General features: G+C 38.6%; 56 protein-coding genes and 2 riboswitches (1 of these 58 running past the window's edge). Of the genes, 45 read left to right on the plus strand and 11 right to left on the minus strand.

Annotated elements, in window-relative coordinates; genetic code table 11:
• Window positions 1-319 (plus strand): dihydrodipicolinate synthase family protein (locus tag ACZSMY_RS12715; protein WP_465147847.1); only part of this gene is annotated, 319 nt, incomplete at its 5' end.
• A 24-nt stretch (window positions 320-343) separates the two neighbouring features.
• On the opposite strand, the gene ACZSMY_RS12720 is transcribed toward ACZSMY_RS12715, so the two are convergent.
• Complete coding sequence (locus ACZSMY_RS12720; RefSeq protein ID WP_289584664.1) at window positions 344-1,564, minus strand: RNA polymerase factor sigma-54; 1,221 nt, start codon at window positions 1,562-1,564, stop codon at window positions 344-346.
• Between the two features lie 646 nt (window positions 1,565-2,210).
• Between ACZSMY_RS12720 and ACZSMY_RS12725 the strand changes: the two genes are divergently transcribed.
• Window positions 2,211-3,692, plus strand: a complete 1,482-nt coding sequence (locus ACZSMY_RS12725; RefSeq protein WP_193062501.1) for a peptide MFS transporter — start codon at window positions 2,211-2,213, stop codon at window positions 3,690-3,692.
• A gap of 426 nt (window positions 3,693-4,118) precedes the next feature.
• Here ACZSMY_RS12725 and ACZSMY_RS12730 read toward each other — a convergent pair whose 3' ends face one another.
• Entirely contained in the window at window positions 4,119-5,207 is a 1,089-nt protein-coding gene (locus ACZSMY_RS12730) for a GntR family transcriptional regulator (protein WP_193062503.1), read from the minus strand.
• A 361-nt stretch (window positions 5,208-5,568) separates the two neighbouring features.
• Here ACZSMY_RS12730 and ACZSMY_RS12735 point away from each other — a divergent pair, with 361 nt between their 5' ends.
• The 12 genes from ACZSMY_RS12735 to ACZSMY_RS12790 all read left to right on the plus strand — a co-directional run bounded on the left by ACZSMY_RS12735 (window position 5,569) and on the right by ACZSMY_RS12790 (window position 21,887).
• Window positions 5,569-7,179, plus strand: coding sequence for a xylulokinase (locus tag ACZSMY_RS12735; RefSeq protein ID WP_289584665.1), 1,611 nt, complete (start codon window positions 5,569-5,571; stop codon window positions 7,177-7,179).
• Between the two features lie 22 nt (window positions 7,180-7,201).
• A complete protein-coding gene (locus tag ACZSMY_RS12740; RefSeq protein WP_193062507.1) occupies window positions 7,202-7,897 on the plus strand; it encodes an L-ribulose-5-phosphate 4-epimerase in 696 nt (231 codons plus the stop codon).
• Between the two features lie 40 nt (window positions 7,898-7,937).
• Entirely contained in the window at window positions 7,938-9,362 is a 1,425-nt protein-coding gene (gene araA / locus ACZSMY_RS12745) for an L-arabinose isomerase (RefSeq protein WP_193062509.1), read from the plus strand.
• A 233-nt stretch (window positions 9,363-9,595) separates the two neighbouring features.
• On the plus strand, window positions 9,596-10,978 hold the full coding sequence (locus ACZSMY_RS12750) for an MFS transporter (RefSeq protein WP_256705551.1): 1,383 nt from the start codon (window positions 9,596-9,598) through the stop codon (window positions 10,976-10,978).
• Window positions 10,979-11,168: 190 nt separating this feature from the next.
• On the plus strand, window positions 11,169-13,154 hold the full coding sequence (locus tag ACZSMY_RS12755) for a glycoside hydrolase family 127 protein (RefSeq protein WP_465147848.1): 1,986 nt from the start codon (window positions 11,169-11,171) through the stop codon (window positions 13,152-13,154).
• 220 nt (window positions 13,155-13,374) lie between these two features.
• Window positions 13,375-14,244 (plus strand): AraC family transcriptional regulator, encoded by an 870-nt coding sequence (locus ACZSMY_RS12760; protein ID WP_256705553.1) that lies wholly within the window; start codon window positions 13,375-13,377, stop codon window positions 14,242-14,244.
• 237 nt (window positions 14,245-14,481) lie between these two features.
• Window positions 14,482-15,969, plus strand: a complete 1,488-nt coding sequence (locus ACZSMY_RS12765) for an alpha-glucosidase/alpha-galactosidase (protein WP_368901291.1) — start codon at window positions 14,482-14,484, stop codon at window positions 15,967-15,969.
• A 16-nt stretch (window positions 15,970-15,985) separates the two neighbouring features.
• On the plus strand, window positions 15,986-17,257 hold the full coding sequence (locus tag ACZSMY_RS12770; protein ID WP_465147849.1) for an ABC transporter substrate-binding protein: 1,272 nt from the start codon (window positions 15,986-15,988) through the stop codon (window positions 17,255-17,257).
• A gap of 112 nt (window positions 17,258-17,369) precedes the next feature.
• Window positions 17,370-18,260, plus strand: coding sequence for a carbohydrate ABC transporter permease (locus ACZSMY_RS12775; protein ID WP_193062519.1), 891 nt, complete (start codon window positions 17,370-17,372; stop codon window positions 18,258-18,260).
• 2 nt (window positions 18,261-18,262) lie between these two features.
• Entirely contained in the window at window positions 18,263-19,111 is an 849-nt protein-coding gene (locus ACZSMY_RS12780) for a carbohydrate ABC transporter permease (RefSeq protein ID WP_193062521.1), read from the plus strand.
• A 338-nt stretch (window positions 19,112-19,449) separates the two neighbouring features.
• Window positions 19,450-20,316 carry a DMT family transporter gene (locus ACZSMY_RS12785; protein ID WP_042531196.1) on the plus strand — a complete coding sequence of 289 codons (867 nt, stop codon included), beginning with the start codon at window positions 19,450-19,452 and terminating at the stop codon, window positions 20,314-20,316.
• A gap of 287 nt (window positions 20,317-20,603) precedes the next feature.
• A complete protein-coding gene (locus tag ACZSMY_RS12790) occupies window positions 20,604-21,887 on the plus strand; it encodes a histidine--tRNA ligase (protein ID WP_289584668.1) in 1,284 nt (427 codons plus the stop codon).
• An 88-nt stretch (window positions 21,888-21,975) separates the two neighbouring features.
• Here the strand turns inward: ACZSMY_RS12790 and ACZSMY_RS12795 are convergent, their stop codons facing one another.
• On the minus strand, window positions 21,976-22,764 hold the full coding sequence (locus tag ACZSMY_RS12795; protein WP_193062525.1) for a class I SAM-dependent methyltransferase: 789 nt from the start codon (window positions 22,762-22,764) through the stop codon (window positions 21,976-21,978).
• Window positions 22,765-22,994: 230 nt separating this feature from the next.
• Between ACZSMY_RS12795 and ACZSMY_RS12800 the strand changes: the two genes are divergently transcribed.
• The 3 genes from ACZSMY_RS12800 to ACZSMY_RS12810 all read left to right on the plus strand — a co-directional run bounded on the left by ACZSMY_RS12800 (window position 22,995) and on the right by ACZSMY_RS12810 (window position 24,392).
• Window positions 22,995-23,414: a nucleoside 2-deoxyribosyltransferase gene (locus ACZSMY_RS12800; protein ID WP_042531201.1), complete on the plus strand. Its 420-nt coding sequence runs from the start codon at window positions 22,995-22,997 to the stop codon at window positions 23,412-23,414.
• Window positions 23,415-23,639: 225 nt separating this feature from the next.
• On the plus strand, window positions 23,640-24,059 hold the full coding sequence (locus ACZSMY_RS12805) for an SRPBCC family protein (protein WP_042531203.1): 420 nt from the start codon (window positions 23,640-23,642) through the stop codon (window positions 24,057-24,059).
• Window positions 24,060-24,392 (plus strand): ArsR/SmtB family transcription factor, encoded by a 333-nt coding sequence (locus ACZSMY_RS12810; RefSeq protein ID WP_042531205.1) that lies wholly within the window; start codon window positions 24,060-24,062, stop codon window positions 24,390-24,392. It begins immediately after the preceding gene.
• A gap of 93 nt (window positions 24,393-24,485) precedes the next feature.
• Here the strand turns inward: ACZSMY_RS12810 and ACZSMY_RS12815 are convergent, their stop codons facing one another.
• Window positions 24,486-24,932 (minus strand): SRPBCC family protein, encoded by a 447-nt coding sequence (locus ACZSMY_RS12815; RefSeq protein ID WP_465147850.1) that lies wholly within the window; start codon window positions 24,930-24,932, stop codon window positions 24,486-24,488.
• A 255-nt stretch (window positions 24,933-25,187) separates the two neighbouring features.
• Here ACZSMY_RS12815 and ACZSMY_RS12820 point away from each other — a divergent pair, with 255 nt between their 5' ends.
• The 5 genes from ACZSMY_RS12820 (at window position 25,188) to ACZSMY_RS12840 (ending at window position 29,349) form a co-directional block, all read left to right on the plus strand.
• Entirely contained in the window at window positions 25,188-25,700 is a 513-nt protein-coding gene (locus ACZSMY_RS12820; protein ID WP_193062531.1) for a GNAT family N-acetyltransferase, read from the plus strand.
• A gap of 28 nt (window positions 25,701-25,728) precedes the next feature.
• Window positions 25,729-26,274, plus strand: a complete 546-nt coding sequence (locus tag ACZSMY_RS12825; RefSeq protein ID WP_193062533.1) for a GNAT family N-acetyltransferase — start codon at window positions 25,729-25,731, stop codon at window positions 26,272-26,274.
• Between the two features lie 172 nt (window positions 26,275-26,446).
• Window positions 26,447-27,166, plus strand: a complete 720-nt coding sequence (locus tag ACZSMY_RS12830; RefSeq protein ID WP_465147851.1) for an EcsC family protein — start codon at window positions 26,447-26,449, stop codon at window positions 27,164-27,166.
• Window positions 27,167-27,470: 304 nt separating this feature from the next.
• Entirely contained in the window at window positions 27,471-27,989 is a 519-nt protein-coding gene (locus ACZSMY_RS12835; RefSeq protein WP_193062895.1) for a TetR/AcrR family transcriptional regulator, read from the plus strand.
• Window positions 27,990-28,395: 406 nt separating this feature from the next.
• Entirely contained in the window at window positions 28,396-29,349 is a 954-nt protein-coding gene (locus ACZSMY_RS12840; protein ID WP_042531218.1) for an SDR family oxidoreductase, read from the plus strand.
• 182 nt (window positions 29,350-29,531) lie between these two features.
• On the opposite strand, the gene ACZSMY_RS12845 is transcribed toward ACZSMY_RS12840, so the two are convergent.
• Window positions 29,532-29,684: a small acid-soluble spore protein P gene (locus tag ACZSMY_RS12845; RefSeq protein WP_040979436.1), complete on the minus strand. Its 153-nt coding sequence runs from the start codon at window positions 29,682-29,684 to the stop codon at window positions 29,532-29,534.
• Between the two features lie 24 nt (window positions 29,685-29,708).
• Window positions 29,709-29,948 (minus strand): DNA alkylation repair protein, encoded by a 240-nt coding sequence (locus ACZSMY_RS12850; protein WP_465147852.1) that lies wholly within the window; start codon window positions 29,946-29,948, stop codon window positions 29,709-29,711.
• 481 nt (window positions 29,949-30,429) lie between these two features.
• On the opposite strand from ACZSMY_RS12850, the gene wrbA reads away from it, so the two are divergent.
• The 12 genes from wrbA to ACZSMY_RS12910 all read left to right on the plus strand — a co-directional run bounded on the left by wrbA (window position 30,430) and on the right by ACZSMY_RS12910 (window position 39,626).
• Window positions 30,430-31,041 (plus strand): NAD(P)H:quinone oxidoreductase type IV, encoded by a 612-nt coding sequence (wrbA, locus tag ACZSMY_RS12855; protein ID WP_042535902.1) that lies wholly within the window; start codon window positions 30,430-30,432, stop codon window positions 31,039-31,041.
• 388 nt (window positions 31,042-31,429) lie between these two features.
• Window positions 31,430-31,996: a class I SAM-dependent methyltransferase gene (locus tag ACZSMY_RS12860; protein WP_465147853.1), complete on the plus strand. Its 567-nt coding sequence runs from the start codon at window positions 31,430-31,432 to the stop codon at window positions 31,994-31,996.
• A 54-nt stretch (window positions 31,997-32,050) separates the two neighbouring features.
• The gene (locus ACZSMY_RS12865) at window positions 32,051-33,112 is read left to right on the plus strand and encodes a suppressor of fused domain protein (RefSeq protein WP_465147854.1); all 1,062 of its coding nucleotides are present in this window, start codon (window positions 32,051-32,053) and stop codon (window positions 33,110-33,112) included.
• Between the two features lie 119 nt (window positions 33,113-33,231).
• Window positions 33,232-33,327: riboswitch (TPP riboswitch) on the plus strand.
• Entirely contained in the window at window positions 33,323-34,051 is a 729-nt protein-coding gene (locus tag ACZSMY_RS12870; protein ID WP_465147855.1) for a thiamine phosphate synthase, read from the plus strand. It overlaps the preceding riboswitch by 5 nt.
• 14 nt (window positions 34,052-34,065) lie before the next feature.
• Complete coding sequence (thiO, locus tag ACZSMY_RS12875; protein WP_465147856.1) at window positions 34,066-35,202, plus strand: glycine oxidase ThiO; 1,137 nt, start codon at window positions 34,066-34,068, stop codon at window positions 35,200-35,202.
• The gene (thiS, locus tag ACZSMY_RS12880) at window positions 35,199-35,402 is read left to right on the plus strand and encodes a sulfur carrier protein ThiS (RefSeq protein ID WP_042531226.1); all 204 of its coding nucleotides are present in this window, start codon (window positions 35,199-35,201) and stop codon (window positions 35,400-35,402) included. Before thiO ends, thiS begins: the two co-directional genes overlap by 4 nt.
• Before the next feature lie 4 nt (window positions 35,403-35,406).
• Entirely contained in the window at window positions 35,407-36,177 is a 771-nt protein-coding gene (locus ACZSMY_RS12885; protein ID WP_042531229.1) for a thiazole synthase, read from the plus strand.
• Window positions 36,167-37,189 (plus strand): ThiF family adenylyltransferase, encoded by a 1,023-nt coding sequence (locus ACZSMY_RS12890; protein ID WP_193062537.1) that lies wholly within the window; start codon window positions 36,167-36,169, stop codon window positions 37,187-37,189. The genes ACZSMY_RS12885 and ACZSMY_RS12890 overlap by 11 nt, the downstream gene beginning before the upstream one ends.
• Before the next feature lie 219 nt (window positions 37,190-37,408).
• Window positions 37,409-37,939 carry a hypothetical protein gene (locus tag ACZSMY_RS12895; RefSeq protein ID WP_042531233.1) on the plus strand — a complete coding sequence of 177 codons (531 nt, stop codon included), beginning with the start codon at window positions 37,409-37,411 and terminating at the stop codon, window positions 37,937-37,939.
• Between the two features lie 126 nt (window positions 37,940-38,065).
• A complete protein-coding gene (locus ACZSMY_RS12900) occupies window positions 38,066-38,635 on the plus strand; it encodes a DUF4256 domain-containing protein (RefSeq protein WP_042531235.1) in 570 nt (189 codons plus the stop codon).
• Window positions 38,636-38,741: 106 nt separating this feature from the next.
• The gene (locus ACZSMY_RS12905; protein ID WP_226894734.1) at window positions 38,742-39,200 is read left to right on the plus strand and encodes a DUF3995 domain-containing protein; all 459 of its coding nucleotides are present in this window, start codon (window positions 38,742-38,744) and stop codon (window positions 39,198-39,200) included.
• Window positions 39,201-39,284: 84 nt separating this feature from the next.
• Entirely contained in the window at window positions 39,285-39,626 is a 342-nt protein-coding gene (locus ACZSMY_RS12910; protein WP_193062539.1) for a VOC family protein, read from the plus strand.
• 125 nt (window positions 39,627-39,751) lie between these two features.
• Here ACZSMY_RS12910 and ACZSMY_RS12915 read toward each other — a convergent pair whose 3' ends face one another.
• Window positions 39,752-41,260, minus strand: a complete 1,509-nt coding sequence (locus tag ACZSMY_RS12915) for an alkaline phosphatase (RefSeq protein WP_256705558.1) — start codon at window positions 41,258-41,260, stop codon at window positions 39,752-39,754.
• Window positions 41,261-41,395: 135 nt separating this feature from the next.
• Complete coding sequence (locus tag ACZSMY_RS12920; RefSeq protein WP_341172414.1) at window positions 41,396-41,950, minus strand: nucleotidyltransferase family protein; 555 nt, start codon at window positions 41,948-41,950, stop codon at window positions 41,396-41,398.
• A gap of 256 nt (window positions 41,951-42,206) precedes the next feature.
• Here ACZSMY_RS12920 and ACZSMY_RS12925 point away from each other — a divergent pair, with 256 nt between their 5' ends.
• The 4 genes from ACZSMY_RS12925 to ACZSMY_RS12940 all read left to right on the plus strand — a co-directional run bounded on the left by ACZSMY_RS12925 (window position 42,207) and on the right by ACZSMY_RS12940 (window position 45,968).
• A complete protein-coding gene (locus tag ACZSMY_RS12925; RefSeq protein ID WP_193062544.1) occupies window positions 42,207-43,151 on the plus strand; it encodes a helix-turn-helix transcriptional regulator in 945 nt (314 codons plus the stop codon).
• A gap of 83 nt (window positions 43,152-43,234) precedes the next feature.
• Window positions 43,235-43,723 carry a DinB family protein gene (locus ACZSMY_RS12930; RefSeq protein ID WP_256705560.1) on the plus strand — a complete coding sequence of 163 codons (489 nt, stop codon included), beginning with the start codon at window positions 43,235-43,237 and terminating at the stop codon, window positions 43,721-43,723.
• A 31-nt stretch (window positions 43,724-43,754) separates the two neighbouring features.
• Complete coding sequence (locus ACZSMY_RS12935) at window positions 43,755-44,807, plus strand: hypothetical protein (protein WP_465147857.1); 1,053 nt, start codon at window positions 43,755-43,757, stop codon at window positions 44,805-44,807.
• A gap of 318 nt (window positions 44,808-45,125) precedes the next feature.
• Entirely contained in the window at window positions 45,126-45,968 is an 843-nt protein-coding gene (locus ACZSMY_RS12940) for a DUF4037 domain-containing protein (RefSeq protein ID WP_193062550.1), read from the plus strand.
• Window positions 45,969-46,030: 62 nt separating this feature from the next.
• Here the strand turns inward: ACZSMY_RS12940 and ACZSMY_RS12945 are convergent, their stop codons facing one another.
• Window positions 46,031-46,951, minus strand: coding sequence for a LysR family transcriptional regulator (locus tag ACZSMY_RS12945; protein ID WP_465147858.1), 921 nt, complete (start codon window positions 46,949-46,951; stop codon window positions 46,031-46,033).
• A 61-nt stretch (window positions 46,952-47,012) separates the two neighbouring features.
• Between ACZSMY_RS12945 and aroA the strand changes: the two genes are divergently transcribed.
• Window positions 47,013-48,365, plus strand: coding sequence for a 3-phosphoshikimate 1-carboxyvinyltransferase (gene aroA, locus ACZSMY_RS12950; protein WP_256705564.1), 1,353 nt, complete (start codon window positions 47,013-47,015; stop codon window positions 48,363-48,365).
• Window positions 48,366-48,770: 405 nt separating this feature from the next.
• Here the strand turns inward: aroA and ACZSMY_RS12955 are convergent, their stop codons facing one another.
• Both ACZSMY_RS12955 and ACZSMY_RS12960 read right to left on the minus strand, forming a co-directional pair.
• Window positions 48,771-50,309: a BCCT family transporter gene (locus ACZSMY_RS12955; protein WP_042531247.1), complete on the minus strand. Its 1,539-nt coding sequence runs from the start codon at window positions 50,307-50,309 to the stop codon at window positions 48,771-48,773.
• 561 nt (window positions 50,310-50,870) lie between these two features.
• On the minus strand, window positions 50,871-52,277 hold the full coding sequence (locus ACZSMY_RS12960; RefSeq protein WP_042531249.1) for a sodium/glutamate symporter: 1,407 nt from the start codon (window positions 52,275-52,277) through the stop codon (window positions 50,871-50,873).
• A gap of 581 nt (window positions 52,278-52,858) precedes the next feature.
• Window positions 52,859-52,996: riboswitch (FMN riboswitch) on the plus strand.
• Between the two features lie 138 nt (window positions 52,997-53,134).
• Between ACZSMY_RS12960 and ribD the strand changes: the two genes are divergently transcribed.
• From ribD to ACZSMY_RS12990, 6 genes are all read left to right on the plus strand, one after another.
• Entirely contained in the window at window positions 53,135-54,262 is a 1,128-nt protein-coding gene (gene ribD, locus ACZSMY_RS12965; RefSeq protein WP_256705565.1) for a bifunctional diaminohydroxyphosphoribosylaminopyrimidine deaminase/5-amino-6-(5-phosphoribosylamino)uracil reductase RibD, read from the plus strand.
• The gene (locus ACZSMY_RS12970) at window positions 54,195-54,821 is read left to right on the plus strand and encodes a riboflavin synthase (protein WP_212928578.1); all 627 of its coding nucleotides are present in this window, start codon (window positions 54,195-54,197) and stop codon (window positions 54,819-54,821) included. The genes ribD and ACZSMY_RS12970 overlap by 68 nt, the downstream gene beginning before the upstream one ends.
• A gap of 13 nt (window positions 54,822-54,834) precedes the next feature.
• A complete protein-coding gene (ribB, locus tag ACZSMY_RS12975) occupies window positions 54,835-56,031 on the plus strand; it encodes a 3,4-dihydroxy-2-butanone-4-phosphate synthase (RefSeq protein WP_465147859.1) in 1,197 nt (398 codons plus the stop codon).
• Between the two features lie 2 nt (window positions 56,032-56,033).
• A complete protein-coding gene (gene ribH / locus ACZSMY_RS12980; RefSeq protein ID WP_256705566.1) occupies window positions 56,034-56,501 on the plus strand; it encodes a 6,7-dimethyl-8-ribityllumazine synthase in 468 nt (155 codons plus the stop codon).
• Between the two features lie 136 nt (window positions 56,502-56,637).
• On the plus strand, window positions 56,638-57,075 hold the full coding sequence (locus ACZSMY_RS12985) for a MarR family winged helix-turn-helix transcriptional regulator (RefSeq protein ID WP_042531260.1): 438 nt from the start codon (window positions 56,638-56,640) through the stop codon (window positions 57,073-57,075).
• Window positions 57,076-57,134: 59 nt separating this feature from the next.
• Window positions 57,135-57,671 carry the 5' portion of a ring-cleaving dioxygenase gene (locus tag ACZSMY_RS12990; RefSeq protein WP_042531262.1) on the plus strand. The gene runs 402 nt beyond the window's last position, so 537 of the gene's 939 nt are visible here — the first part of the coding sequence; its start codon is at window positions 57,135-57,137; the stop codon falls past the right edge of the window.

Raw genomic sequence — 57,671 nt, forward strand, 5'->3', positions numbered from 1 at the left:
CGGTGCTGATGATCTTGCATTAGAATCATTTGTCCTTGGAGCGACTGGCTGGATTTCAGTGGCAGCTAATATCGTACCGAATAGTGCAGGAAGACTGTATGAGCTGGTGAAAGCGAAGAATTATGACGGGGCAAAGGAGCTTTATAAGGATTTATTGCCGCTATGTGAATTTCTGGAGGACTCCGGGAAGTATGTTCAAATAGTGAAGAAGGCGATGGAGTTGAAAGGGTTAAATGGCGGGCCATCAAGAAAGCCCAGATTAGGACTTACTGAGGAAGAGATCACAAAGCTGAAAGAGCTTATGGAGAAACTCGATTAAAATTATCCAACAAATTAAAAAGGATTAGTCCTTACGTTTTGGACTAGTCCTTTTAATATTTCCCAGTATTTGATTTTTATATTTGTTTACGGTTCTTCTGGAAATAAAGATCCCCATCTCAGCTAAACATCTCGAGATTTTATTATCTGAAAGTGTTTCAAAGCCATCTATATTTTGAATTACGTATTTTATATAACTAACAGATAGGTTCTTATAACTCTTTTTAGACAACAATGCTTTTACTGAAAAGATTCCTCTAGGTGTAGCAATATATTTATTACAGAGTAACCTGCTGATGGTAGCGGGGCTCAGTTTGGTCTGTTCAACTAAATCTGTTTGATCTAAAGCATTCAAAAAGTCACTTCTCCCAGTTAAATAATCGTATTGGACATTTGCAATGATAGAAATTACTTGAGTTAAGTATATTTTCCTTGCATTCAAAATAGAAATAAGTTCTTCGTATTCCGTTTTAAACTTTTCCAACTCAGCGTTGAATGGATGGTTATTACAGTCGATTAATATCGGTTCATAAGAAATGCCTCCAGTAAGATAATCATGAATGATAACCTGTAATCCATTCTTTCCATATACAATGGAAGCATCAGGAGAAATATTTAATGTTTCTTCAGCATCTAAAGGGGTTAAATTACAATGAGCAGTAATTAAATCTATGTATTTTTTGAATTCAGTTTCTTCCACATGCGAACCTTTTAGAAAACTAAATGAATTTTGATGGATTTCCTCCAGGTTAGTTGAGAATAGATCAAATAGCTTTTCGTTATAAAAATCCTTATTTTTTAACTGGAATTTTATAAAATCTATCATATTCCGCGTTCCGATGCCTTTATTTTCATAAGTTTGTAATTGGTTAATCAACTGTTTCACTCTATTTATTGGCGTTTTAGTATAAATAGAAATTTTATATGGGTCTTCTTCTAAGAAACCTTTGGTATTGAGAGAATGAAGAATGAACTCCATCGTTAACTGATCCTGTGCATAAAGAATACAGCGGAAATGGGTTAGAATGTCATCGATTATATGTTGAGAATCAGTCTGCTTTTTAGAGATATAGGACATTGGGATTTTGTCTTCATATATGCAAATCAACGGATTTTCATTGTATTTATTCTGTATATAATTGTAAAGATCAGATTGATTATATTTAAAGAGATGGATGGAGTTAATGATGTAATGGTTTAAAGAGATACTTATGTCAGCGTTTACATTGTTTTGTATGGAAATCATGTAAGCCCTCCCTTGTATATGATTAAAGAAAACAAAAATTAAGAACATTTGTTAATTAAGATAATTTTATCCTTTCTAAAAATACAAGTCAAACAGAGAAAAGTAGATGTAATTTGATACTTTTTATAGAAATTTTTTCGCGCTATATGCATGCTTGAAGAAAAATTGTAAAAATAACCATTTACCAGTTTATTTACATCGAACTTCCAGAGTGGTATGATATATAGTATTCAACTTTTATACACGGGAATAAACAAAAGAAGTAGTACCCTGACGAACCCAAAATAAGTATAAAAACGGCTTTATTTTCAAAACAGTGATTAGCGGTATATTTGAAAATAACAGCGAAGCAATGCAAGAAAGACATTGTCATACTTGCATGACATGAATGGTTTATCCGTTTATTTCTTTTAAAGTTGAGTTGATTTCATGCAGCATTTGCTTATAGGCTCATCAATTACAGGTACCTCTTCTGTTTGGCGGTTTTACGATTCCAGTAATCTAGAAACCAAACGGCGGGGTATTTTTTAATTGTTTGAATATTTACGTAAGAGCAGCAATTTAGCTGGAATGGATGCTCCGTAATATATGGAAGCCTATATATGGCAAAAACAAATTAATATAAATAGAAAGGGACAGAAAGCTTATGACATCGAAGAACCCACAAGAGATCCTTAAGAGTATTCCGCAAAAAGGTTTTTTCGGACATCCTAAAGGGTTGTTTACATTATTTTTCACAGAGTTTTGGGAGAGATTTTCATACTATGGTATGAGAGCAATCTTACTTTACTATATGTATTATGCGATTAAAGATGGCGGACTGAATCTGGATAAAGGAACCGCTGCTTCCATCATGGCTATTTATGGCTCGCTTGTTTATATGTCAGGGATTATCGGCGGCTGGATTGCTGACCGTTTGCTTGGTACGAAACGCACCGTCTTTTATGGCGGCATATTGATTATGGCAGGTCATATTGCCTTATCCTTTCCGGGAGGAGTTACAGCTCTATTCGTATCAATGGGCTTAATTGTTATTGGAACAGGGCTGTTAAAACCGAATGTATCTAATATCGTCGGGGATTTATATGATAAAGAAGATCCGCGTACTGATGCCGGATTTAGTATATTCTATATGGGGATTAACCTTGGTGGTTTAATTGCACCATTTATTGTCGGAACACTCGGGCAAAAATATAATTTCCATTTAGGATTTGGAGTAGCAGCTCTTGGTATGTTAGTCGGGCTGATTATTTTCTTGGCTACAAGAAAGAAATATTTAGGTCTTGCTGGCTCTTATGTACCAAATCCTCTATCACCGGAGGAAAAGAAATCTGTATTTTTAAAAATGGGAATCAGCGCGATTGTGGTTATCATCGCAGGCGCTATTCTGATTTCTAACGGTATTTTAACCATTGATGGATTTATCATGTTAGTTAGTATATTAGGGATAATTATTCCGATTATTTACTTTTTAGTCATGTATTTCAGTAAGAAAACAACCAGTCAGGAGCAAAAGAGTTTACTTGCTTATATTCCGCTGTTCCTTGCAGCAATGGTGTTCTGGGCGATCCAAGAACAAGGAGCGGTTATTTTGGCACAATATGCCGATGAGCGGACAAGATTATCATTTGCCGGTTTTTCCTTACAATCATCTTGGTTCCAATCATTCAATCCATTATTTATTGTTCTGTTAGCGCCGGTATTTGCAGCACTTTGGATGAAGCTTGGCAAAAGACAGCCATCTACGCATAAAAAATTCTCACTAGGTCTGGTTTTTGCTGGTCTATCTTTCTTGATCATGATCATTCCAGCAATTTACGCAGGTCCTGATACGCTGGTAAGTCCAATATGGCTTGTGCTCAGCTTTCTGATTGTAGTATTTGGTGAGCTATGTTTATCACCAGTCGGTTTAGCAGCTACAACAAGAATGGCTCCTGCTGCATTCTCTGCCCAAACAATGAGTCTTTGGTTCTTGTCTAATGCATCGGCACAGGCAATTAATGCGCAAATTGTTAAACTATACAGCCCGGAAACCGAGATTCTCTACTTTGGAATTATTGGCGGGATTGCTGTGTTGCTAGGTGTAGTATTGTTCTTTTTCTCTTCTTTTTATAAAAAGAGAGTGTAATTGGATGGAATAGAACTTTGCACGCATGTGATTAACCATACAAATTTTTTTATAGCCACCCAACTGCTTACCAGGGCAGAGGGGTGGTTATTTTAATGATTATGGATTAATACTTCCATGAAGGAAAGAACCAAATAAATTGATTATGTTTTTTCTGATATAATCCCTCACAGATTCTCAAAGGTTAACTTGGCTATTTTTATTTGTGAACAAAAATGGTGTACGTATATTGGCATATAATAACTGATTCAAGTAACAATCTACTTAAATGAGAGGGTATGTTTGAAAGGTTGTTCGCCCATTATATACTTCGGATATTATTTGCATTTTAAACGTGTTGATAATTATTGAATTGGATATGCATAGATTTTCTATACGAGCCCAGTCTTTTCTAGTATGAAAAGGTGGAACGGCATTGTCAGTTTTTTAGCTAAGTTTATCTTTTACAGTCTCCCCATCAACTAATACTGGTTGATAATATGTTTCCTCTGATAAATTTTTCCGTCCTTGTAATTTCTTAAGCACCCAGTCAGCTGCATCACGTCCCATTTTCTCTTGTGGGTGTGTCAACGTCGTCAGTTTGATATTTGCGTTTTGTGAGATATAAGAATTATCCTGCCCGATAATGGATAATTTGTCTGGAACAGAAATACCAATTTGCTTGCATACATTTGCAACTTCTAAACCTACCTCATCGTTGTAACAAACAATGGCGGTTAACATATCTTTATTTTCATTGAGAAAATGATGCAGGTTAATAGATAAATCCGACTTGGTTTCTGTGGTGAAAGAAAGGACTAAGTTGGGTTGGAAGCGTAATTTAGCTTCCTCGAGTGCCTTTATGTACCCCTTCATTCGATACTTCCCTTGCAAATCATCCATTTTTGCAATAATTCCAATTTGTGTGTGCCCTTTTGAAATCAATTCATTTGCAGCCAGATAGCTGGATTGTACGTCATCAAGACATAGAAAAGGAACGTCCAATTCCTCATAATAAGCATTAATCATAATAAATGGGATACCCTGCTCCTTGAACGACAGATAGTAAGCAATATTGGGATTGTACAGGTTACTTTTCGTAGGTTCAATAATCAAGCCATCTACACCATAGGACATCATCATTTCCAAAGCTTTTTTTTCTTGTTCAACATCATTATTTGTACTGGCAAGTAATAAAGAATAATCATCTTCGTTTAATCTGCTTTCAATGCCACGAATGATGGAAGGGAAAATATAGTCAGAGATGTAAGTTGTTATAACACCAATTATTTTATTATTTGATGCTCGATCAGATTTTGATTGATATTGGTTGCTGACATAAGTACCTGAACCTTTTTCACTTCTTAGGAAACCTTCATTTGATAATTCTAAAATAGCCTTGCGAACGGTATCACGGCTGACTTGATATTGATTTTGCATAGCCGCTTCGGTAGGAATTCTTTCCCCAACGCTAAATTCTCCTGAAAGAATTTTACTTTTAATTTCATCCGTGATGATCTGATATTTTGGTTTCATTTCATTCACTTCTTTCATATTTGTTGGTGTAATGATTTGGTTATATAGATATTTGTATGTACTTATTTTACCATGACTTTAAAAGAATTAAAATGAATGTTCTTAAATTAATAGATTTATTAAAGAAACTAATGCGAAATAGATTTATATAATTAAATTTAAAACATGAAACGAGCTATATAAGGGCATTATTTAAATTTATTCACATTATTATATATAATTCAATTTTATTTGTACGTATATTTATTTTTAATGTTGACATTTGTACGTACTGAAAATATAATATAATTAATAAATAGAAAGCGTTTTATATTACAAAGTGTGTTGAAAGCGCTCTCTGGGAGGAGGGGAGGAAAATAGTATGAAAATAGGTAGAGAATTTATTAAACAAATAATTGAGGGAGGTGATACTTCTCTCGGAATTGAATTCGGTTCAACACGTATTAAAGCAGTATTAATCGGTAAAAATTTTGAAACCATCGCAACTGGAAGTCATCAATGGGAAAATCGCTTAAAAAATGGATTTTGGACGTACAATTTGCCAGATATTATTACCGGGATGCAAACAGCTTATGAAAATATGAGAAAAAAAGTGGAGCAAGACTATGATATTACAATTGAAACTGTCGGTTCAATCGGTATTTCGGCAATGATGCATGGATATATGGCTTTTGATGCAGCTGGTGATTTACTTGTTCCATTTCGTACGTGGAGGAATGCAACAACAGGTACTTCAGCGAAAATATTAACGGATCAATTTCAATTTAATATCCCTGAAAGATGGAGTATTGCGCATCTTTATCAAGGAATATTAGACGAAGAGAAGCACCTTGCCCACATAGATTATATGACAACCTTATCGGGTTACATTCATTGGTTATTAACGGGGAGAAAAGCAATCGGAGTTGGAGATGCATCAGGTATGTTTCCAGTGAATGAATCAACGGGAGATTATAATGAAGCAATGCTTGCGAAATTTGATGAACTAATTTCGAAAAAAGCATACGTTTGGAAGTTAAAAGATATTCTTCCTGAAGTATATACAGCTGGTGACCAAGCTGGGGGATTAACGGAAGCCGGTGCAAAAATTCTCGATAAATCACAAAATCTGCAGTCTGGAATTCCTTTTTGTCCTCCGGAAGGTGATGCTGGAACTGGAATGGTCGCTACGAATAGTGTAAGAAAACGTACAGGGAATATCTCTGTGGGTACTTCCGTTTTTGCCATGATTGTATTAGAAAAGTCACTTTCAAAAGTGTATCCGGAAATTGATTTGGTAACTACACCAGCTGGTGCTCCTGTTGCAATGGTTCATACGAATAATGGCTCAAGTGATCTCGATGCATGGATTAGCTTATTTCAAGAATTTTATGAAGCGATGGGGCAAAAAGCTGAAACTCAAAAGATATTTGAAATCATGTTGAATAAAGCGCTAGCAGCAGACGCAGATGGCGGCGGGTTGCTCAGCTATGGATATTTATCGGGAGAGAACATTACAGGTCTTGAAAAAGGACGGCCACTGTTTATCCGATCATCAGAAAGCAATTTCAATTTAGCTAATTTTATGCGTACACATCTACTTACAGCATTTGGTGCTTTGAAAATAGGAATGGATACATTGACACAAAAAGAAAAAATAGAAATTGACAGCTTATTAGCTCATGGCGGTTTATTTAAGACTCCTGTTGTTGGACAGAAAATTATCGCTGGAGCAATGAATGTACCTGTTTCTGTTATGGAAACAGCTGGAGAAGGAGGAGCATGGGGAATGGCACTTCTTGCTGCTTATATGAAACATAAGACTTCAACAGAGAGCTTAGAAGATTTTCTAGATGAAAAAGTATTCACAGACGTGGAAGAACAGGAAATACATCCTGAAGAATCGGACGTTAAAGGATTTGAGATATTTATGGAACGATATAAGAAAGGGTTAGTTATTGAACAGGCAGCAGTTGACAATTTGACTTCATAAGTGAAGTACAGGAGGAGTTAATGTGTTAGAGCAATTAAAAGAAGAAGTGTTTCAAGCCAACCTGGAATTACCTAAACATGGACTCGTTAAATTCACATGGGGAAATGCCAGTGCAGTCGATAGAGAAAACGGTTTATTTGTTATCAAACCGAGTGGTCTTGATTATGAAGCGATGAAAGCCAGCGATATGATTGTTGTTGATTTAGACGGTAATGTTGTTGAAGGAGATTTAAATCCATCCTCAGATATGTTGACTCATGCAGTACTTTATAAGCATTTCCCACAAATCGGCGGTGTTGTACATACGCATTCAACTTGGGCAACCATCTGGGCGCAAGCAGGGCTGGATGTCCCTGCAATGGGGACAACGCATGCAGACACATTTTACGGTTCTGTACCCTGTGCTCGTACTTTGACACAAGAAGAGATTGATCGAGGTTATGAAGCAGAAACTGGTCATGTAATTGTCGAAACGTTTAAAGAACGCAAATTAGATGCTTTGGAAATTCCCGGTGTTTTACTTCATGGACATGGCCCGTTTACTTGGGGAGAAGATGTAAAAACTGCAGTAACAAACAGTGTCGTATTAGATGAAATTTCAAAACTAAATTTATTTACACGAGAGCTAAATCATTTTGCTCAAGAATTACCACAGCGCATTTTAGATAAGCACTATCTGCGAAAGCATGGAGAAAATGCGTATTATGGACAAAATTAATACTTGATATTATTTATTAAATAAGGAAAAGAGGATTTATATGTCAACAATTGAAAAAAAAGAGTTTTGGTTTGTTGTAGGTTCACAACAATTATATGGGGAAGAAGCATTAGCGGAAGTTAAGAAGCATGCGCAAAGGATGACTAATGAATTAAATGAAAGCGGCATCTTACCATGTCCCATCGTATTACAAGATTTAGCGGTCAGCGCAGATAAAATCACAGCAATGATGAAGGAAGCCAACTATCGTGATGAAGTTGCCGGGATCATCACATGGATGCATACATTTTCTCCTGCGAAAATGTGGATTCATGGTATGAAGTTATTACAAAAACCATTACTTCATTTAGCAACACAATTCAATGAAAGTATTCCTTGGGAAACGATTGATATGGACTTTATGGATTTAAATCAATCTGCTCATGGAGATCGCGAATACGGCTTTATCAATGCTCGTTTAAATAAGCAGAATAAAGTTATTGTAGGGCACTGGAAACGTTCAGAAACGCAAAAACAAATTGCCGATTGGATGAATGTAGCCGTTGCTTTTAATGAAAGCTTCAACATTAAAGTTGCCCGCTTTGGTGACAACATGCGTAATGTTGCAGTAACAGAAGGAGATAAGGTTGAAGCACAGATTCAATTTGGATGGACTGTTGATTATTTTGGGATTGGAGACCTTGTTCAATATGTGAACAAGGTGAAGGATGAAGAAATTGCCGCTTTAATAGCAGAGTATGCAGATCTTTATGAGTTTGAGTATGGCGCTTATAGTAAGGAAGATTGGGAAGCGAGTGTTAAGGTGCAAGCAAGCTATGAAATCGCGATTAAACGTTTTCTTGATGATGGCGGATATAATGCTTTCACTACGAATTTCGAAGATTTATATGGTATGAAACAGCTCCCTGGTCTTGCGGTTCAACGTTTGATGGCAAAAGGATATGGTTTTGCCGGTGAAGGAGATTGGAAAACAGCTGCTCTTGACCGTTTATTAAAGGTAATGAGTAATAACCAATCGACTGGATTTATGGAAGATTACACATATGAATTAGCTGCGGGTAAAGAATCTGTTCTGCAATCACATATGTTGGAAGTAGATCCTACGTTAGCTGGTAATAAGCCTAAAATCATTGTTTCTCCTTTAGGACCTGGCAATAAAGAAGATCCAGCCCGTTTAGTGTTTGATGGGAAAGCAGGGGATGGCGTAGTTGTTTCAATGGCGGATTTTGGTACGCATTACAAACTTTTAATTAATGAAGTTTCTATGTTTGAGCCTGAATTTCCAGCACCAAAACTTCCGGTAGCGCGTGTGCTTTGGAACATTAAGCCGAATTTCCATGATGGGGTAAAAGCTTGGATTGAGAATGGCGGCGGGCATCATACCGTTGTTTCATTAAATTTAACAACAGAACAAATTGTAAACTATGCGAAGCTTGTTGATTTAGAATATGTCATTATTAAATAATACTTTTATTCCCCGAGGAAGCTTAGCTTCTTTGGGGAGTACAAAAAAAGCATCGTCAGTAAACTTCTAAAAACATTAACCAGTAGTGAGCATAATAAAAAATACTAATAATATCTAGAAGGAAAAGCTTATGACAATATCAACATACATAACACTGGTTAAATAATAGTTTCTATGTTAATTCAAGAATTCAAACTAGAGAGAGAAAATTATTTAAGAAAAGGAGAATAAGTATGGAAGCGGAAAAAAGTATAGAGACTACACAAGCAGAAGAAAACCGAACTACAGATAAGTTACCATTATCTGAGAAGATAAGTTATTCATTTACTGATTTAGCTGGTAACATGCTATATGTCACTATCACAACTTATATCATGTATTTTTATACAGATGTTTTTGGAATCTCCGTGGCTGCTGCAGGATTGATTTTACTGATTGCACGGGTTGTTGATGCAATTAGTGCTCCAGTTTGGGGAATCATTATTGACCATACGCAAACAAAGTGGGGGCAAAGTCGGCCATACTTTCTTTGGTTAGCAATTCCATTTGGTGTTGCTACAGTGTTGGCGTTCTTATCGCCAACTTTACCAGACACAGGGAAATATTGGTATGCTGCTATAACGTACATTTTAGCTGCAGGAATCATATATACCGGAATCCAAACACCGATAAATTCAATTTTGCCTAATTTGACTAAAGACTCGAACGAAAGAGTCGCGGCCAATACATTTCGAATGATTGGCGGAAACGTAGGTGCGTTTATTGCAGGTAGCGCTGTATTACCATTAGTAGGTCTAGTGGGGCAAGGAAATGACAGAATTGGATTCCCTTTAGCTATAGGTATTCTAGCGATTTTGGCGATTTTTTTACTTTTATTTGCTTTTAAAAATTTAAAGGAAAGACATACGAATAATACAGAACCAATACCGCTAAAAAAAAGTATTCGTGCAACATATCGTAACTGGCCGTGGTTCCTTTTAATTGGTTCGTTCATTCTTTTCTGGATTGCGCAGACAAGTCGTATTAGTATGTCTGTATACTATGCTCAATACAATCTTGGAAATGCTAATTTAGCTGCAATATTTAATGGATTAACCATATTAGGAATGTTAGGAACCTTGCTAACACCATTTCTTGTCAAAATTGCAAATAAACATATGACAATGATTATTGGTTTTCTAATTGGTATTGCAGGACAAACCTTAATGGCATTTTTTGAACATAGTATACCTCTTATAATGATAAGCTGGGTCATTGCAATATTCGGCTTTGCTATTGCGATTGCCATGCCATTTGCTATGCTGGCAGATACGGTTGACTATGGAGAGTGGAAAAATGGTGTGAGAGCCACAGGATTTTTAACTGCTATCGGGGGAGCATTCTGTATTCAATTAGGATCTGGTTTTGGCAGTTTTATTCCATCCCTTATTATGGAAGCGTCTGGATTTGTAGCGAACCAAGCTCAAAGTGCAGCTTCACTGAGTGCAATTAAATTTTCATTTATTTGGCTGCCAGTAATTATAAGTATTATTGCTATAATTCCTATGATTTTCTATAGACGTTTTGAAAAACAAGAATCCAAAATAAAAAAGGATTTACAAGAGAGACACCAATGAAATGACTAAGAAGATTAGAAGAAATCAATTAAACCAATATTATACTATTAGGTATATGAAAGCGGATTCGTATGATACCACATTTCAAAGAAGGTGATAAGCTTACTATTTGTCTCATTAAAAAAATTGAAGAAAGCGTAAATAGGATAAAGTTTAAGTATATGAAAATAAAAGTAGAGGAGAATGTACCGTGACAAAAAATATTAAATCAAATGCAATGCAATTGGAGAAGGTAGAAGTTACTTCACCGTTTTGGAAGCGATATCGTGATTTGGTTGCTGAGATAGTTATACCTTATCAATATGAAACGCTAAGCGATGAAAATGATGTGGAAATAGCAAATGATGCCTTTACAGATGAACGATTTTACGATGATGACTTAAAAAGCCATGCAATAGAGAATCTAAAAATAGCTGCTGGACTTTCAAAAGGAAAAAAGCATCAAGGAATGAATTTCCAAGATACAGATGTTTATAAATGGTTAGAAGCGGCTGCTTATACGCTGGAATACTTTCCGGATGAAGAGATGCAAAAGAAAACGGATGAGATTGTGGATTTAATTGCTCAAGCACAAGAGGAAGACGGATATTTATCAACGCTTTTTCAAATCGATATGCCTGAACGAAAATTCAAGCGGTTAGATCAATCGCACGAACTTTATTCAATGGGTCATTATATTGAAGCAGGAGTTGCTTATTATGAAGTTACTGATAATCATACTGCTTTAGAAATCGCGAAAAAAATGGCAGATCATCTTTATGAAATTTTTGGATATGGAGAAAATCAAATTTCTGGATATGATGGACATCCAGAAATCGAATTGGCTTTGATGCGTTTATGGGAAATTACCAAAGATGATAGATACTTGGAATTAACTAATTTCTTTATTAGAGAACGTGGAGAGGACCCGGAATTTTTTGATAAGCAAAATGTGGTTGATGGTATCGACAATGCCTTTTGGCCAGAATTAAAGGAATTTGGAACACGTTATTACTTTTCTGATAAACCAGTAACGTGCCAACATGATGCACATGGTCATGCTGTTCGTTGTGTTTATTTCTGTGCCGGTTTAGCTCATTTAGCCCGTATTACCGGAGAAAAAGATTTACAAGATGCAGCAGATCGTTTATGGAAAAACATTACTCAAAAGCAGATGTATATTACAGGAAATGTTGGTCAAACAAAATCTGGTGAAGCCTTTACTTTTGATTACGATTTGCCAAACGATACGATTTATGGAGAGACTTGTGCTTCTGTGGCTATGACGTTTTTTGCTAGACAAATGTTAGCGGGAGAATTTAAATCAGAATATGCAGATGTCATTGAAAAGGAATTATTTAATGGAGCATTAAGCGGGATGTCTCTGGATGGTACGCATTATTTCTATGTTAATCCATTAGAAGCGGATCCTAAATCAAGTGTATTGGATCCAAACAAAAAACATGTATTAACACGTCGCCAAGCCTGGTTCGGTACAGCTTGTTGCCCAGCCAATATTGCCCGGCTGGTAGCTTCAGTTGATCGATATTTATACGAAGTAAAAGACGATGTAATTTTAGCTCATCAATATATTGCAAATTCTACTCAATTTAGCAACAATATTAAAATTGAACAAGACAGCAATCTTCCATGGAATGGCGAAGTAACGTTTACTATTAGTAATCCAGAAAAATCTCAATTTCGTTTTGCAATACGTATTCCAAATTGGAGTAAAGATCATTTTGAAATAATTGTAAACGACAAAAAAGTAAAAGTATCTGATGAGGAAGGTATTGTATATTTCAATATTGAAGACGCAGAAACAACCATTGAGCTCACTCTTGATATGCAAGTTCATATTGTTAGAGCAAATCGACAAGTAAAAGAAAACATCAACAAAGTTGCGCTTCAAAGTGGCCCAGTTGTTTATTGTGCTGAAGAAACCGATAACCAATCTAAATTGTTTGATTATCAACTCGAAGTAAACCCGGAATTTACAGTGGCATATCATCCTGATTTATTGGGCGGTGTTAATGTTATTACGACTAGAGATGTAACCAGATTACAAAATACAGTCGATGATTTGTATACCTTTGATACCAAACCAAAAGGTGAGAAAAGTAAACTGACAATGATACCATACTACGCTTGGGCAAATCGCGATGAAGGGGAAATGACAGTTTGGCTGCATGAATAAATGGGTTACAACACATTGTTTAAATAAACTGGGAAACATAAAGTAGCTTTATGTTTCCCAGTTTATTCAGATATCCCTTATAAGAAACAAAGTGTGAAATGGTTATATATTTTATCAAATTTGATATACAAGAGGTTACGTTATTTTTCAATCTTTGGTTTTGGTATGGAAGCTTTAATATACCCAGCAATACGAATAAGTTTCTAAGGGAGGTAAAGGGATGAAAGAGAACACTTTTCCTGAAGCTGTCTATTATTATTTTAAAGAATGGCAAGAGTATAATATGGAAATACATAAACACAAAGCAATCGAGATTATGTACGTCATTAAGGGGAAGTGTACGATAGAAATAAACAATACAAAGGTCGAGTTACGAAAACAACAGTATATTTTTATCTATGGGAATGTGCCGCATCGGCTAATTGTTGAAAAAAAGAACCCTTGCAGAATGCTTAATGTAGAATTCGAATGGAAAGAAAACATGAAGCATTTTACTTCCATCCATAATCTAATGCATCATGACCAGAGTCTTAAAGAGATGCTTACTGCCTCCGAAGATTATTTCATTTTGAAGGACAGTGGACATATCTATGGTCACCTCAGTTCTTTGGTGCTGGAGCTGGATTTGCAGAATTCCGATAATAGATTGCAGATTGATATTTTATTTATTCAATTATTGCTTAGTGTAGCCAAAAGCCGTAAAGAACAAATGCAGCAAATCGGTCAATCAAATGAATGGATTATCCATCAAGTATTAACTTATATCCATGAGAATTATGATTACGAGATCAGAACCTGTGACTTAGCGAATCTTGTCCACCTGCATCCTAGCTATTTGCATCGTATTTTCAAAAAAATGATGAAAATAACAATCAACGAATACCTTACAAAAGTAAGAATGGAAAAAGCTAAAATGTTGCTCACTAAAACGGATATACCTGTAACAGAAATCGCGAACTATGTCGGAATCAATACGAGCCAATATTTCAGTAATTTGTTTAAAATTTATACAACATTTACACCTTCCCAGTATCGTAAAGAAGGACAGAATTTTATAGGAGAGGATAATAAACTGGAAAGTCACGGTTGATATTTCAGATCAACTTGATTTTGTACCCGCGAAGGTATGAATCAAGTTTTTTTGTGTTGATATGCAGCATGCATTCCGTTATTGTCTTCATTTCTTGCTTTCATAGAAATTTCCTGAAGACCCAATTAATAAAAGTTAGGATTTTATACATGAATATTTATGGTAGTCACTATATTGAAAGCGATTCCAAATATTCGATGTTATAGTTTGTTTATCAGGTTGCGAGGAGGACTAACAATGACTTTTAAAATTGGATTTATTGGTGCAGGTAGTATTGGTTTTACTAGAGGATTGCTAAGGGATATTTTATCTGTTCCTGAATTTAACAACATAGAAGTAGCTTTTACAGATATCAATCAGAAGAACTTGGATATGGTCACACAGCTATGTCAACGAGATATAGATGAAAATGGATTATCTATACAAATTGAAGCAACTACAAATAGACGTGAAGCTTTAAAAGATGCGAAATACATTTTCAACGTTGTTCGCATTGGCGGGTTAGAAGCTTTTAAACATGACATTGAAATTCCCTTAAAATACGGTGTTGATCAATGTGTTGGAGATACATTATGTGCTGGCGGGATTATGTATGGACAGCGTGGTATAGCGGAGATGTTAGAAATTTGTAAAGACATACGTGAAGTTGCGGATAACGATTGTCTCTTACTTAATTATGCTAACCCGATGGCTATGCTCACTTGGGCATGTAATACATACGGCGGTGTTCGTACCATTGGACTATGTCACGGTGTACAGAATGGACATAAACAAATCGCAGAAGTGCTAGGCCGGAATAAAGAGGATGTTGATATCATTTGTGCTGGTATTAACCATCAGACATGGTATATCCAAGTGAATACAGATGGTGAGGACCGTACCGGAGATTTATTAGAGGCTTTTGAACAACATCCCGAATACCGTGAAGAAGAAAAGGTACGCATCGATATGCTTCGCCGTTTTGGCTATTTCAGTACGGAATCTAATGGTCATTTAAGCGAGTACCTGCCTTGGTACCGTAAGCGTCCAGAAGAAATAAATCAATGGATTGATTTAAGTAATTGGATTAATGGAGAAACCGGTGGCTATTTACGAGTTTGTACAGAAGGCCGGAATTGGTTTGAAACAGATTTTCCGAATTGGCTAAAGGAACCGGCATTTGAATACAAAGAAGAAAATCGCGGTCAGGAACATGGTTCCTATATTTTGGAAGGGTTAGAAACAGGGCGAACCTACCGCGGTCATTTTAATTATATTAATCAGGGTGTAATCTCTAATTTACCAGATGATGCTGTTATTGAAGCACCTGGTTATGTCGACCGTAATGGTATCAGTATACCTGTTGTAGGTGATTTACCTCTTGGTCCAGCGGCTGTTTGTAATGCCAGCATTTCTGTTCAGCGGCTGGCAGTAGAAGCAGCGGTTCATGGCGATGACTACTTATTAAGACAAGCTATGATGATAGATCCATTAGTTGGAGCAGTTTGTAATCCAAAAGAAATTTGGCAAATGACAGATGAGCTTCTAGTAGCACAGGAAAAGTGGCTGCCACAGTACCAGGGTGCTTCCCAAGCTGCTAAAGAACGGTTGGAAAATGAAGAACGTATACCAACAAAAGACTATCAAGGGGCAGCAAGATTAAAAACAAAGACAGTCGAAGAGATGGCGCAGAATCGGGAAGAAGCGGTCAAAAATGCTGGTGAAGCAGATAAAGGTAACTTTTAAAAAAGGGGGCAAAAACATGAAAAAAATGATGTTTGTAACTCTAATGTGCTTGGTCGTATTATTTGGATGTTCATCAAGTGATAGTGCTGAGGGAGAAAATGATGGTCAAACAACACTTGAGATTTGGTGGAATGTGGATGAGGCAGAAGATCGCAGTGGATATTATGATGCGATAGAGAGATATCAAGAATTAAATCCCGATATTAATATTAATGTGCAGGTTCTTCCCTATGAGCAGCTGAATCAGAAGATAACCACTTCAGCTGCTAATGGAAATCCACCGGATATTGCTCAAGGGTTGCAAGAGTGGATGGCAGATTTTAATTCTATGGGCATTTTATATCCACTAACTGATTTTGTTGACGAGTGGGAGGATAAAGATAACGTCCCACAACCTGTTTGGGATAGTGTCACAATTAGTGAAGAAGTAGTCGCTTTTCCAAGTTATATCGGAACAAGAGCACAGATGTATCATGAAGATATCTTAAATGAAGCAGGGGTAGAACCACCTGAAACCTGGGATGATTTATTTACCGTCGGAAAGCAGTTAAATGATGCTGGGGTTGAAAATCCTTTTGGTATCAGTGCAACATCTGCCCGTGCTCCACAAGAGTTAATTGTTTTCTTATGGTCTAATGGTCTGGAGGTTGTAGAAGAAACAGGAGAGGGCATGTTTAGAAATACTTGGACAGACAATGAAGATCAACTGGCAAAAGCAACAGAAGTTTTCCAATTATATAAAGACATGCTTGATCAAGGAGTCATTTCACAAAATCAAACAAGCTGGGGCTATCAAGAATTAGATCAGAATTTCGCTCAAGGCAGTGTAGCAATTACTCAAAATGGACCTTGGCTTCAAGAATATGAAAGCGAACAGCCTGAAGGGATGGCGGATGTAGCTTTGTCCGGTGTTCCGCCTTATAAAGAAACCCCTTCTACGTTTTTAGAAGTAGCTCAATGGTATGTATTTGAAGATTCTGAGCAGAAAGAAGCTGCTTTAGACTTTATTGAGTGGATGGGCTCTGAAGAAGGACAGAGCATTTATGCAAAAGGAAACCGAACGATTCGTAATGATATGGAATTAGAAGGTGAATGGAATACTGTTTTCACAGATATTGCAGAACACGGTAAATCTTGGCCGCCTGTTCCAATGGGAGGGATCACTAATGCAATGACAGATTCTCTGCAAAAAGTATTATTAGGGGAATCCACTCCAGAAGAAACAGCTATTTGGTTATCTGATCAAATTAACCAATCTCTTGCCGGTAATAACTTACTAGATGAATAAATAAAAGATACAATTCAGTTGATTATTCAGCAAATCACGGTGTGGAAAATGATTGCACCTGGAAAAATTAACTGGATTGTAGTATTTCCCCTTAAATAAAGGAGTTGCTGATATGATCAGATTTTTTAAAAAGCACGCAATAGCTTATATTTTTATGCTTCCAGCTGTTGTATTTTTAGTGTTGCTGCTTTTAGTACCGATTATTCGAGTATTCATTAATAGTCTCTATAACGCTAACTTATTGAATCCTGAAAGTGATGTATTTATTGGTCTGGAGAATTTTAAGAATGTTATTCAGGATCCGTTATTTTGGACTTATGCTGAAAATAGCATGGTTTATACGATAGGTTCTGTAGCAGGTGAGTTTATTGTAGGTTTAGGTATTGCTCTTTTGTTAAATCAGAAAATAAAGGGAAGAGCCTTCTTTCGTGGAGTGATGATTATTCCATGGGTCGTCCCAATTGTAGTTGCAGGGATGACATGGCGATGGATGCTAAATCCGGATTACGGAATTATTAATGTATTGTTAGTAAATATGGGAATTATCGATCAAAGTATCAATTGGCTGGGAAATGAATCAACAGCAATGTTTTCTGTTATCTGGATCAATATATGGAGGAGTTTTCCTTTTTACGCGATTTCATTTTTAGCTGTTCTTCAAACAATCAATAAAAGTGAATTAGAAGCCGCTGAACTTGATGGTGCTAATATGTTTAAACGATTTTGGTATATTACGTTACCTAAGCTGAAGGGGATTTCCAGTATATTGATTGTACTGCATTTAATTTGGACATTTAACAATTTTGATTTTATCTGGATATTAACAGAAGGCGGTCCCTTGAATGCAACAGAGACATTAGCGATTGCTACGTATAAGGAAGCCTTTATGACGTATCATTACGGTACAGCTTCAGCGATTTCCGTACTAATGGTTGCGATATTGATTGCTATGATGGCGTTGTATTTCTGGATACAAAAAAGACAAGGGGCAAAGGAGGGTTAATCATGCACTTTTCAAAAAAAATAAAGAAAAGGTTATTAAATACGGTGACTTATGTTCTGCTATTGATTGCCAGTATCTATAGTTTATTTCCGATACTATGGGCTTTCTTAACAGCAATCAAGCCAGGAGACGAAGTACGGTCAGCTAACCCTACATTCTTTACATCTAATCCTACTTTTGAGAATTTTCGTTCCGTTCTATTCGAAACACAATTCCCAAAGTATTTTCTTAACAGTGTAATTGTATCCGCAGGGAGTGTATTTTTATCTATCATAATTGGTGTCTTAGGTGCGTATACGCTGAGTCGATTAAGTAAAGCCCCGGGTACGAAAATATTTGGTGTGAGTATGCTGCTTGCACAAATGATACCAGTTGTACTATTAATGATTCCGCTTTATCGAACCATGATGAATTTAGGTTTGTTAGATTCTTACTTAGGATTGATTATATCTTACACAGTCTTTGCCGTTCCTATTATTACTTGGATGCTGAAGGGTTTCTTTGATACGATTCCAGTGGAAATCGAGGAAGCAGCGATGATTGATGGCTGCAGCAGAATTTATATTATTATTCGCATCATGCTGCCGTTATCTGTTCCAGCTATTATTTCTGCAGGTATTTATGCTTTAGTGCACGCTTGGAGTGAATTTGTTTTAACCTTTACTTTCGTGTCTGAAGACTCTATGCGAACTTTATCAACGGGTGTATTCAACTTTATGGGGCTTTGGATAGTAGATTGGGGAAGATTAATGGCAGCAGCGATTCTAATCATTATCCCAATTGCGATTGTATTTATTTTTATCCAGAAATATCTAGTTAGTGGTCTTACAGCAGGATCAACGAAAGGATAAGCACGTACGGATCAAATTGAAAATAAATGGCAGAAATGTTGACTATACCACAGTTTCCATCACTGTGGTATTTGTCGTTGTTTAACATACATTGCTTTTTTACCCTTATAATAGCAACTTGTAGAAAAGAACCCATTATGATATTTTCAAATATGGGTTCTTTTCATGGGTTATCTGGCTTTTTCATAGTATGATTGCTTTGTTTTAGAAAATAATAATCGTAAGCTTATCAGTACCGCACTGCGGTAGTACAACTATGTTATTAACGAAGGAAGCAGCATTTTTAAATGTTTTATTAAAAATAAAGGAACAATCAAAGAGGAGGAAGTAAACATTTCATGAGTGACAGAAATAAAGGCATTTTATTGTTATTATTATCAGCGTTAGGATTTTCTTTGATGGCCATGTTTGTAAAGCTGTCAGGAGATGTGCCTACAATACAAAAAACATTATTTCGCAATGGAATCTCAATGGTTATTGCGTTGGGTTTTGTTCTTTATCATAGAGAACGGCTTTTTGGGAAAAAGGAAAATCAAAAATATTTACTTCTGCGCTCTGCTCTGGGGATGACTGGGGTATTGCTTAATTTCTATGCCATCGATCATCTAGTGCTTTCCGATGCGGATATGCTGAATAAAATGAGTCCATTTATAACCATTATTTTTGCTGCGGTTTTCTTAAAGGAATACGTGATGCGGTTTCAGGTGGTCTCTGTTATTATCGCATTTCTTGGAACGTTATTTATTATCAAACCGGTCTTCAATCTAGATATGGTTCCATATGCAGCAGGGATTTTATCCGCAGTTTTTGCAGGAGGAGCGTACACCGTTTTACGGGTGCTTGGGAATAAAGAACAATTTTATACGGTTGTATTTTACTTCTCGTTCTTTTCCACTGTGATTTTATTACCGCCTGTTATCTTGTTTTATCAGCCGATGAGCGGGCTGCAGTGGTTGTACTTACTTGCAGCAGGAGTGTTCGCTACGGTGGGACAGTTTGGGATTACCGTTGCTTACAAATTTGCTCCAGCAAAAGAAATATCCATCTTTTTCTACTCGACCGTTGTATATTCCGGTATTATCAGTATTGCGCTCTTTGGCCAAATCCCAGACATATGGAGTATCCTTGGCTATCTGGCCATATTCGGTGCATCCTTCTATATGTTCCTGCGAAATAATCGGGATTTGAAAGAGGTTAAAGAATAGTGCATTGAAAAACCTGCACTTGAATGGGTACAGGTTTTTTCCTTTGAAATTACCAAACGGCTATGATAAACTGATCCAAAATCAGAGATGAGCAAAATGGTTTTCGTTAAAATAAATGATTCCTTCTCACAATTCCCTCATCATATCAACTAGCCTTGCTTTATCGATTTAACTTTTAAAAAATCGAATGAGGAAGGCTATTATTCATGAAATCGCATCCCGAATTAAGTAAATCACTTAACTCAGAGTGCGATTTTTTTTGTATTCAAAAACAGGAGGTAAGGAAAATGAAGAAGATAGATTATCAAAATGTAAAAGGAACACAAGATTATTTACCGGAGTCAGAAAGCGTACGGAGAAATATCCGGAGAACATTAGAGGATGTATTTATCCAATATGGATGTCAGCCGCTGGAAACACCTATCTTAAATTATACGGAATTGCTTGCTTCTAAATATGGCGGCGGTGCGGAAATATTAGAGGAGATGTACACTTTAACAGATAGAGGAGAAAGGGATTTAGCTCTGCGCTATGACCTTACGATACCTTTTGCCAAGGTGGCTGCAATGAATCCGACATTGAAGCTGCCATTTAAGCGGTATGAAATTGGTAAAGTATTTCGGGATGGGCCAATAAAAACAGGAAGATTGCGTGAATTTACCCAGTGTGATGTGGATATTGTCGGCGCAGATTCACAAATAGCTGAAGCGGAATTAATGATGATGGCGCTGGATGGCTTTGACAAGCTCGGAATGCAGGTGAATATTCAATATAATAATAGGAAATTATTAACCGGAGCATTGGAAGTGTTTGGTGTAGCGGATGCGAAAATCAATAAAGTGGTGCTGATTTTGGATAAGCTGGAGAAGATAGGGGTGGACGCAGTTATAGCCGAGCTTGCTGAACTAGGGGTGTCAGATGATGCGGCCCGCTCCATTAAACAATTTTTGACAGATGACGATCATACGGACTTTATCCGCTTTGAATCATTATCTAATCAAAATGAACAAGTCAGACAGGGATTGCAGGAACTAAAAGAGCTGAAATCGTATCTTGATTATTTGGATATTAGCGACCAATGTATATTTAATCCGTTTCTGGCACGGGGGCTAGAAATATATACAGGTACCGTTTATGAAATGTTTTTAGCGGATGATTCGATGAAGTCAAGCATTGGAAGCGGCGGAAGATATGATAATGCAATCGGCGGACTGATAGGAACAGATGAAATTTTCTCTACCGTTGGAATCTCTTTTGGGCTGGATGTGATTTATACAGCGATGGCTGCTGCGGGAGGAATCGAACCTGCTGGAAGAGAGGTGGATTATTATATTATTCCTCTGGGAAGACAAAAAGAATCATTGTCTGTGTCAACATATTTCCGGGATAAAGGATATAACGTAGATGTGGAATTAGGCAATAAAAAGGTCGGTAAGGCGCTTGACAGGGCGAATAAAGAAAACATACGAAACGTGATTATCATTGGCGATGAGGAAGTCAGGAAGAATCAGTTTAACGTGAAGGATATGCTTTCGGGAAAAGAGACGATAGAATCATTTTCGTTTCGTTGAATAGAGGATTGGTGAGAAGTATAAGGGGAGGCAGGAATCTATATGGCCCTCTTTTTATAGATTCCTGTTCTGTCTATTTAATCAAAACTTATTTAGCAGGTATGCCGCCTTGCTTTATTCCGACGACACGAAGTCGTTTATAATCTGCAATCCACTGCCCTTCTTGGTACAGGGCATCCTTTAAGTTATTTTCTACCTGTATCATCACACGCTCTTTGATAGCTTCCGGATGATTTTCAAAGATATTTCCGCAGAACATTTCCATCCAATTTCTCAGCCCGTTGTCTCCCTCTAAGGGTGTCGGCCGATTGAAATGCTGGGCAAAGGTTACGTTAAATCCCGTTTCCTCCATTAATGCTGCATACTCTCCTATGCTTGGGAAGTACCATGGGAACTGTTCCGGTGTATAGGGAATTCCAGCTTTTTTAACCTGATGGATGATTTCATTTGTAATCGTTTGAACATTGCTTTTACCGCCAAACTCTGCAACAAATCTACCGCCGGGTTTCAAGCTGTTATAGATGTGCTGAAGTGCTCCTTTGGGCTGCTTTACCCAATGAAGTGTTGCATTAGAGAAAACGGCATCAAAATCATTGTTGTATTCGAGTTCTAAAACATCTTTTGGCATAAACATTATATCGGGATATTTATCGTTTGCCTTGTGCACCATATTTTCTGATTTATCTACGCCGGTTACAGCGGCGCCCTGCTGATTGATTTGATGGGCTAAATCTCCTGTGCCACATCCGACATCAAGAATCTGTTCACCTTCTACGGGAGATAAAAGCTCTAATAAATGATTTCCAAATGATGATACAAAGGAATGATTCCCATCGTATAAATCTGCATTCCAGCTATCTTTTACATATTGTTCCATGATGCTTCCTCCTCATGTAGAATCTGTTGATTAAATCTGTGCGTATTAGTTGTATTATATGGGATGTATCTCAGCTTGCAAACTAAATTGTTTAATAAATGTTCATTCTCAAGTCACCGATGGAAGGATAACAGCATCCAATTTTGAGTAAGCCGGATAATAAGGATATACTTAAACATGCATGCCGTTTTTAACTGAATGGTATTTATTATACATATGGAGGTCAAAATATGAGAGTCTATTTAGCAAGCCCATTCTTTAATGAAAAAGAGATGGAGCCTTTAAAAGAAGCGGAACAAATTTTAGAAGCAAAAGGATTGGATGTTTTTTCACCGCGGAAAAACCAAATGGATCATTTGGAGGAAGGGAGCCGGCATTGGTCGATTGCAACATTTACCAATGATAAAAAGTTTATTGATTGGGCGGAAATCGTTGTTGGCGTTTATCATGGGAATTATTCAGATAGCGGAACAGCATTTGAATTAGGTTACGCCTATGGAACGAATAAACCGTTTATTGCAGTTCATGTAGGCGAGGACAGTAACTTGATGGTGCATGAAGGAGCTCATGCCAATGTCACCTTGGAAGAGCTGCGAGAATATGATTTTGAAGCAATGCCAAGCTCCTTTTATCAGGGGGAAATGTTCTGATTAAGTACAGCAGGGAATACCTTTTGATGGATGAAACAGTTCACCTATCAATGAAACAGTTCGATGAAAATCCTGTGATTACAGGATTTTTTATTGCAGAAATCGGTTAACCAAGTAAAGAAGTGGATTATAACATTAAAAATTATTGACATGAAACCTTTTGGTGTTATAATAAAAATAAAACCAAAAGGTGTTATATGAAGTGGGAAAAGAGGCTAGATGAATATGGAAAAACTTAAAGATATTGAACAGACAATTATTTTTAATGCTCCAATTGAAAAGGTCTGGGAAAAGGTGTCCACCTCAGAAGGAATAGCCGCTTGGTTTATGCCAAATGATTTTGAAGCGGAAGCAGGGCATGAATTTACCATCCAATCACCATTTGGGCCATCACCTTGCAAGGTATTAGAAGTAGACAAACCCAATAAAATATCTTTTGCGTGGGATACAGATGGATGGGTTGTTTCCTTCATTTTGAAGGATTTAGGAAATCGTACAGAATTCACACTTATCCATGGAGGCTGGAAAGAAGCAGAAGCAGTAATTACCAAACCGAATGAGAAGAGCTCTGTTATCAGAGAGAGAATGAATAAAGGATGGGAGAATATTGTGAGGGAAAGACTGAGAAAGGTTGTTGAAGTTTAAATGACAGCTGTAAAGAAACATGATGTTTTCCAAGCTATTGCGGATCCGACCAGAAGGGAAATTCTATATTTACTGTCAGATCAAAGGCTAGCTATCTCAGAAATCACTTCCCATTTTTCCATTACCCGAACAGCAGTAGTAAAGCACCTTACTATACTTTCTGAGGCGAAGCTTGTTTCAGGAGAAAAGGTTGGCAGAGAGAAAATCTATTACTTGCATGCTGAGCCGCTGACAGAAATAAAAGATTGGCTTTCCTATTTTGAACGGTTCTGGGATAATAAATTGTCTATGCTGAAGTATTTGGTAGAGAATGAGGAAGAGGATAAAGCGTAAAAAACGACAAAGAAAAAGAGCCGCTTATAATCACTTTAAGCGGCTTCAACATGAAGAAATGCCTGTAACATTCCCGCTGAATGCAGTTTCGTTTTATACTAAGGTTATACCCTGATCTGCCTGTTCACTATACGTTTTAAAATTGTCTAATATCGCCTGCCAGCCATTTCTTTGCATCTCGATGGAGTTTTCAAATTCCCCTTCAAAGACCTCTGTGATCTTTGTTGTGTTGCCTTGAGACGTGAAAGCAATTGTCACCTTTCTTCCATCATCCAGTGTATAACCAATGGTATCATGGAGGATTACCTCGTCATATATACCGCCAAAATCAAATCCAAAACTCCCATCCTTTGCTTCCATTCGAGTAATGAATTTACCGTCAGCTCTTAAATCATTCTCTGCCTTTGGTGCATGCCACTCTTTAGAAGCAACATACCACTTTGTGATATGCTCTGGCTCTGTCCAATAAGTCCATACGTTATCAACAGGTGCATGAACGGTTGTCTCCACGGTTATCATTTCCGGCTTCTCTCTCTGCATTACAAAACCTCCTTGTGATTTAAAGTTCATTTGTATTTAGAATACCACTTTACATACAGCAAGGTTTCTTTTTTATTGCTATTTGTATTTGGATGATATGTGATAAGATTTAGTAGTTATCAAGTGAATATTTTATCGAAAAGAAATTACTTAACCTTCATTGGCAGCTTACATGAACACATTTTTAATAAAATGCGTAGTGCTGCTGAGATAATTCCACACCATAGATAAAACTGCTTTGAAAGGAAGAATAAAATGATAAGAGAAGCAACGACAAATGATTTATCAGCCATTTTAGAGATTTATAATGACGCCATCGTGCATACTGCCGCTGTTTATTCTTATAAACCGCAAACATTGGAGAACAGAGAAGTATGGTTTAAGCAGAAAAAGGATGCGGGTTATCCCATATTTGTTTGTGAACAGGATGGAAACGTGGCGGGATTTGCTACATTCGGGCCTTTCAGAGACTGGCCGGCTTATAAATATTCCGTTGAACATTCTGTGTATGTGGACAAGAGCTATCGGAAAAAAGGAATTGCCAGCTTATTGATGCAAGAAATTATCGCTGTCGCCCGGGAAAGAGAATATATGACAATGATTGCCGGCATTGATGCTGCGAATGAGAAAAGTATTGCTTTGCATGAGAAATTTGGTTTTGAACATGCGGGCACGATAAAAAAAGCTGGCTTTAAATTTAAGCAATGGAGAGATTTAGCGTTTTATCAATTAGAGCTTAACGGACCGGAAAACCCTGTGGAAGAATAGATTAATGATATGAAAGGGAGCTTTTGCCTTGATTCGATTAGAATACTTTTCAAAAGAAGATTTCCAGCAATTAATTGATTGGGTGCCTGATGCTTCCTTTATTGTACAGTGGAGCGGTCCGACATTCCGTTATCCTTTAACGAACGAGCAGCTTGCAACGTATTTGGAAGGAGCGAATGAACCAGACGCTTCTAAATACATATTTAAAGTGATTGATAATGGGACGAATGAAGTCGTAGGACATGTTTCGCTGGGGAAAGTGGATAGAAATAATCATTCAGCAAGGATCGGCAAGGTATTAGTTGGTGCTGCTGACAGCAGAGGAAAAGGGTATGGAGCTCAGATTATACATGCAGCATTAACATTTGCATTTGAAAAATTGAACTTACATAAGGTTACTTTGGGTGTGTTTGATTTTAATGTATCAGCCATTAAATGCTATGAAGCAGCGGGATTCCGTAGAGAAAGAATCTTGCAGGATGCGGCAAAAATGGGAGATGAATATTGGACGCAGATTGAGATGGAGATATTAGCTGGTGAGTGGGCAGAAAAAAATGACAGACGAAAATCTTAATTCATGACGAATTAAGATTTTTTTTATTCTTTCCTTAAGGCTGAATCATGTAATTCAGTGATATTTTATTGCATCTTTGCTGGTTAAAATCTTCATTCAACCCATAAATGAAACTCTTTTCTGATTAAAACGTATGAATAAAGTATAGAAAAGAAAAGGCAGGTTTTTGAATATGGATTATGAAACAATCGTGTATGAAGAGCTTCGAGTTTGGCGTAATAAAGTTTTGAAAAAATCCAGTCTTTTTAATCAGTTATCGAAAAAAGCGCAAAAGAAAATAAATAGCATGATTCCTGAGAAGGCGCACCAGATCATTACAGGCAGCATTAAAAATATGGTGAAAGCGACATTGGCCGGATCCAATATGACAACGAAGAAACCTGAACCAACCGAACTTTCATTGTTTGAAAGGGATCAAATAGCCAAAGAAAAGCTAGTTTCTTATCGTAAAACAGCAGTAGTTGAAGGAGCTGGAACAGGGGCAGGAGGTATTTTCCTTGGACTTGCAGATTTTCCGCTGCTGCTGTCAATCAAGATGAAATTTTTGTTTGAATTGGCAGCAGTCTATGGCTATGATGCAAATGAATATGAGGAACGGCTATTTATCCTCCATGTTTTCCAACTTGCATTTTCCAGCGATGAAAAACGGAAGGATACGTTTTATATAATCGAAAATTGGGAGCAGGAGAAGGAGCAGCTGGCTGATATGGATTGGCGTGTTTTCCAGCAGGAGTATCGCGATTATATTGATTTGGTGAAAATGCTGCAGCTCGTTCCGGGGTTTGGTGCAATTGTAGGTGCATATGCAAATCATAATCTGATGGACACGCTTGGAGAAACAGCAATGAATGCATACAGGATGCGCCATTTTGAGCTGCAAGCGGAGAAGTGAAAGGTTCCTATGAGGTGTCTGAGGAAGATGCTGCAGTATTTTTAGGTGAATGAAGCTTCAATCGGGAAGCTCAAAAGGGCGTAAATAATATTGCTGCCCGTTTCCCAATGAACTTGATTATAAAAATATAAATGAGCTATCTGAAAAAAAACGCCTGCTGGAATAGAAAATGAGTAATGGGAGAGGGGATGGTTTTAACATTTTTCATTAAAAATTATTACAAAGTACTTGCATGATTCTAAAAATAACGTTAGGATTTATTTGTAATTGATTAATCACTTAATTTTTGGGCAGGTGCACTATGATGGTAAAATCAAAGAAGGAAAATCGGAAAGAAGAAATTCTAGAGGCTGGATTAGAAGTATTTGCAAAGAAAGGCTATTATAATGCAACTACCGCTCATGTTGCAGAAAAAGCTGCTATCTCTCAGCCGTATGTTTTTCGATTCTATAAAACAAAGGAAGAGTTATTCATTGCTGCCTTAGATCGGGCATTTGAAAGGATTCTGCAAACGTTTAAAAATGTGGAAGCAAGCCCGGAACAGCTCGTTGAAGAAATGATTGAAGCCTATGAAGAACTGTCCGAATTGTATCCTAATGAGATTGCTTTGCAGGTAATAGGAATTTCCGTAACAGAAAAATCGATACAGCGTACTGCAAAAAAAGGATTATCTGACATCAGAAGCTATACTTTAGAAAGATTCAAGTCTGCCGGAATAAAGGATGCAGAAAGGGAAGCCAGTACGTTTTTAGCAAGAGGAATGCTATGTAATATTTCTTATTTCTTAGACCTTCCCGAGCTTATTGATGAGAAAACAAAATAAATAATCAATGAAAGTTGATTATTTATTTTTGCAAAGAAGTGATTGATTAATCAATAAATAATTTAGGGGGTGAGAATGTGAAATTACGTAAGGTAGATTATGTTTTTATTGGAATTATTGCTGTTTGTCTCATCAGCTGGTTGGATTAATTAGTTGCTAATCAATAATTAAAAGGTGGTTGAAAAAATGATGGTGAAAAATAAAAAGGAACATGCTGTTTCCACTTTATCTGTCGGATTAGGCATTGCTGTCGCTGTGATTGTATTGTTCACATATTGGGATTAATTCTTTATTTATCAAGCTTATATTGAAGGTGATACCTTAATAGGCGTAAAAGGTAACATGGAAATTATTTTTGCTTTTTAGTTATTGATTAATCAATAACTAAAAGAAGGGAGTATTGAAAATGAAAAAAGCAATTGTATTAGGCGCAACCGGGGGTACTGGTCAAGTTATGGTTTCAGAACTATTAGACAGAGGAAGAGAGGTCATTGCCTTCGGACGCTCTCAAAATAAATTGGAAGCATTAATGGCAGAACACAATCATCATTTGAATCTTACCTATCAGCTGGGAGACATATTTGATTGTCAAACGATTGTGGAAGCTGCTAAAGATGCAGATGTTATCTTTCAGTGTGCTAATATTCCATATCAGGAAATGGCGGAAAAATTGATGCCGCTGGGAGAAAGTGTGATGAAAGCAGCAGATATTTTGGGAAAAAGAATCGTGATTGTTGATGGCATTTATGTATATGGACACCAAGTTGCGAAAGGAGATGAAAACCATCCTCAACATCCACATACAAAAAAAGGTAAACTTAGAGTAGCTTTCGAACAATTGATATTCAGCGGAAAATGGAAAAGAGCAAAAGCTTTAATTGTCAGGTTGCCAGATTATTATGGCCCAACTTCACAAAATTCTTACTTGCAGCCTACACTTGATGGAATGGCTGCAGGTAAAATGTCCATTTTTATTGGTAATTTACAAACGCCCCGTGAATATGTTTATTTGCCAGATGCTGCTAAGATGATTGTGAATATAGCAGATAAAGACGATTCCTATGGAGAGAATTGGAACATACCAGGTGCTGGATTGATTTCAGGTAAAGAGATTATTCGAATTGCTCGGAAAGTAACAGGAAATCAGAAGGTGGTTATTCCTCTGACTAAAAATGTTATCCGGTGTATGGGTTTGTTTGATGCATTTATGAGAGAAATTGTTGAAATCATGTACCTTACCAAAGAAGGATTTATTTTGAGTGGAGATAAATATGAAAGACGGATTGGCCCCATTCCAGCAACTCCTTTTCAAAATGGGCTGGAAGAAACATTACTATCTTTAATAGGCAATAAAAATTAATGTTATAAAGTTAACAGGGGTAACAAAAGCTAATGGTGATAAAGTAAGATAATGAAGTAAATAATGGGGTCAATGTAAAGTTAAAGAGGCAAAGATATGAAAGTTCTCTACCATATACAAAGCAATTGATCCTTACAGTCTTTACAATGTTTGTTTTGTATATGGTATAAACCATTCATGCGTCACATATCATGCGATGCATTATTTTTTTGTCTGGAATGATTTTTATTCTTCACTTTATGAGAACCTGCCAATGGTTCGCCATAAGGCTGCTTTGGACTTTGCGGCAAATTAGGTTGTTCCTGCTGTTTTGGTCCTTTTCGGTTTTTCGTCATTTATATTCAACCTCCGTCGTGTAGTTATTGTGCTTTTGTATTTACAAACGTATTTTCATCCTCGATTAAGCCGCATGCTCCGCACTGTATTCTTCTCTCAGGCCCATTATAGGCGATGTGAAATACTTCCAGCGGCTCCTGCGTGTAATCATTTAATACTTCTCCTGTGCTGGCATCTAATTTGACCGGATTCGCTACTTGTTCAATGACATTGAAACGCGACCGGTTTGATTTACATCTGGGACATTGATATGGCTGGCTCATCTAGAGCACCCCCGATTACTTTATTGTTATTTAAGGTATCTTATTGGTATTTTCTCTGATTTCTATGAAATTATACGGGTATTTTCATCTGTTGATTCATTTCCTATTTTTTAATCGTTTATCTAATGATTTAAATAATGTGTTGACAAAATAAAAAGTACATCATATAATTTATATTGAATTAAAAATAAATTAATTAATTATAGTTTGATTAAATATAAATTCAGAAAGAAGGGTGATGATAGGTAACTAAATGAAACACAGTTGGAAGCAGAATGGTCTCAAAAAGCGGTTATTTTTTCACTAAGTATAAAAAAGCTGAAATGAGGCATAAAAAGAACAGTTAGATATTGGGATGCAGCGCTCCAATAAAGGAGATGGTTCTGGCGAAGAAAAAGAGAGCTATTTTAAAGAGGTGTAAGAAATGGGATTTTTAAATAAATTATTTGGAAAATCAAATGAATCAAAGGAGATAGAAACGATGACAAAAACAAAAGTAGCAGTTATTTTTTATAGTATGGGCGGTACGAACTACCAAATGGCAAAATGGGCAGCAGAAGCGGCGGAAGCAAATGGCGCAGAAGTAAGAGTATTGAAAGTGCAGGAATTAGCTCCAGAATCTGCTATTGAAGGAAATCCGGCATGGAAAGCAACCGTAGAAGCAACCAAGGATGTTCCTGTTGCATCTTCAGAAGATATTGAATGGGCAGATGCACTTATCTTCAGCACGCCAACGCGTTTTGGTAATGTGCCTTCTCAAATGAAGCAATTCTTAGATATCCAAGGCGGACTTTGGGCTAGCGGAAAAACAGTGAACAAAGTAGTCAGTGCGATGTCTTCTGCACAGAATCCGCATGGCGGTCAGGAAGCGACGATCCTGTCGTTGTACACGAGCATGATGCACTGGGGAGCTATCATTGTACCTCCAGGCTACTCGGATGAATCTGTATTTGCAGCTGGCGGAAATCCTTATGGTACAAGTGTCACTGTTGATCAAGACGGAAAAATGGTGGAAGATGTGGAAGCGACAGTTAAGCATCAGGCACAACGTACAGTGACAGCTGCTGAATGGGTTAAAAAAGGAAATCAATAATTCATGCTATTAGAAAAGATGGCACCTTTCATTTGGAATGGTGCTGTCTTTTTTGTATATCCGGAAAGCAGTGAGACGCTGCTTCATGAATCAGGGGGATAGTAAGTTTTTAAAAACATAGAGAAAACAAGTATAATGGTTTTATACCGCATTTAAATTCCTCCTAATAATTAAAAGGCAAGGAAAAACAATATGAAAATAACTGATTACTCGCAAATTGCTGATAAATATGAGAGCAATACATATCGATTAGATGAAATGCAATTTGATAAGGATTTAAAGGAGTATCAATATAGATACCCTAAACCAATGTATCACGTGTTAGATTTAGCATGCGGGACAGGTATTTATCTTAATACTCAAATAAACCTGTTTTGATAGTCGAAACATGAGCTGGTACGGGCTTGATGCTTCAGAGGATATGTTGAAAAAGGCGAAGAACAAATTAAAAAATGTCTCACTCGTGCATGGTTTAGCTGAAGATATGCCCTACGAGAATGAAAAGTTTGATTATATCTCCAATAATTATGCTTTTCATCATTTTTTAAAGAAGGAAGCAGCGCTTGATGAAATATATCGTGTCTTGAAGAAAAACGGTGTATACAAGCTGCATAATATTGCTATCCATGATATGAGAAAATGGTGGGTATATCATTATTTTCCAACAGCATATGAAGAGGACGTAAAAAGGTTTTGGGAAAAGGAAGTTATTTTTGATGAGCTTTCAATAAGAGGGTTTAACACAGAACTGCAGATGACATATCGATTAGAAAAAATCAGGGTGTCGGATTATCTGGGGTATGCAAAGAATAGAGACATATCCATATTAACGTTGATTGATGATCAGGATTACCAAGAAGGGTTAGAGAAAATGAGATATGATGTGAAGCGTAATCCTAAAAAAACCATCGTCACTGATTTTGCAGAGATGTTTTGTATTTCGACAAAGGGGTAGTGTTTTAGAAAGAAAAAATCGTCTTTTTGGAAAGGGAAACAGAGGAGGAATTTAATGAGTGAAGAAGTAAAAGCACCCGGCTGGGATGCAATTGATAATGCAATGGAAGCAATTTATGGGAAGCAGGAACCGAAGCATTATGGAACAGTGATCTCTTATTCGCTGGGCGGACCGGATCCATTAGATGGAATCAGCGCTTATCAATCAGAAACGCCAGGCTTGCACTGGCATATAGTTACATATGGATTTTCAGAGATTTACGAAAAAGAAACCGATAATCCAGAAGTAAGCGGTTTTGGGTTTGAATTAACGTTCAGATTGAAAAAAGAAGAAGGGGAAGAGGAACCGCCAGCCTGGGCGCTTAATCTGCTTCAGAATTTGGGAAGATATGTTTTTAACAGCGGTAATGTTTTTAAAAATGGAGACTATATGGATGCAAATGGTCCTATCTGTTTGGAATCAGATACGGCATTAACTGCATTGGCATTTATTACGGATTCTGAGCTTGGTACAATAGAAACAGAAAATGGTCAAGTGCAATTTCTGCAGATGGTTGGTATCACAAATGATGAGCTCGAAGCAATGCAGACGTGGAATACACGAGGTGTTCTCTCTGCCAGTTCCCCATATATGCCCGCGTTTATTACCGATTTAAAAAGAGATTCTTTACTAAATCATGCAGATGTCTCCCCAAAAGTTGATGAAGGAAGAGAACGGGAAGGATCCAATACAGGATTTCTATTTAACGATAATTTATCGTGGACTCCAGAAAAAAAGGGCTTATTCAGAAAAAAACCAGCAATGCTGACTCTGGGGGCAAAACAAACCGAAACCATAAGTAAAGTGCTGCGAGGGCGTCTCTTGAAAGGAAAGGCTCTGACATTGGCAGGTCCTGATATTGTCATTGCTATAGAGCCCGGGGAAAAGTCAGAATATGCAATGGAGAAGGATAAGGTGCGTCTAATTTTAGATGAGCAGAGTACAATCGAGTTGAGTGAGAAGCTGATTCCTAAAGAAGGTGTGGCGGAACTATTCTCGTTTGAACAGCTGGCTGTAAAAATTGTTAAAACATACATCAAAGATAATGAAGGAAATGTTGTTCAGGTAATTGGGTAAGAGAACTCATTTGAAAGTAAAATAACATTTCCTTGATAAATCGCTAAACACTTTTGAAAGAATATCTTTGAAAATAAAAAATTATATGTTATTCTTTATTTGTAATCTGAAAATTAAATAAGCAACACTAGGGGAGCCTTTGGCTGAGACGAATACTCGGACCCTTTGAACCTGATCTGGTTAACACTAGCGTAGGGAAGTGGCAGGAACATGACGATATATCATTCGAACAATGAATTTGTATATAATCAAGACCACTTATCCTTCAGCTGGATAAGTGGTCTTTTTCGTTCTTCTGCCAATCCTGAAGCAAGAAAATGGAAGAAAGGGGAGAAGAAGATGGACAGGCATCTGCACTTGATCAGTGATGGCAGTTTTTCCGAGCAGCATTTGCAAATAGTGAAGCGGATTCAGGCTGAGATTGATTATTTGCATATCAGAGAGAAGAACAAGACAGCGAAGGACATTCTGGAAATCATCGGTGCATTAGAAAATATCGGATTGCCATTAGAGAAAATAATAGTGAATGACAGAGTAGATATTGCTGTGATAAAGCAGTGCGCAGGTATTCAGCTGGCGTTTCACAGTCCTTCCATTCCACTTGTAAAAGAAAGCTTCCCTGAATTGAAGGCAGGAAAGTCTGTTCATTCTTTAGCTGAGGCAGAGCAGGCGCAGCAGGAGGGAGCTGATTATGTGCTGTATGGCCATATTTATTCCAGCAAGTCCAAAGCCAATCAGCAGCCCAGAGGATTAACGGAACTACAGGAAATGACTAACGCGCTGTCTGTGCCGGTATATGCTATTGGCGGGATTACTCCTGAGCGGGCGAAAGAAGTAACTGCCGCAGGAGCAGCCGGCATCGCGGTCATGTCTGGTATTTGGCAGGCAGAGGATCCGGTCCAAACTGTCAGAGCTTACCGGCAAGCGTTGAATATATGAAAAGGAGGGAGAAGATGAATAAACAGTTTGATCAAATTATTGTAGGCGGCGGAGTTATTGGCTGCTCTATTGCTTATCAGCTGGCCAAAAGAGGCAATCGGGTGCTGGTCATTGAAAGGAATCAAATCGGCTGCGAGGCTTCCAGTGCCGCAGCAGGTATGTTAGGCGCTCAAGGAGAGTTTACAGAAGACAGTCCGCTTTTTCGGTTTGCACAGGAGAGCAGAGCGCTATTCAAAAATTTATCCGAGGAACTGAAGGAAGCGTCAGGAGTAGATATTCAATATATTCATAAAGGAATCATGAAGCTTGCTTTTCATCAGCAGCAATACAGCAAGCTGCAAAGCGTCGCGTCTTTCCAGCGGGAAGCGGGGAACCCTGCGTATTTACTGTCAGTAGAAGAAGCGAAAAAAATGGAGCCAAGCCTGACGGAGAATCTTCGTGCTGTCCTGTATTTGCCGGATGATGGTCAGGTTTCCGCCCGTCATCTGACCAAAGCCTTCTCTCTGGCTGCATCTCATTATGGTGCGGTGTTGCATGAGCAGGAAAGCGTTAATGAGCTGTTGATAGAAAATGAAACGGTTTATGGTGTCCGGACAACAGAGGCAATCTATGAAGCGGTCCAGGTTATTGTTGCAACAGGAGCTTTCGGAGATGAATTGCTGCCTGCAGATTATGCTGCGATTCCGGTGAAGGGCGAATGTCTGCTGTTAGAACTGGACCAGAAGCTATTTCAATCAACACTTTGGATGGATGGCTGTTACCTTGTTCCGAAGCAGGGAAAAAAGGTGATTGTTGGAGCCTCCTCCATACCAGGAAAAATGGATAAGCATGTCCATGCCGCAAGCGTCCAGAGACTGCTGTCACGAGCGCAGAAAATGGTTCCGGAGCTGGCAGAGGCGAGGATAAGAAAAATGTGGGCAGGCATCAGACCATCTACAGCTGACGAACTGCCATACTTGGGCGAGATTCCGGGAATCCCAGGCCTATATGCGGCAAAGGGACATTATCGAAATGGCATCTTACTATCGCCTATCACGGGAATTTATATGGCAGATTTAATAGAAAATAAGCCGGTTTCCCCGCTTTATTATGATTGCTTTCATGCGGACCGTCAAAATAAAAAATTGGAAAAGGCAGGTGAATCAACATGAAAATCACAGTGAATGGCAACGGATTAGAAGTGCAGGAAGAGGTAAAGCATGTCAAAGGCTTAATCGACTTTCTGGGATTGGAAGATAAACCTTTGATTATCGAGCATAATCAGCAGATATTACAGAAGGAAGAGCATGAAAAAGCGGTGTTGGAAAATGGAGACAAGGTAGAAATCGTTCATTTTGTTGGAGGAGGTTAAGCAAATGCTTACAGTTGGAAACTATCAATTTAAATCACGTTTATTCTTAGGGACAGGTAAATATCCGGATTTTGATATTCAAAAACAGGCGGTAGATAAATCAGAGACAGAGGTACTCACTTTTTCTGTCAGAAGGATGAATATTTATGATCCTTCCCTGCCCAATTTTTTAGAAAAAATCGATGTGGACCGCTATACGTTTTTACCAAATACAGCAGGGGCAAAGGATGCGAAGGAAGCGGTGCGAATTGCTAAATTAGCGGCCGCTTCAGGACGATGTGATATGGTCAAGGTGGAAATCATTGGCTGTGATAAAACGTTGCTGCCTGATCCGGTAGAGACATTGAAAGCAACAGAAGAACTGGTGGCAGAAGGTTTTACAGTGCTTCCTTACACCTCAGATGATGTGGTATTAGCAAAAAAACTGGAGGAAGCAGGAGCCCACGCCGTGATGCCTGGAGCTTCTCCCATTGGAAGCGGGCAAGGAATCATCAATCCATTAAATCTTTCTTTTATTATCGAGCAGTCAAAAGTGCCTGTCATTGTCGACGCAGGGATTGGATCGCCTGCTGATGCAGCGTATGCCATGGAATTGGGCGCAGAAGGTGTTTTACTGAATACAGCTGTTTCCGGAGCACATGACCCTGTAAAAATGGCAGAGGCAATGAAATATGCAATAGAAGCAGGGAGACTGGGGTATGAAGCGGGAAGGATTGCGATGAAAGATTATGCTGTAGCCAGCAGCCCGGAGGAAGGGATCAGCGTTGGAAACTAATCGTTATCATCGTCAGATATTATTTGCGCCAATCGGCGAGTCTGGCCAGGAGAAGCTGAGCCAAAGCCATGTGCTGATTATCGGTGCAGGCGCTCTGGGGTCGAGCAGTGCGGAAGCTTTGACGCGTGCGGGCATTGGCCACATAACATTAATAGACCGGGATTATGTAGAAGAAAGTAATCTGCAGCGGCAGCAGCTGTTTAGTGAAAGGGATATGGAACAGAAAATGCCCAAGGCAATTGCTGCCAGACAACGGCTTTCTGAAGTGAATAGTCATGTCAAAATAGATGCGATTGTTGGAGATGCTGAGGTGGATATATTGCGGAAAATAGTGCCTGAAGCAGATCTTATCATCGACGCGACGGATAATTTTGAGACAAGACTTTTGCTGAATGATATGGCGCAAAAGTATCAGAAACCATGGATTTATGGAGCGATTGTAGCAAGCTATGGAGTTACTTTCACGGTGGTTCCTAAAAAAACTCCCTGTCTACAATGCTTGCAGGAATACATTCCAGTTAATGGCGCTACCTGTGACAGCGTCGGCGTTATTCAGCCGGTTGTGCAAAAGGTGGTCTCCCAGCAGATAACAGAAGCGTTAAAGCTATTGACGGGTAACGAAGCGGCTTTATCAGGAAAAATCATTTCCTTTGATCTTTGGAACAATGAGCATGTGGAAATAGAGGTAGCTTCCTTACGCAAAGCGGATTGTCCATCATGCTCAGAGAAAAGAAGCTATCCAAACCTTGCTTACGATTCTCATTTGAAAACCGCTGTGTTATGCGGCAGAAATACCGTCCAGCTCCGTCCGCAGCGTAAACAAACAGATTTGAATGAAGTAGCCAAAGAGCTGCAGAAGAATAACCAGATCAAGCTGTTTCAAAATCCTTATCTGCTTTCGTTTGAAGTGGACTCCTTCCGTATTGTGCTGTTTCAGGACGGGAGAGCATTGGTTCATGGGACGATGGACCAGATGGAAGCAAAAAATATCTATCACCGCTATTTGGGATAATTAACTTTTATCACAGGGAAACGCCCATAAAATTCCACACCCTGTATAAAAAAGGAAAATATATTAATTTAGATAGGAAATCAGGTGAACTGACTCCTTGACTCAATCAGGCTCATTCAGCGGGAGAAAAGAAAAATTTCCGCTGAATGAAGTTTTGTTTTATACTTAGAAAAACGAATATGAATTAAAATTATTCTGTATAAAAGTGGTGAAGAAAAAATGAAGAAAGGTATATATCTTACTCTGAGCATCCTGGTTTACCTCATTATTCTAACTGGCTGCAATGAAAAAAGAGACTATGAAACAGACGGCCCTTTTATCACAGTAACTTCTATTTCCACCGGGCCAGATGAATACAGACATTTTTACCCGGTAAACTATGCTGTTTATGAAAACGGGAAGCTGACACTGCATACAGAACAGACAGGTGATATAAAAATAGGTGAAGATGCTCCAGTATATGAAACAAGTGTTTCTGAAGAAGAAGTGGAAAAGATTAAAAGTCTGATAGAAGATAACTTCTGGCAGCTTCCCGAAGATGTATCAGATGATGACTCCGTTGATGGGAGCTTTTATTATGTCGACGTCCATTTAACAGATTCCACGACTAGAGTCGGCGGACTGAACCCGAATGAAGCGGGATTTATAGAAATAGTTGATTATGTACATAATTTGGCAGAAAGGGAAAATCGGGAGCTGTGGGAGAAGCAATTAAGAGAGCATATTTATAAAATGAATCCTGATTCTTAATTTCTTGTGTAATCTAAACTAAATCATTGTTCGGGGAAATAAAATTCAGGATAAAAAATGAAATAACCTTCCTAAATGGATATAATAAGATTAGATGAAATAATCTAAAACGTAAGGAGACTAAATATGACAGCAGAAAATAAAAAAGAGCTTTCTCAAGCGGAACAGGAAGAATTACTGGGGAAATTAAAGACGCGTTTTGAAAAGAATACGGAGCGTCATCAGGGTCTGGAATGGGAACCGATTCAAGCCAAGCTGGAGGGGAATTCCGAAAAATTAATCTCCTTATTTGAAATGGAGAGAACGGAAGGCGAGCCGGATGTAATTGGATATGATGAGGAAAGGGAAGAATATATCTTTGTAGACTGCTCGAAAGAAAGTCCTAAAGGACGCAGAAGTGTGTGCTATGACCGGGCTGCATTAGAATCAAGAAAGAAGCACAAACCGGAAAATAGTGCGATAGATATGGCAACGGATATGGGCATTGAAATGTTAACGGAAGACCAATACCGCGAACTCCAAAAGCTTGGAACTTTTGATGCGAAAACATCAACCTGGGTAAAGACACCGACGGATATTAGAGAACGAGGCGGAGCACTTTTTTGTGATTTCCGTTTTGGGCATGTTTTCGTATATCATAATGGCGCGGAATCCTATTATGGTTCCCGTGGGTTCCGGGGGATGTTACGAGTGTAGCAGTAAGCAGGAGAAGGATATGGAGAATCAGGAATGGATGTAAACCGACAATTCTTGATTCTTTTTTATTTGTACAAAGAATAACAGAGCAGAGAGGAGCATTTATTTGCTGGTCAATCGAGGATGGCTTATTTTAGGCATTATTTGGACGGTTCTTTTTGCCGGTATGAGCTTTTATTGGGCGATGGGCGGAATGCTTGGTGTCAGATCTCTGGGCGGAGCAATCTACGAAATGTCGCTTGATCCGGAACCTTCCTTTGTTCGCATTGTATGGCTGACGGGCTTTGTGAAATTATTAGGCGCATTATTGCTATTGCTGCTGCTCGTTTCATGGAAAAATGCGGTTATCGCCAAGGCGCTTTATTACCTAGCAAAGCTTGCAGGCGTATTCTTATTTATGTATGGATTCTTAAATTTTATCACGATTTCAATGAGTGCATTTGCTATGTTGGATATGGATTTAGAAGCCCATGCAACCTTTTGGAGATTGGTTTTTTGGGAGCCGTTTTGGATGATAGGCGGAATTTGTTATTTTTTCTCTGTGAAAAAATATCGCTCTGTTTAAGGTTGTACGCTTGCTTCAGGTATATTTGTCAAACAGCTATTATTTCAATGCTGGAAATTTTATTCATTGTAAGGAGGGGATCGTATGCAATTAAAACATCTAAACCTAACAGTAAACGACGTGGAAGCTTCGCGGGAATTTCTGGAGAAATACCTTGAAATGACATGTGTGAATAGTCGTGGCAAAGGTTTTGCAGCTATGTTTGACGATAATCAATTCGTTTTGACGCTGATGAAAGGAAAAGGTGTTCAATATCCGAAAACCTTTCATATTGGATTCCCGCAAGAAAGCAGAGAGAAAGTAAATCAAATAAATAAACTGTTGAAAGAGGATGGTTATGAAGTAGATTCACCCATTGAATCTCATGGATATACGTTTTATGTGGAGGCTCCGGGCGGATTTACTGTTGAGATTTTGTCTGAGTAAAATTAAAAATTCATTTATTTAAGGTATTCAAAAATCCCTGTGAATCACCGAGTACGTAATAAACTCGTATTCACAGGGATTTTCAAAGAAGTCTAATAAGCTGCATCTAAATTTTGTCTAGACACTTATTTAAAATACACTTCGTCGCCTGGATAAATCAAATGCGGATTTGGAAATTGATTGATTTCCTGCAATGTTGTCCATAAATAATTATATTTTAGGCCAATTTCAAATAAGGTGTCTCCAGGTTTAACCGTATAGGCTTCTTCTTCAGAATGATTTTGGCTGATTTCTCCGCCTAGTTCCATTTCTGCCGCATCAGCGATGATTTTTGGTAAATCTGTATTATCGAGTGATCCTGAAAATTGATCAGCTCCTGGTCCATATGCGTAGACGGGAATATCCACCCCTGTGTGATTGGTACTTGTCCATCCGACATTGGCCTTTGCACTGATGACTGCGTTAATAGCCATCTTAGGGTCTTCTGCTTCTTGAATGGATTGAATTTCTTCTTCTGATAATTCCATATCCGTATAGTTACCAACCACTTCTTTCGTGTTGGAGCGATCCTCATTTAGATCTGCAGCAATATTCTCACCAGTTGCCGTTACACTATGAAGCAACTCTGGATTTGCTGTTCCTGAACCGTTAGCCCCTGCGGTCATGCCGCCTGTTTCATGATCTCCTCCAACAACAACCAGTGTATTGCCATCCTTTTCAGCGAAATCCATTGCTTCTTGAACTGCTTCTTCAAAAGCGCCTACATCTGTCATTGCCCATGCTGCATCATTGTCATGACCTGCCCAGTCAATCTGGCTTCCTTCTACCATCAGAAAAAAGCCGTCTTCATCTTTGTTTAGGGTATCAATGGCAGTTTGCGTCATTTCTGCAAGACTAGGCTCTTCCTCCGTATCACGATGCAATTCCGGTGACATGGCATCATCTGCGAATAGTCCCAGTAAATTCTCATTTTCTAAATCAATATCTGCTTCCAATAATTGATTGCGATTTTCAATAAGCTGATATCCTTGCTCTTCTGCTTGCTGAAGCACGTTCGTTTCTTCTTGATTTCCGCCTGCTGATTCTGGAAGGAAATTATTTTTTCCGCCACCAAGTAAGACATCAATCTCATTATCTATTAATTGTCTGGCAATCTCAGTTTCCTTGTTCCGGTCATCCACATGAGCACCAAATGCCGCTGGAGTGGCATGTGTAATCGTGGAAGTAGCAACTAGTCCCGTAGACATATCTTTGTTCTGTGATGCTTCTAAAATCGTCTGCTGCGGGTTACCTTCAGGGTCCAACCCAATAACGCCATTATTCGTTTTGACACCTGTTGCCATAGCTGTACCTGCTGCAGCGGAGTCGGTAATATTGGAATCAGCGGAATATGTAGTATACATTCCTTGCAAATGGTTATCCCATACGGCAGGCTCCCCTTTATAATGCCGATAATTGGTTGCGTAGTCAGCGTTAAAACCATCGGGTATCATATAAATGATATTTTCCGCCTTCTCTCCATTTTCTCCGCTATTATTCAATTGGCTGTTTCCGTCTGCGCTCGCTGCTGTGGTACTTACTCCTGAAAAAATAATTCCGGCACTTAACGCTGTCACTCCAAGCTTTTTTAACATACCATTATCCTCCTTCGAAATTGAATCTAACTTCATTGTAGGTGGCAGACTTTAACTGAGGATGAATAGAATGTAAATAATATGTAATGTTCTGTTTTTTATTAATAAGATAAGGATAAGTTTTCATGTATCGCATTAATATTCTATAATTAAATTTTTCCAGACTGAATCCCATTTTTTATTATGCATCCGTTCTCTATAAATAGAATGGAGCCTTGTACCTTTTACATAATCCGGCGTTGGTTTGACAATGCCTTGAAATAAATCTTGTAAACCATGAGGAGCCATTATTTTAATTTCATGGTGAGACATCTGCGCAGCAACGGCAGTGGGTGTCTCAGGAAAGTGAGAAACACCATCAAAGGAAGAGGTATAAGGGAGGTTGTTATTCTTTAAATGCATCCTCGCTTGATTTTTCACAGACCATGGCTGTCCAGGCATCCATTTTTCTAATTTCGCTTCTAGTTTTTTCTCTGTAACTTCGGAAAGATCCGTTTGGTCAAAATAAATAACATCAATATCATTTATTTTTGTATGATAATCATATAAGATATCCCAAACTTTACTTCTGATTAATCCCGCAGCAACCCAACAATCATTCAGTTGTAATCTGTCTACTGTTTGTAAAATCGATAGGATATAGCTGTCTTGCTGGAGAATCGCTATTAATCTGTCTTCGAACTCTATCATATGTACCACGCCCTTTTTTATCTGTCTATATTGTATAGCATAATCAGACTGAATGAAATGCTGCACAAATTATTTTATAGAAATATCTGAATATAAAACGAAACTTCACTCAATGGGAGTTTTACGGACGGTTTTCCGTGATAAAATAAAGAGAATATGAAGTTAACAGTGCAATAAAGACAAAAGGAAATTTGAAAGTGTTCTCATGTAACTCATATACCTAGCCCCTGCCTTGCATGCGAATGGAGGAAATGCCATGTCGAAAACCAAACGTTTAATTGAGCTAATGATGACAGTAAATGCAAAACGCAAATTCACAGCGAGAGAGCTGGCAGAGGAATTTAATGTTTCCTACCGGACGATTCTCAGAGATTTGGATGAATTAAGTGAGCTGGGGGTGCCGCTTTATTCAGAAGTTGGCGCGGATGGCGGCTATTATGTATTGAACGAGCGGATGCTTCCTCCAGTTTTATTAAAAGAGTCAGAAGCCATTGCCCTTTATTTTGCTTTTCAATCTTTGCAATTTATCGGGGCTTTACCATTTGAAACAGAAACAGGCTATGTTTTAAAGAAATTATATAGCTACCTGCCAAATGATGCGAGAATGCGTATCGATACGATGAAGGACCGGATTGTTTTTTGGAATCCAAGTCGTGTACAGACCGCAAATGAACTGGATATATTATTAAATGCAGCGGTAGATCAATCTATGCTTACGATTCAATATGACAGTCAAAAGGAAATAAAAGAGAGAATGATTCAGCCCATCGGCTTGTACAGTCATAATGGTTTCTGGTATTGTCCGGCCTATTGTTTTCTGCGTGAGGATATTCGTTTATTTCGTGCAGATCGAATAAAAAAAGCGGAGCTTACTAATGAAAAAGGGCAGGAATTGCCTTATTCATCCGTGATGGACTGGATTGAGCTATCAGAATCTGAGGTTTCTGACCCGATTCCGTTTACAGTGGAGTTAACACGAGAAGGAGTACGGCGGGCGATGTCAGAAATGGATTTAGAAAGGCATGTTCAGAAGCGGCAGGATGGAGCTGGCTGGGTGAAAATGAACATACCAAAGACCGAGCTGACATACTTTGTTGATCTGGTCTGGAATTTTGGCAGGGAAGCGCAAATTATAGAACCAGAAGAAGCAATAGCCCTTATGAAAAGAAAGTTAAAAGATTTGCTGGAGAGATACCATTAATTTTTCAACTATTTTTATCAATGATGACAGGATTTGTCATGATTCCATGATAGGGTAGAAAAAACAATGAAAGGATGAGCGTAATGAATGCTGCAGCTATTTTAAGAGACGAGTTATTAGCAGAGTTGGATCTTGGTATCCAGTCTATGGAAGGATTGTTAAAAAAGGTGGAGGAGAAGGATTGGAATTACCGGCCGGCAGAAAATATGCGCAGCCTCAGGGAGTTGGCGCAACACATCGTATCGATACCAGAAGTAGACTTGAATCTTTGGCAGGAAAAGGATCAGGAGACCATTAAACAGTTAGAATCAAAATATGAGAAGCTGGAATCTTCTGAGGAACTGATTGAAGCGATGAATCAAGGCTTACAATTGTACAAAAATTATATGCTTTCCTTGTCAGTTGACGATTTTTTAACGAAAAAGACGAAACCCTTTTACCTGGAAAAAGGGGAAACACAGGCGCATTGGCTCGTGGAAGAAGTTTCTCACCTATTTCATCATCGGGGGCAATTCTTTAACTATTTAAAGCAGCTTGGTTACGATATTAATATGTTTGACCTTTATGTTTAATAGAGAAGAAATAGGTGGGGGTGCATCTGATTTGAATAAGAAAACAATTATTTGCGAACGCTTACAAAGGCAAAGATTAACAAAGCCGCTTGAAGATAGGCAAGATATCAAAGCCTATAAACAGCTATTTCAGAAATTACAGCCTGTAGCGCCGGTTTTTAATAGCCGTCCAGGCGAACCGCCACAGCTGGTGCATAGGATAGCTTTTAATGATGCCTTTTTGTCAGAAAGCATACGTAAAAAACATCAGTTAGTAAAAGGTCGTTTTCAAGGCGGGCGTATCGGATACGTACTAGAAGATGATTTGAGTCTTTATAGCACTATTTTCCGAAAACCTATCCCCAAAATGACGGGGCTCCAAAAAGAGATTTTATCCATGATTCAACAATCTGGCGGTATATCAAAGAATCAGCTGAAAGAGGAACTGCCTTTTAAAGCACGAGAAATTACTGCTGCCTTAAAAAGATTGCAGGAAGCTTTTTTAGTTTATGAGTTACAAATAGATACGGATTGGAATACAGGCTGGTTCGATTTTAAAACAGAGTGGCCGGAGATAGAATGGGAGCTAGATAGTACTTCAGCAGCAGCCCAGATGCTGTTACGTTTTTTTGATGTAATGGTATTTGCCACCTTAGATCAAATTAAAGGCTGGACCCAATTAAAGCTGAAAACAATCCAAGGCGCTTTAACCGTGTTAATGGAAAGAGAAGCGATTGTAAAGTTAGAAGTGGATGGACTTGGGGAAGGGTTCGTTCAGAAGAAGGATTTAGATTTAACGGATAACGAGATGCCACAATCTGTATTTATGCTGGGTAAATCAGATTATTTAGTCAGAGCAGATTTGGATGAACTGAAAGACCGGTTTAAAGGAAGTGAAGTTCTTCAGTATCTTTTAATTGATGGCGAATGGAAAGGAGCAGTGCTTGGACATTGGCGGATTGGTCCGCATGATGTAGAGGATGTTGTGCTCTGCTTGGAAGAGAAAGAGGCGGAAAAAAGGAAAGATGAAATCATTTCTGCTGTCAGAGCAGGATATCCAGAGGAAACAACCCGTATTGTGTGTTTTAATGGAGACCAGCTATAAGGAGAAAAGATGAAAAGAGATTATGATAGCTAACCAGAAAAAATTCATGCCCGCAGCGCTGAATATCTGATAAGAACTGCTAAAGAAAAAGATGCCAAAAGATTTTCGAATATCAGACTGCCAATAGATGGAGAAACAGAATATATGGATAGGGAAAAAGGAGAAGCCTATATTGATGAAGCGGGGTTTAAACATATCATCAAAAATGATGCGGAAAGTACGAACAATCTATGCTAATGGGGAAATTCATAGACGGAGAATAATTAAAAAAGTGATGAATAGAGTACTTTTAAGTGGCGTAAGGAGGTGCACGGTATCATGGACTTAAATAAATTAGCATCCAAAGCTTCAAAAATGTATCAAGCTAATCCCAAAGTAGAAGCTGTTTTATTAGGCGGTTCAGTATCCAGAAACTGGCATGATTCCTATTCCGATATTGAACTGTTTATTTTCTGGAAAGAGTCGCCGACAGAGGAGGATAGAAAAAAGCCAATTACAAAGCTGGCAGGAAATATCATTGATTTTCACCCTTATGAAGAAGAGGAATGGTCAGAAAGCTTTATTACAGAGGGAATAAAATTAGAAATAAGTAATTTTCTAACACAAACGATTGCAGAGATCATAGAGGATGTCATTGTGTTTTTTAACCCCGATGTATATAAACAATGTATTGCAGCGGCTGTATATGATGGTGCTGCGTTAAGCGGGAAGTCGCTTATACAGGATTTGAAGGAAAAGGTACATTCCTATCCGGATGAATTGAGTATCGCCATGATAAAAGAATATATGTTTTTAAGTAATAGCTGGACAAACCGAGCTGCATTGCTACATCGGAAAGACTGGCTGATGCTATATAAAGTAATGACAGATGTTCAAACACACCTCATGGGCATGCTGTCTGGCTTAAATAAACAGTATGTCCATCATCCTGCTTTTAAATGGCAAAGGCAGACATTGGAATTAATGACAATTGTCCCTGAAAATATATACAGCCGTCTAGCGTCTGTTTTCTTGGATAATCCCACAGATTCTCTAAAGGAATTAGAAAAAATCGTGCAGGAGGTTTACCAGCTTATACAGCGCGAATACCCGCAAATAGACATCTCACCAGTTATCGATAAGTCGTTATTTTTGCGGCCTGAGCAGGATGGGAGGGCATAGGATACGGCGGAGAGCTGCTGATGCCCTTTTCTTATTCGTGTTCCATATTCCATAAAATTCAGTCAGCTTAACAAATAATTTAAAAAAGTGTCAGCTGCCAAAGACAAGGAAGCATTTTTCTTCGTGGCCAATCCAATTTGTCTTTTTTCAATATCTTCATCGATGCTCACTTCAAATAGTTCCTTACCAGCTAACTCCTTTGATACAAGCTCTTTCGCAACAAACGCAATACCCATACCAATTTTTGCACATTCGATTAATAATTCCACGCTGCCAACTTCTATATCAGACTGCACTTCCAATTCTCGTGTAAGAAAAAGCTGATTTAGAAATTTCCTGGAGCTGCTTGCTTCGGAAAAAGAAATAAGCGGATATTCTTGGATTGCTGACAGAGAAAGTCTTTCTTTCGATAAGTGCTGAAACTTCTTCCCGGCAACAAATGTAGTGTGAAGACTTAAAAACTCCGTTATAGAAATATTATTTTGATGCACTGGCAGATGAACAATGCCAATATCAATCAGTCCATTTTCCAGTTTTTCTAGAATCTGTGGTGTCGAGCCATGCTGTAACCTGATTTGGATGTCGGGATATAACTCTTGAAAGGTTTGTATATAGGGAAGAAGATAATGCTTGCATGTGGAATCACTCCCTCCAACGGTAACAGACCCGTTTTGTAGATTTTTCATTTCTGTCATTTTTTGTTCTGCATGATGAATTAAATCAAACGCTTGTTTGAGATAATCAAATAACACGTCCCCTTCCTTTGTCAGCAGAACTCCCTTTGATGTTCTGGTGAATAGCTGCATACCCAGTTCGTTCTCCAGCTGTTTAATGGAATGACTCACACTTGGCTGCGTAATAAAAAGACGATGTGCGGCTTTACTAAAGTTCTTTTCAATAGCTGTTATGTAAAATACACGATATAAGTCTGTATTTATGATATAGACACCACCTATAGCTCTTATTAAAAATAACAATTTCATTTATATCATAATCCAAATTATAATGAAGAACAAACAGCATCGGTTAGAAGGGGAGATAAAGATGGAGGAAAATCTTATGTTTGACAGCAAAGCCAGAAGTCCCTGGACCTCTTTGCAAGGGATTGAAAGGATAACTGTTTCGCCTGGGAAGCATAGAATAGAGGATTCTATTACTATTCCAGGAAGTAAAAGTCTGACAAACAGAGCGCTTATCATGAGCGCTTTAGCAGACGGTAAATCCCAAATAAGCGGCATCTTAAAAAGTGATGATTCCTATTGGTGTATCGAGGCATTAAAAAAATTAGGAGTGAATATCAAGCTTCAGGGTAATACAGCGTATGTCAATGGAAACAGAGGTTGGTGGAATTCTGCTGATTTATATATAGGTTCAGCTGGAACCATTGCAAGATTTCTGCCAGGAGTCTTGGCTGCGTGTCATGAAGGAGAGTGGGAGCTGGAGGCGAGTCAAAGCATGCGTAAAAGACCGGTTGCACCGCTTATTGACGCTTTAAAAGAGCTTGGTGCTGAAATCGATTATTTAGCTGCGAAAGATTATTATCCATTGCGGATTAAAGGAACTGAAATGAAAGGTGGAGAAGTCAGCCTTTCAGGTGCAATATCCAGTCAATTTATCAGCGGGATATTGATTGCTGCACCGTGTTTCAATGAAACCACGACAGTAACCATCAAGGACGAAATTGTGCAGCATGCCTATGTTTATTTAACCCTGGATTTAATGAAGGAGTATGGTGCAGATGTACAAGATGATCATGCGCTCCAGCAAATCGTTATAAATCCTCAAGGGTACAAAGCGAAAGATATCCAACTGGAGCCAGATGCCTCTGCGGCCTGCTACTTTTTGGCGCTGGCGGCGGTGACAAACGGAAGGATACGGATAAATGGTTTGACAGAGAAAACCAAACAGCCGGATATTCAGATGCTGGAGGTCTTTGAACAAATGGGCTGTCGGGTTACGAAGGGCGCTGATTTTATTGAATTAGAGGGCACAATGAAACTAAAAGGCGATTTTGAGATATCCATGAAAGAGATGTCTGATCAGGCATTGACTTTAGCGGCAATCGCGCCTTTCGCAGATGGTCCAATAACGATTAAAGGTGTTGCACATATCCGCCATCACGAATCTGACCGGATAAGTGTTATCTGTAAAGCATTAACCCAGCTGGGGATCATAACAGAAGAATTTAACGACGGGTTAAAAGTTTATCCTGGCAAGCCGAAACCAGCCTTATTAAACACCTATGATGATCACCGGGTTGCGATGGCATTGGCCTTGATCGGAGCAAGAGCAGAAGGAATCGAGTTAAACGATCCCGGCTGTGTTTCTAAAACATTTCCACCATATTTTGCGTTATTGGAGGATTTAGGTGTGAGGATAACAAAGCATCAAGCTTGATAATTACAAAGCGGCTGCTGCTTATCCAGTGCATATCATAATTATATTGCAATCAGGGTCGCTTATATTAAAATAAGCAAAATCAACAAATTCTACGATTTCCGATACGATCTCATATTGTAATTTTTTAATATGCTGATAAGCCTGATCAATATTATCTGTATGAAAATTAAATAGAGGGTACGGCAGCGGTGTGATTTCTTTTGTTGCACCAGTTGGTCCTGCATCCGAAATCCATTATAACATAATATTGGGAATATTATGTTATAATGGATTGTCTAATAATGTATGTTTAGCCTATATAAAAACCAGCCTTCCTTCAAAATTAGAGAAAGGCTGGTTCCGATATGATTCAGCACAGTATAGCTGGCTATAAGACCTCCACTTCAAGAAATGAAGGAAGGATTATGATAACGTCTCTTTTTTATGATTCTCATACAAGTCTTTACATGCTTTCGGAGCTGTCCAGAAGGTAGTCAGCAATAAGAACACAACTGGGACAGCAGTAACAACGATAAACGACTGTAATGAATTGACACTGTTTTCACCAACGGATACAAGGACAATAGCTACTAAGCCCATAACCATCGCAAAGAAGGCTCTTAACCATCTTGGCGGATGCCCGTTACCGGAGATAGCCATGGATATTGTTAGTGACATAGAATCTGTTGTTGTTAATACAAAGATGATTGTGGCTAATAGAAACAAGAAACTGAAAATGGTACCTAGCGGTAATTGTTCCGTAATCGCCATCATGGCAGCAGGTTGCCCGGATTCATTCAAGGCGGTCGATATCGATCCTGGAAGTTCTAATTCCTGGAAAATTCCAGTGCCGCCGATAACAGCAAACCAGATAGTCGAAACGACAGGAGCTATAATTGCAACAGCTACAATAAGCTCGCGAATGGTCCGTCCACGCGAAATGCGGGCAGAAAAAACAGCCATCATTGGACCGTAGCCGATAAACCATGCAAAGAAAAATACAGTCCATAAGTTGAGCCATCCCTCATCACCGCGATAAGTGCTGAATGGAATAAGTTCGTTCACATAAAGCCCGAACGCTTCAAGATAATGATTGAAAATAAAATATCCTGGGCCAAGTATCAATACGCCAATAATTAATGCTACCGCCAAAATAACATTAAAGCTGCTTAAAAGTTGAATTCCCCGATGAAGGCCGGATACAGCAGAAATAGCTGCGGCGACAACGAGTAAAATAATAATGGTAATATGAACGGCGAGTGTGTCCGGAATGTTTGTAATGGCGCTCAATCCGTAGCCCGCCTGCAATCCTAAAAATCCAATCGGACCAATCGTTCCAGCTGCAACAGAAATAATTGCAAAGGAATCGACAATGGTTCCAAATGCACTTTTATAAATAACTTTTTCTCCAAAGATTGGATAGAGAAGGGATCTTGGCTTTAATGGCATTCCTTTATGATAATGGGAATACATCAACACAATCGTGCCAAGTGTCCCTAAAATCGCCCATGAGAGGAATCCCCAATCAACAAAGCTCATTGCAAGCGCAGGTACAACGGCCTCCGGTGATGCATTTTCAATTCCTGAAAAATGAGGAGGAACCTCCAGAAAATGACTCAAAGGTTCTGCGGCTGCCCAAAACACACCGCCTCCAGCTAATAAAGTACACATAATTATAGAAATCCATTTAAATGTACTCATTTCCGGTTTATCAATATTCCCCAAACGGATTTTTCCATATTTCGAAAAGGCTAATATTAAAGCTATAAAAAACGTTCCAAGTATAACGATCTGATAAATGATTCCAAAATAAGTAGCTGACCAGCCAAATAAAGTGTCCACCATATTTGCAACAAAGTCTGCGTTAACCAGCGCGGCTATGACAAATAGGATAAGCGCACCGCCACTTATCAGAAATGTAGGTAAATCTAAAGAGTTCTTCTTTTTATTTGAAGCTTGCATTACTTCTTTTCCTCCAGTTTGTTAATTATTCTATCCATTTATTCTTCCTCCGAATCCCAATTTCTATTTAATGAGTATATACTTTTTTTACGAGGGGAAATGCGAAAAAGCCCCGACATGTTCTTTTATTATCATGAAATAGGCAACAGAAACGCAGAAAAATAAAAAGTGGAATCATACTCCAGCAACGGAAGTATAATTCCACCGTTCTATACCCTAAATCACTTTAATCAGATTGTCAATCATACATCCTTATTTGAAATTATCTCTTTTTTTGCAAAATAATTATTGGTTAAAGAAGATGTAGAAGAAATAACATTAGAAACAAGTCAACGATAAAAGTTATTGCAACTGGTGAAATAATTGCAGGAGCTGGTACTTCAAGTACAATGACTACGGCCTATCAGCCTGACGCTTTGTCTATTGATGGATTATTAAAAGAAGCCCCAGATTCAGCAAATGTTGCAGTATCTTGGTTATTCTCGTTAGGGGTATTATTTTCTGGTGCTTCAGAGTTAAAAAGCAACAACATGAAATAGTACTCATGCTGTTGCTCATATGCTAATCGAATTCTTTCCTTTTTCCAAAGTATAGGGTACCTAATAACCAAAATGCAGTGGTTAATAAAATCACTGCTATTAATACAGGAATTGCTCCAAATTGGATGATAAATGGTACGGAAGCAGCAGTTACAAGGCCGCCACCAACCATTGGTTCAAATAATATTTGTTTATAACCAAACGCATTGAGTGCAGGCGATTTATTCTCTGGATCCACAATACGCATAAGCATTATTCCTGTCGCTGCAACTCCGGTACTTTGACCAAAATCTCCAATTCCTCGTTCAAACCAGTAACTCGGAATCATCTTAGGTCCGAGATATAGGAAGAGGAAGATATTAAGAGCTATACCGACAATGGAAAGTAAAATAAATGGAATGATATTAGCTCCAATTACTTGCAAGCTTAGTGAAGCCATGGCACTAATGATTAGAAAATCCAGTGCTACTCCTTGTATTGTGTTAATCGTATCCCGATCAACTAGTTCATGATAATCAAAGCGGGATAGAAAGATTTGGACAATTATCCCGCCAATCATTGCAAATGGAAACAAAGGAACATATTCAAATAAATAAATATCCAGTGCGCTTCCATACGTTGCATCTTCTAACCAAACAAACGCTTCTAATAGTACATAACCAATGAATATAGAAATACCAATTAGACCTAAGTGAAATGCAAATGGTTCAATTGATAGCGGAGAGGTAGTTTTCGTACCTGCCGATTTACGGTGTTCTTTATTGATAATGCCCGTTCGTTGTTCAAAAGAAATTTCATCGGGATGACGTAACGTCTGCGATTTCCCTTTTCGTGCAGCCCAATTCACCATAATCATACCAATTACTACGCCGGACAGTATTCCTACCGTTGCTAAACCAATAGCAAGGTCATAACCTTCAGAGAATCCGAGTTCTTCAAATGTACTTTGTAAGCCGGCAGCAGTGCCATGGCCGCCAACAAAGCTAATTTCAATCAGTGCTCCTGCTGCAGGACTAAGTCCAAAAAAGGGGGTTAATACGGTAAGCGTTAGTAATATACCTACTACGTATTGAGCCCAGGATATTGTGTAGCCTAAGGCTATTTGCGGTCCGCCAACCCTCCACATCTTTCTAGGCTTTGGTAAGATAAATCCAATAAATAAACATGCAAAAACAATATTAATCAATAGCTCAGGTAAACCCGCCCAAACTTCTACCATATCTTCAGTAAAGAAGCCAGCATCAAGAAAACCATCTGTAGTTAGCCGGCCTAATACTTCCGGCCCCAATAAGAGTGCTAAGAAACCACCTATCAAAGACGTAGGTAAGAAGAGTTTTTGAAGGATGGGGATTTTCAATCGGATAAGCTTCCCGATTACGAGCAGAGCGGCTAGTATAATAACAGCAAAACCGACAATTTGTAAGGACATAGATAAACTCCTTTTCATAAAATTTTAAGAGGATTTCCAAGTAGAAATGAAATAAAAAATATTGAACTTCACTATACCCGTCATAATACTATGAAAAACATGTCATATTCTCTTTAGCGTACGTCAATGTTACATAAGTATCTCTGGAATAGAACTTGAAATGACTGCTTTATCTCGTATTATATTGCTTTTTAATTTTACTTTTGGTGTGCCGTGTTCTTAGGCGGGATAGGGCTTATATGGGGAGGGTAACCGGTGTGAGGGCTTATTATAGGTGGTGAATTAGGATGGTTTATTAATTATTTTTTGGAAATTTAAAGAGTGAAATAAACAATAATAAAGAATCGTCTTTGTTTTCAATGAACATTAACTCGTGATAAAAATAATGTCTTGCATTTTACACTTTTAACTGATATTATCATTTTTAACATGTCAGAATTTGAATTAAGATTCTTGGTAGGATTTTGGTAGGTTTTTAAGGATATAACAGGATATTGGAAATTTAATTAATATAGTGATAAGCCATATAACAAGCTATGTGAGAGCATTAAAGGTAACAAAAGCTAATAACAAAATTTAATATTATTCTTCGGGGCAGGGTGTAATTCCCGACCGGCGGTGACAAACATATCGAGTTTGAAGTCCGTGACCCGCGTTTAGCGGTGGATCTAGTGAGATTCTAGAGCCGACAGTAATAGTCTGGATGGGAGAAGAAAAGTAAGTCAACACATGAATGGGTGTAGTGTACTCTTTTTTGCGTACATAAAAACTGTTCAGGTGTATTGGATATAGTTTATTTAAGGACGCCCCGTGATTTTTTCACGGGGCTTTTTCGTGTTTAAGAAAGGAGGGAACGCATGGACGAACGGTACATGGAGCAAGCCATAGAGCTTGCTGGTTTAGGAAGAGGAAAGACATATACTAATCCATTAGTCGGTGCAGTAATCGTGAAAGACGGTGTCATTTTAGCGACCGGCTATCATTCGAAATACGGTGACAAGCATGCAGAAAAAATGGCTGTCGACCAATGTGAATCGCCCGAAGAGATGATTGATGCAACGATATATGTGACGCTGGAGCCCTGTAATCATACCGGAAAACAGCCCCCTTGTACCCAAATGATTATAGACAGCGGTATTTCCAAGGTTGTGATTGCACAGCTTGACCCCAACCCTGTGGTAGCAGGCAAAGGAAAAGCTTATTTAGAATCACAAGGGATACAAGTCGTTTCCGGTATATTGCAGGAAAAGGCGGAAGCGTTAAACAAGCATTATAACTATTTTCATAGGAGAAAGCGGCCGTATATTGTATTAAAGCAAGCTGTCAGCCTGGATGGGAAGCTCTCTATTGATCCGTCTCAGCGGACGTATCTCACTGGAGAGGAAACCTATAAAAAAGTACGTGAAGAGCGGCAATATTACCAGGCTATTTTGACAGGGAGCCGAACCATTTTAGCGGATGATCCCAAGCTATTACCAAATGTAATCACTGATTTTCCGCCAGTTCGCATTATTTTAGACCGGAGAGGACAAGCACTGGATTTTGAAAAGTACCAGATTTATCAAGAAGCTGTTCCAGTCTGGGTGTTTACAAAAAACGATTCCATCGCGAATACGCCGGAGCATGTCCGGTTAATACCAGACCAGTACTGGACCATCCCAAAAGTAGTTGATTACCTGCAGAAAGAGGGGATTCAATCGGTTTATGTGGAAGGCGGAAGCAAAATTCATGATGCATTCCTGGCAGAAAATAAATTTGAAGAAGTGATTACGTACATCTCGCCTAAGCTGATTGGCGGCAATGGAGTGTCCGCTTTTTACAGTGATAGAAAGGTTTCGTCAGTAATGCCTTTAGCTTTACAGAGTGTGGAAGCCGTTGGTGAAGATATACGAATCGTAAGCAGGAGGGGGAAGAAGGATGTTTACAGGGTTGATTCAGGAAGTAGGGACAGTCAAGAAAATCAGAAAAGCAAGCCGGCATATTGAATTGACATGCACGGCCTCCAGCGAACTTCTACAGGATTATCAAATTGGAGACAGTATGGCAATCAATGGAGTGTGCTTAACTGCCATCGAAGTGACCGATTCAGATTTTACCGTAGACATTATGCCGGAAACATTTCATAAAACAACATTCTCTGATGTGCATGTACATGCGGCGGTGAATCTGGAACGGGCGATGCCTGCGAATGGACGCTTAGAGGGGCATATTGTTTCAGGTCATGCAGATATCACCACACGATTGATTAAAAAAGTAAAAAAGGAGAATTCCATTGTTCTCACGTTCTATTATCCACCGGAAATACAAGGAGAAATCGTGGCCCAAGGTTCGGTTGCGGTTAATGGGACAAGCTTGACCGTGTCAGCTGTCACACCAGGATCATTTAGTATTTCACTCATTCCTTATTCAATGAATCACACCAATCTGGGACAGTTAAAACAAGGTGAATTCGTGAATGTAGAGACGGACATACTCGGAAAATATATCAAAGCCATGATAGGCACAGGAAAGAATCAAATGTTAAGTAAATACGCTGGAGAATAGAGGGGAAATAAAGATGATAAACCATATCGAAGCTGCAGTTACTGCATTGAAACAAGGACGGCTGATTATTGTTGCGGATGATGAGGAGCGGGAATCAGAGGGTGATTTAGTTGGGCTTTCCAGCAAAGCAACTGCGGAAACAATCAATTTTATGACAAAGCATGCCCGGGGATTGATTTGTGCGCCAGTTTCCGAAAACATTGCCAAGAACTTAAATTTATGGGAAATGACCAGTGAAAATACAGACGAGTATCAAACAGCATTTACTATCAGCGTGGACCATAAAGAAACAACCACAGGGATATCTGCATTTGAACGGGCAAAGACAATTCAGGAATTGGCAAATAGAAGTAGCCAAGCGGCTGATTTCAACAGACCAGGTCATATTTTTCCGTTAATAGCAAAGAACGGCGGAGTACTGGAACGCAGGGGACATACAGAGGCTGCGGTCGATTTAGCAAAACTGGCAGGAGACAGCGAAGCAGCTTATATTTGCGAGATTTTAAAGGAAGACGGAGAGATGGCCCGGCTGCAGGATTTAAAACAGCTTGCGGCAGAGTGGGGTATGCCGCTGGTAACCATCGAAGAGCTTGCAACTTATTTGGCTTATTCCAATATCCAGGCAAATGCTAAAGTGAAGCTTCCGACCAAGCGTGGAGACTTTGACTTGTCCCTTTATCAGGACAAAGAAGGCAAAGATCAGCTCGTCTTATCGATGGGAGAAATCAAGGACACTGAGGAGCCGATCTTAGTCAGAGTGCATTCAGAGTGCTTAACCGGAGATATTTTCGGTTCCCATCGCTGTGATTGCGGGGAACAGCTGGAAAGAGCCATGCAAATGATTGCCGATGCAGGGCGCGGTGCCATTCTATACCTAAGGCAGGAAGGAAGAGGAATTGGACTGCTCAATAAATTAAAGACATATGAATTACAGGAGCAGGGTGCAGACACCTATGAAGCGAATGTTTCTCTCGGCTTTCTTCCGGATGAGCGCCATTATGATATCGCCGCATGGCTCTTGAAAAAGGAAGGGATATCAAAAATCCGTTTGCTGACGAATAATCCGGATAAAGTAAAGGAATTACAGCAATACGGTATTGAGGTGGCTCAAAGGGTGCCATTAGAAACAACTGTTTATCATGAAAATAAACACTATTTAAAAATAAAAAAAGATAAATTTCACCATTTATTATCTGTAGAAGGAGAATGATTATGACTGTATATGAAGGAATGTTTCAAGGAGAGCAATTAAAAGTAGCTATCACGGTTTCCAGGTTTAATGAGTTGATTACATCTAAATTATTGGAAGGTGCCAAGGATATTTTGAAAAGGCATGGGGTAAGCGAAGAAGATATCGATATTTTCTGGGTGCCGGGTGCTTTTGAGCTTCCATATGTGACAAAGCAGGTGGAAAAGACAAAAAAGTACGATGGAATTATTACACTGGGAGCAGTTATTCGCGGCGCAACCACACATTATGAACTTGTCAGTAATGAAGCAGCCAAAGGCATCGCGCAAATCGGATTGAACGCAGAAATTCCAGTAATGTTTGGTGTGCTGACAACAGAAACGATTGAGCAGGCATTGGAGAGAGCTGGTACAAAAGCAGGGAATAAGGGTGGAGAAGCAGCGTTAGGTTTATTGGAAATGGTTTCGTTGAATAAACGGATTCATGCTTAATGTACATGAAAGGAAGGTTATCCATATCAAGGGTAGCCTTCTTTTAATACGAAAAAATATCTTTAATTAAATATATTTTTGTTGCATTATTATCACTTGAGTAGTAAAATGAAGATATAGAAAGGATATGAGGCGAATGAAAAAGAATACCCTTGGTTCCTTGATTTGGCTTCGGATTGTCCGCTTCATGCATCAGAGCAATCAGCTGTCCAATGACTTTCTAAAGCAATTTGATATTACCGTTGCCCAATTTGATGTATTAAACCAAGTCTGGTCTTATCAACCTCTTACGCAGAGTGAGCTTGCTGCCCGAGTGACCGTGTCAGAGGGAGGCATTTCACGTATGCTTGCCCGGCTGGAGCAGGAAGGATACATTCAGCGTAAGCAGGATTGGAAAACAAAATGGATAAGTTTGACGTCAAAGGGAGAAACCAAGATAGAGGAAGTTTTTGAAAATCAGCTGGCTTTTCAAACATCTGTAGTGGATGACTGTTTAACAGAAGAAGAACAGCGAACATTATATACGCTGATGTCGAAGCTGCAAAAGCATACAGAAAGCAAATTAAAAAAATAATACGTCTATTATTTTTTTATTATAACTTGACTAGTAAACTGATAAAGGAGGAATTGGTTATGTATACCATTCCAGGACACCATCATATTTCGATGGTTACAAAAAATGCAAATGAAAATAATCGTTTTTATCGTGATGTATTAGGTTTACGTCGTGTGAAAATGACAGTGAACCAAGATGATCCTTCCATGTATCACTTATTTTATGGGGATAAAACAGGCAGTCCAGGCACGGAGTTAACCTTTTTCGAAATCCCGATGGTTGGACACACACATCGGGGGACGAATGCTATTACTCGGATTGGTCTCTTAGTTCCATCGGAAGAGAGTCTGCGTTATTGGGAAGAACGCTTTGATACGTACAATGTTTTACACGGCGGGATAACAACCTATGCCAATCGAACTGCAATGAAATTCGAAGACCCGGAAGGACTGCAGATGGTATTGCTTGTTGCCAATGGAGAAAAAGCAGACCATTGGGAAACCTGGGAAAAATCAGAAGTACCTGCTGAACATCAAATCCAAGGTATGGGATCCGTGGAGATAACCGTAAAAAGACTGGATAAGCTGGCGTCCACATTGACAGATATGTTTGGT

The sequence above is a fragment of the Oceanobacillus sp. B139/18 genome, assembly GCF_055524595.1.

What these genes read in the sequence shown, in the direction of transcription:
- ACZSMY_RS12900 (WP_042531235.1), top strand. Translation starts at nt 38,066, where the DNA reads ATGACAGCAGAAAATAAAAAAGAGCTTTCTCAAGCGGAACAGGAAGAA.
- ribB (WP_465147859.1), top strand. Translation starts at nt 54,835, where the DNA reads ATGATAAACCATATCGAAGCTGCAGTTACTGCATTGAAACAAGGACGG.
- ACZSMY_RS12860 (WP_465147853.1), top strand. Translation starts at nt 31,430, where the DNA reads ATGAGCTGGTACGGGCTTGATGCTTCAGAGGATATGTTGAAAAAGGCG.
- ACZSMY_RS12970 (WP_212928578.1), top strand. Translation starts at nt 54,195, where the DNA reads ATGTTTACAGGGTTGATTCAGGAAGTAGGGACAGTCAAGAAAATCAGA.
- ACZSMY_RS12850 (WP_465147852.1), bottom strand. Translation starts at nt 29,948, where the DNA reads ATGAGCCAGCCATATCAATGTCCCAGATGTAAATCAAACCGGTCGCGT.
- ACZSMY_RS12810 (WP_042531205.1), top strand. Translation starts at nt 24,060, where the DNA reads ATGACAGCTGTAAAGAAACATGATGTTTTCCAAGCTATTGCGGATCCG.
- ACZSMY_RS12940 (WP_193062550.1), top strand. Translation starts at nt 45,126, where the DNA reads ATGGACTTAAATAAATTAGCATCCAAAGCTTCAAAAATGTATCAAGCT.
- thiO (WP_465147856.1), top strand. Translation starts at nt 34,066, where the DNA reads ATGAATAAACAGTTTGATCAAATTATTGTAGGCGGCGGAGTTATTGGC.
- ACZSMY_RS12955 (WP_042531247.1), bottom strand. Translation starts at nt 50,309, where the DNA reads ATGCAAGCTTCAAATAAAAAGAAGAACTCTTTAGATTTACCTACATTT.
- ACZSMY_RS12800 (WP_042531201.1), top strand. Translation starts at nt 22,995, where the DNA reads ATGAGAGTCTATTTAGCAAGCCCATTCTTTAATGAAAAAGAGATGGAG.
- ACZSMY_RS12920 (WP_341172414.1), bottom strand. Translation starts at nt 41,950, where the DNA reads ATGATAGAGTTCGAAGACAGATTAATAGCGATTCTCCAGCAAGACAGC.
- ACZSMY_RS12720 (WP_289584664.1), bottom strand. Translation starts at nt 1,564, where the DNA reads ATGATTTCCATACAAAACAATGTAAACGCTGACATAAGTATCTCTTTA.
- ACZSMY_RS12795 (WP_193062525.1), bottom strand. Translation starts at nt 22,764, where the DNA reads ATGGAACAATATGTAAAAGATAGCTGGAATGCAGATTTATACGATGGG.
- aroA (WP_256705564.1), top strand. Translation starts at nt 47,013, where the DNA reads ATGGAGGAAAATCTTATGTTTGACAGCAAAGCCAGAAGTCCCTGGACC.
- ribD (WP_256705565.1), top strand. Translation starts at nt 53,135, where the DNA reads ATGGACGAACGGTACATGGAGCAAGCCATAGAGCTTGCTGGTTTAGGA.
- ACZSMY_RS12805 (WP_042531203.1), top strand. Translation starts at nt 23,640, where the DNA reads ATGGAAAAACTTAAAGATATTGAACAGACAATTATTTTTAATGCTCCA.
- ACZSMY_RS12730 (WP_193062503.1), bottom strand. Translation starts at nt 5,207, where the DNA reads ATGAAACCAAAATATCAGATCATCACGGATGAAATTAAAAGTAAAATT.
- ACZSMY_RS12915 (WP_256705558.1), bottom strand. Translation starts at nt 41,260, where the DNA reads ATGTTAAAAAAGCTTGGAGTGACAGCGTTAAGTGCCGGAATTATTTTT.
- ACZSMY_RS12830 (WP_465147851.1), top strand. Translation starts at nt 26,447, where the DNA reads ATGGATTATGAAACAATCGTGTATGAAGAGCTTCGAGTTTGGCGTAAT.
- ACZSMY_RS12930 (WP_256705560.1), top strand. Translation starts at nt 43,235, where the DNA reads ATGAATGCTGCAGCTATTTTAAGAGACGAGTTATTAGCAGAGTTGGAT.
- wrbA (WP_042535902.1), top strand. Translation starts at nt 30,430, where the DNA reads ATGACAAAAACAAAAGTAGCAGTTATTTTTTATAGTATGGGCGGTACG.
- ACZSMY_RS12815 (WP_465147850.1), bottom strand. Translation starts at nt 24,932, where the DNA reads ATGCAGAGAGAGAAGCCGGAAATGATAACCGTGGAGACAACCGTTCAT.
- ACZSMY_RS12925 (WP_193062544.1), top strand. Translation starts at nt 42,207, where the DNA reads ATGTCGAAAACCAAACGTTTAATTGAGCTAATGATGACAGTAAATGCA.
- ACZSMY_RS12845 (WP_040979436.1), bottom strand. Translation starts at nt 29,684, where the DNA reads ATGACGAAAAACCGAAAAGGACCAAAACAGCAGGAACAACCTAATTTG.
- thiS (WP_042531226.1), top strand. Translation starts at nt 35,199, where the DNA reads ATGAAAATCACAGTGAATGGCAACGGATTAGAAGTGCAGGAAGAGGTA.
- ACZSMY_RS12770 (WP_465147849.1), top strand. Translation starts at nt 15,986, where the DNA reads ATGAAAAAAATGATGTTTGTAACTCTAATGTGCTTGGTCGTATTATTT.
- ACZSMY_RS12910 (WP_193062539.1), top strand. Translation starts at nt 39,285, where the DNA reads ATGCAATTAAAACATCTAAACCTAACAGTAAACGACGTGGAAGCTTCG.
- ACZSMY_RS12960 (WP_042531249.1), bottom strand. Translation starts at nt 52,277, where the DNA reads ATGTCCTTACAAATTGTCGGTTTTGCTGTTATTATACTAGCCGCTCTG.
- ACZSMY_RS12945 (WP_465147858.1), bottom strand. Translation starts at nt 46,951, where the DNA reads ATGAAATTGTTATTTTTAATAAGAGCTATAGGTGGTGTCTATATCATA.
- araA (WP_193062509.1), top strand. Translation starts at nt 7,938, where the DNA reads ATGTCAACAATTGAAAAAAAAGAGTTTTGGTTTGTTGTAGGTTCACAA.
- ACZSMY_RS12820 (WP_193062531.1), top strand. Translation starts at nt 25,188, where the DNA reads ATGATAAGAGAAGCAACGACAAATGATTTATCAGCCATTTTAGAGATT.
- ACZSMY_RS12735 (WP_289584665.1), top strand. Translation starts at nt 5,569, where the DNA reads ATGAAAATAGGTAGAGAATTTATTAAACAAATAATTGAGGGAGGTGAT.
- ACZSMY_RS12840 (WP_042531218.1), top strand. Translation starts at nt 28,396, where the DNA reads ATGAAAAAAGCAATTGTATTAGGCGCAACCGGGGGTACTGGTCAAGTT.
- ACZSMY_RS12765 (WP_368901291.1), top strand. Translation starts at nt 14,482, where the DNA reads ATGACTTTTAAAATTGGATTTATTGGTGCAGGTAGTATTGGTTTTACT.
- ACZSMY_RS12870 (WP_465147855.1), top strand. Translation starts at nt 33,323, where the DNA reads ATGACGATATATCATTCGAACAATGAATTTGTATATAATCAAGACCAC.
- ribH (WP_256705566.1), top strand. Translation starts at nt 56,034, where the DNA reads ATGACTGTATATGAAGGAATGTTTCAAGGAGAGCAATTAAAAGTAGCT.
- ACZSMY_RS12895 (WP_042531233.1), top strand. Translation starts at nt 37,409, where the DNA reads ATGAAGAAAGGTATATATCTTACTCTGAGCATCCTGGTTTACCTCATT.
- ACZSMY_RS12785 (WP_042531196.1), top strand. Translation starts at nt 19,450, where the DNA reads ATGAGTGACAGAAATAAAGGCATTTTATTGTTATTATTATCAGCGTTA.
- ACZSMY_RS12865 (WP_465147854.1), top strand. Translation starts at nt 32,051, where the DNA reads ATGAGTGAAGAAGTAAAAGCACCCGGCTGGGATGCAATTGATAATGCA.
- ACZSMY_RS12750 (WP_256705551.1), top strand. Translation starts at nt 9,596, where the DNA reads ATGGAAGCGGAAAAAAGTATAGAGACTACACAAGCAGAAGAAAACCGA.
- ACZSMY_RS12985 (WP_042531260.1), top strand. Translation starts at nt 56,638, where the DNA reads ATGAAAAAGAATACCCTTGGTTCCTTGATTTGGCTTCGGATTGTCCGC.
- ACZSMY_RS12760 (WP_256705553.1), top strand. Translation starts at nt 13,375, where the DNA reads ATGAAAGAGAACACTTTTCCTGAAGCTGTCTATTATTATTTTAAAGAA.
- ACZSMY_RS12885 (WP_042531229.1), top strand. Translation starts at nt 35,407, where the DNA reads ATGCTTACAGTTGGAAACTATCAATTTAAATCACGTTTATTCTTAGGG.
- ACZSMY_RS12725 (WP_193062501.1), top strand. Translation starts at nt 2,211, where the DNA reads ATGACATCGAAGAACCCACAAGAGATCCTTAAGAGTATTCCGCAAAAA.
- ACZSMY_RS12835 (WP_193062895.1), top strand. Translation starts at nt 27,471, where the DNA reads ATGGTAAAATCAAAGAAGGAAAATCGGAAAGAAGAAATTCTAGAGGCT.
- ACZSMY_RS12790 (WP_289584668.1), top strand. Translation starts at nt 20,604, where the DNA reads ATGAAGAAGATAGATTATCAAAATGTAAAAGGAACACAAGATTATTTA.
- ACZSMY_RS12775 (WP_193062519.1), top strand. Translation starts at nt 17,370, where the DNA reads ATGATCAGATTTTTTAAAAAGCACGCAATAGCTTATATTTTTATGCTT.
- ACZSMY_RS12780 (WP_193062521.1), top strand. Translation starts at nt 18,263, where the DNA reads ATGCACTTTTCAAAAAAAATAAAGAAAAGGTTATTAAATACGGTGACT.